Here is a 57,671-nt window from a genome sequence, read left to right on the forward strand (position 1 = left end):
TTATCCAAAGCATATTAAGGCAGGTACAATAAGTAACCGGGTAAGTCATGTAATTGATATTTTTCCAACTTGTTTAGAATATGCCGGTTTTCAATATCCCAATTCTTTTCAAGGAAAAAGTCTGACACCGTTAGAAGGCATTAGCTTAAAAAAGGAATTTGAAGGACAACAATCTGATGTGCATGAAGCTTTGTTTTGGGAACATGAAGGCAGCAAAGCAGTACGAAAAGGCCAGTGGAAAGCAGTAGCCGAAAACAATCAGCCTTGGGAATTGTACAATCTTGCTACAGACAGAACTGAAACAAAAAATCTTGCAAAACCAGAACCAAAACTACTCCAAACGCTAATTGAATTACATCAGCAATGGTCAGCAAAAGTAGGTGTCGCAGATTGGAATAAAATAAAATAATACAGTTAACTAAAAACTATTTAAAATGAAAAAAATTAATAACCAAAGTACAATCAAAAGTCCTAAGACGGGACTTTTGATTACCGCATTACTGGTCGCACAATTCGGTTTTGCGCAAGAACAAGATCCTAATTTTAAAGGTGTTGTTGGAAAAACATTGGCTGATTCTAAAGAATATTGGCCAGAACCTGTAAAAGCACCAACGGGAGCGCCAAACATTGTCTGGATTTTATTAGATGATGTAGGATTTGGAGCTTCAAGCGCTTTTGGAGGTTTAATTCAAACACCAACTTTTGATGAACTGGCAAATAACGGTTTGCGTTATACCAATTTCCATACAACAGCAATTTGCGCGCCAACCCGAGCAGCTTTATTAACCGGAAGAAATTCAGGAAAAGTTCACGTAAGTGGATTTTCTCACACAGTATTATCAGCAGGTTTCCCGGGTTGGGATGGTAGAATTCCGGCAGATAAAGGAACAATTGCGGAGATTTTAAGAGATAAAGGATATAATACTTTTGCTGTTGGTAAATACGGATTGACTCCTGATGAAGAAGCTTCTGATGCTGGTCCGTTTGACAGATGGCCAACCGGAAAAGGTTTTGAACACTTTTTTGGTTTCTTAGGATCACAAACAGATCAATACAAACCTGATTTAGTAGAAGATAACACGCACGTAGTTCCTGACGGAAGACACTTAACAGATCAAATTACTGATAAAGCAATTGGTTATATCACGAAGCAGCATAAAGCGGCTCCTGACAAACCTTTCTTTTTATACTATGCGCCGGGAGCGGTTCACGCACCTCATCAGGTTGAAGAAAAATGGAGCGATCAATATAAAGGAAAATTTGACGAAGGCTGGGATGTTTACCGCGAGAAAGTGTTAGCCAATCAGAAAAAATTAGGTGTAATTCCAGCGAATGCAATTTTACCGGAACGTAACCCAATTATTGCCGACTGGAAAAAACTAACTCCGGACCAAAAGAAAGTTTATGCACGTTTTATGGAAGTTTACGCCGGATATCTTACTTACACAGATCATGAAATTGGAAGAGTTATCGATCATTTAAAAGCATCAGGTCAATTAGAAAACACATTGATTTTTGTTGCCATTGGCGATAACGGAGCCAGTAAAGAAGGTACTTTACAAGGAACAATTAATCAAAATCTTTTTGCCGGAGGCTTTTCTGATGAAAAAAACTTTCAGGATAACTTAAACAACATTGGAGAAATTGGAACTGCAAAAGGTTTAAATACGAACTTCCCTTTAGGTTGGGCGCAGGCAACAAATGCACCTTTCAAAAACTGGAAACAAGATGCGCATTCTGAAGGCGGAACCCGTAATCCGCTGATTGTTTTTTATCCAAAAGGAATCAAAGAAAAAGGCGGCATCAGAAATCAATACAGCCACGTAACAGATTTATTGCCAACTACATTGGATATCGCAGGACTTAAAGCTCCGGAGCAAATTCGTGAAATCAAGCAGGATAAAATACAAGGTTCTTCTTTCTATGCTTCTTTAAATGATGCAAAAGCGGAGTCGTTACACAAAGTACAATACTATTACATTTTCGGAAACAGAGCTATTTATAAAGATGGATGGAAAGCGGCAGCAGCACATCTTCCGGATTCTTTCACCTTAAAAAAATCAATAGGTACAAGTGAAACTCCTGTAAAAAGTAATTTTGATACTGATGTTTGGGAATTATACAATTTGAATGAAGATTTTAATGAGCGTGTAAATCTGGCTAAAAAATATCCGGAAAAACTGGCCGAACTTCAAAAATTGTTTGATGAACAAGCCAAAGAAAATAACGTTTATCCGTTAATCGACTGGCAAGATGTTTTCAGCAGAAGAATTCATAATAACGGAACTGATAAAAGTAAAAATCTTCAGGAATTAATTCGTCAGGCCAATAAACCTGCCGGAAGCACTAATTAATACTGTAACCAACTAACCTGCAAAGTCATGAAAACCTTGCAGGAAAATAAAATTGTAACAAATTTGTGAAAATTCATAAATAATATTCTACTAAATCTATAGAATTAATTATATTAAATTTTTACATTTACAATTCCAATCAATTTATTGATTTTCAGTACAACTATAAAATAAAACACTTTAGTAATAATATAAAAAGAAAAATTATGAAACGAGTAGACTATGAAATTATCGGAAAAAAAATTGTCGTTGGGGCAATTGTATTTTTAGTACCACTGGTTATTCTGGCCGGAGGTTTAGCATTAGTTAATCAATTTTTAAAATAAGAAACCATGGCAATAGTTCAAAAAGAAAAACTAATAAAAGACTTAAGTATCAGTCTTTTAATATACAGCTTGCCTGTAGTGGCAATTTTCCTTTATTTCAAATTCACGAATGATCTTGTGAGCGAATCGCATATTACATTACCCGCGTTTTTAGAATTTGCACAACCCGCTTTTCAACACATCAGAACTTGGGGATTAATCGTTTTCATGCTGGTTTTGGGAGCAATCGAATTTGCCGCAGGTTTATACGATGACGAATGGACGGGCGAAGAACGAAAAATTGATATCGTTTGTTTCTTGGCGCCAAAATTGCTTTTACCGCCCGTAATTGCTTTTTTCAGCTTAACCGCTTTGCCTTATTTGATTCCGAATTTGGCTAATTCACTTTCGTGGGTTCCGTTTTGGGGAGGATTTTTCCTGATCGCAATTGCCGATGATTTAACGCAATATTGGTACCACCGCTTGCACCATCAGGTTCCGTTTTTATGGCGTTTTCACAGAACTCACCATTCAGCTCCATATATGGGAATGGCAATGGCTTCAAGACAAAACTTTATTTACACGGTTTTCTTTTCTCAAATTTACTTAACTGCAACTTTAACTTATTTAGGCTTAGGTATTCCGGCATTGTTCGTTTTGGTTATCAAAAGTTTTATCACTTTAGGAGCACATTCAAGTATTGCCTGGGACAAACCGTTTTATAAATACAAAGTTTTACACCCAATTGCATGGGTTTTAGAACGTTTAATTTCAACTCCGGCAACGCACCACGCACATCACGCAGATACAAGCGGAGATGGTGTCGGACACTTTAAAGGCAACTTCGGAAACATGTTTTTCATCTGGGATGTAATCTTCGGAACGGGTTTAATTACACGTAAATTCCCGGAATCTTACGGAATGAAATCATACAAACAAGAAGAATGGTATGCACAGTTTTTATGGCCAATATTCAAATCTAAAAAAGAAGGAAGTGCATTGGCTGCAGGCGTTTTATCAGTTCCTTTGAAACCAAAAGCAGAAACTGTTGTTGCCGCAAATCCAGTTTATTACGAAGAACCGGCGCAGGTATAAAATCAGAAGAAATAAATCAAATAAGAATTGGCAGTGTGTTCAAAATTAATCCTGAATACACTGCCAAACTTATGCAAAAACCAAAAATTATGAAAAATAAAATACGTAAAAACAGTATTACAACATTCATTTTACTTTTTACCATTGTGGGATTTTCACAAGGAAACAGTGCAAATATTTTGTTGGATGCTTTTTATTCGAAAATTAAAAGTCAAAAAAATCCACAGATAATTGACGCCAGAGGTCCAGACGAATTTGCTTTAAATCATATTGAAGGCGCTGTAAATTTCAATCTAAAATCTGAAGATTATGAAAAACATGTTGCGGCATTAAATCCGTCGCAGCCCGTATTTATTTATTCAATTGCTGCCTACAGAAGCGGACTTTTATCAACTGATTTAGCTAAAAGAAATTTCTCTGAAGTTTATATTTTAGAAGGTGGAATCGCAAGCTGGATTGGAGGTGGAAAACCTTTTTATACCAATTTAAAAAGCAAATTAACAATCGCTGATTACAAAAAAATAATTGCCGATAATAAATACGTTTTAGTAGACATTGGTTCTAAATATTGTGCAACTTGTAAAACTGTAAAACCTATTTTAGAAGATATAAGATCTCAATATGGAGAAAAACTAAAAATCATTCAAATTGAATTGGAAGAAAGCCCGCAAGTTATAGCCGATTTAAAAACGGTAAAGGTCTTCCCTACTTTGATCTTGTATGAAAATGGAAAAATTGTTTTCAAAAAAGATGGCTTAGGCGATTTGAAGAATGATGTTGATTTAGCTTTGGCGCATAATTAATATTTCCTTTTGACACAGATTTGTACAAAATGCGTATCGTTTGTCATTTCCTAACAGGTTTTTAAAAACCTGTTAGGTATCTAGGTTCAAAGAAAATTTTATAAACTCTTTCAGATAACTATTAAAGTAATACCTAACAGGTTAAAGATCTTTAGGAAACAAAACCAACTATCAAAATGCCAACCAAAACAAAACAATTTACCATTCACGAAGACTGGACAGTCGTGATTTAGGATTTATAATAATTGGAATTTCTCTTTTTATTTACCTTCCGGAAGTTCCCGTTTTTAAATGGTCTAACGGAACAGAATTATTTAACGATGTTTTTGAACTTGGAAATTTACAAATCCTTCTTATTCAATTTTTATATCTCATTTCAATAGGAACGTTAGGTGCTTTTTTAATTGGAAAATCGGTTAAAAATTTCCTAATCGTTTTTCCAATAGTGTACATCTTAACCGTAATTGCATTGATAATCGCAGGAAATACAGCAGTAAAAGCGATTAATTTAGAAGCGGTAATTTTTAGTCTTATTATTGGTTTGGCAATCGGTAATTTTTTTAAACTTCCGGAATGGTTTAAAGCGGCACTTTCGACAGAAGTTTTTGTAAAAATCGGATTGGTTTTATTGGGAACAAGTGTCATTTTCTCTGATATTTTAAAAGCAGGTTCTTTAGGATTAATTCAGGCTTTGATCGTCGTTTTATCGGTTTGGTATTTTGCTTTTTGGCTTTGCCGAAAATTAAAAGTCGATGACGAATTAACCATGATAATTTCGAGTGCGGTTTCTATTTGTGGTGTTTCTGCAGCGATTGCAACTTCGGGCGCGATAAAAGGCGATTCAAAAAAACTGTCTTATGTGATTTCGATTGTTTTGGTAACGGCAATTCCGATGATGATTTTTATGCCGATGATTGCTAAATACTTCCACTTTCCCGAAGAAGTAACGGGAGCCTGGCTTGGCGGAAGTATTGATACCTCCGGAGCTGTTGTTGCGTCTGGAACTTTGGTTGGAGAAACTGCTTTGAAAATCAGCACCATTGTAAAGTTCTCACAGAATGTTTTATTAGGTTTGGCTGCTTTTGCAATCTCTGTTTATTGGACATACACGCATAATAAATCTGATGAAGTTGTAGCATCAAAACCAACATTAAGTGTTATTTGGGAACGTTTTCCAAAATTTGTAATTGGTTTTATTCTCGCTTCTTTAGTTTTTTCTTTCCTGCTTACTGCTGAAGTTCGGGATAGCGTAAAAGACAGTTTAAAAAACCTTCAGGGAATTTGGTTTTCATTAGCTTTTACAAGTATTGGTTTAGAAACTAATTTTAAAGATTTACTTCAAAATAATAGCAGAAAACCTTTGTACGCTTTTTTAATTGCACAATTATTTAATGTAATTGTGACTTTGTTTGTTGCATTTTTAATTTTTTAAGTAATTTTATCTAACTGTGAAGTTTGACGCAAACCAAACCCAACAGGTTTTTAAACCTTTCGTCAACAGAGACCTAACCAATTTACATTTCGTCGCTCTGTAGATGTGATTTCTCCTGCTTATTATTTTGAATGGGCAGACCAAACGGGAGTTGTAGAATACAGTAAGTTCAAATTAAAACCATAGGTAATGAGGGGGGCGTAGAACTAAAAAAATAAAGTATTATCAAATGTTTATTTAACACATAGAAAACAATTATAAAACGAAGTTCCATTAAAAAAATACCAAAAAATATCAAACATGAAATACCAAAACATTTTAGAAACAATAGGAAACACGCCTCATATTAGATTGAACAAACTTTTTAAATCGCACGAAGTTTGGATTAAACTCGAAAAATCAAATCCGGGATCAAGCATCAAAGACCGAATTGCATTGGCGATGATTGAAGATGCCGAGAAAAAAGGGCTTTTAAATCCCGATTCGATTATTATTGAACCAACATCTGGAAATACCGGAATTGGACTTTCGTTAGTTGCTGCAGTAAAAGGCTATAAAGTGATTATCGTGATGCCGGAATCGATGAGTGTAGAACGCAGAAAAATCATAGAAGCTTATGGTGCTGAATATGTTTTGACTCCGAGAGAAAAAGGAACTTCGGGCGCGGTTGAAAAGGCGAAAGAATTAGCTTCAACAATTAAAAATTCTTTTCTGCCTTCTCAATTTACAAATCCTTCAAATGTTGAAGTTCACGAAAGAACAACTGCTCAGGAAATTCTGGCCGATTTTCCGGACGGAATTGATTATCTAATTACTGGTGTTGGAACGGGCGGACATATTACCGGAGTTTCTAAAATTTTAAAACAACATTTCCCTAATCTAAAAACTATTGCGGTCGAACCTGCGTTGTCGCCTGTTTTAAGTGGCGGAATCGCGGCTCCACATCCTTTACAGGGAATTGGCGCAGGATTTATTCCGGAAGTTTTTAATAGAGATTATGTTGATGAAATTATCACAGTGGAGAAAAATGACGCTTTTAATTTTGCGAAAAAATTAACGCAGGAAGAAGGCATTTTTGGCGGAGTTTCAACTGGAGCTGCGCTTGCCGGTGTCGCTAAAAGCCTGAAAAATATTCCGGAAGGATCTGTAATTCTAACTTTCAATTACGATACAGGAGAACGCTATCTTTCTGTTGAAGAATTATTTGGATTCTTTTCATAACCTTGAATTTTTAATCAAACCAGAAAATGTCATGTTTATAATCTCAAAGAAATAGTTACTTTTTTGATATTTTAAGTAATTATAACCAAAAGGCGATTGTTTAATTACAATCGCCTTTTGGTTATAATAAAGATAAGTAAAATTAATCTCTAAAGTCGTACAATGACTTTTCGATAATTTCAAGACATTCCTGAATTTGTTCTTCTGTCATTACTAATGGCGGCGCTAATCTAATTTTATTACCGTGCGTTGGTTTTGCTAATAATCCGTTGTCTCTGAATCTTAGGCAAATTTCCCAGGCTAAGTCTGAATCTTCACCACAATTAATGACAATTGCATTCAGTAAACCTTTACCACGAACTAGCGTAATTAAGTTGTTGCGTTCTGCAATTTCGTTTAGACCTTTTCTTAAAATGATTCCTAAACGCTCTGCATTTTCAGCTAATTTCTCGTCTTTTACCACTTCAAGCGCTGCGATTGCAACGGCTGCAGCAACAGGATTTCCACCAAAAGTAGATCCGTGTTGACCCGGTTTAATCACATTCATGATTTCGTTATTCGCTAAAACTGCCGAAACCGGATAAACGCCACCAGAAATTGCTTTTCCTAAAATTAAAATATCAGGCTGAACATTTTCATGATGAACCGCCAATAATTTTCCTGTACGCGCAATTCCGGTTTGTACTTCATCTGCAATAAACAACACATTATGTTTTTCGCAAAGTGCTTTTGCTTTTGCCAAATATCCTTCTGACGGAACATAAACTCCGGCTTCACCCTGAATTGGTTCTACCAGAAATCCGGCTATATTTTTTGATGATTCTAAAACTCTTTCAAGAGCTTCAAGATTATCGTATTCAATTTTTATAAATCCTTCTGTGTACGGTCCGAAGTTTTTACGCGCTCCTTCATCATTTGAAAAAGAAATAATGGTAGTTGTTCTTCCATGAAAATTATTCTCGCAAACAATAATCTGTGCCAGGTTTTTATGAATTCCTTTTACTTCATACGCCCATTTTCTACAAAGTTTCAAAGCCGTTTCAACAGCTTCTGCACCAGTATTCATTGGCAATACTTTATCAAAACCAAAATAATTGGCTACATATTCTTCGTAATTCCCTAATTTATCATTGTAAAAAGCTCTCGAAGTCAAAGTCAGTTTTTGAGCCTGATCAACCATTGCCTGTACAATTTTAGGATGGCAATGTCCTTGATTTACTGCAGAATAAGCAGATAAAAAATCATAATATTTTTTTCCGTCAACATCCCAGACATACACACCTTCTCCTCTTTCCAGTACGACCGGAAGCGGATGGTAATTATGAGCTCCGTATTTATTCTCTTTTTCGATCAAAACTTCTGATTTTGACGAAAGTATTTCTTGTGTATGTGCCATGATATTTCCTTTATGAACACAAAAATATAAAAATTATTTATTTACAGGCAATAAATTAATATTTTTAACTCTAAAACAGACTAATAAAATCAAATTGCTTATTTTTAAACAAATAAAAGTCATTTTTATATCCGAAGAAAAACATCAAATCAGACTTATTTTTATCTTTACATAAATTAAAAAAGATCGCATGGATATTTTAGATGAATTTGACGTAAAAATTATCAAAGAATTAGAGAAAGACGGAAGGGTTGCTTACTCAACAATCGCTACTAATTTAAAAATATCAAATACAATGGTGCACCAACGTATTAATCGCCTGTTTGAACAAGGTATAATAACGGGTATTAAACCTATTTTAGACGAAAAACAAATTGGTTACGATTGGGCTTCTTTTACAGGAATTACATTGAATAAAGATTCTGATTCAGAAGGTGTTATTGAAGCTTTAAAACAAATACCAGAAGTAACAGAATGTTATTTTGTTACAGGATCATATACACTTTACCTGAAAATAACGGCAAAAAACCACGAACACATGCGTAAAATATTATACGAGCAAATTGATAATATTCCCGGAATTGCCAAGACAGATTCGATGATAGAATTGGGATGTGCTTTTAAAAGAAACATATCTTTATAAGGTAAAAACCTGATCAGTTAATTTCCTGATAATAAACCTCAAAAGAAAATTCTTCTGAGGTTTTTTTGTACCATAATATTTCTGATATTTGTTAAAAATTGTAAAACAATGAAAAATTCAGCCCTTATTATTTTTGCTACCATACTGTTTTCTAACACTATAAGCGCACAATTAAAACCTGTAAAATACGCTGACGGCACTCAGGTATTAAATGGTTTGTCTATAATAGCTGCTAAAAAAAGCAGTCAAAATCCGGGAATATTACTTTTACCGGCCTGGTTGGGAATTGACAATGCGTCTAAACAAATTGCCGAAAACTTATCAAAACTGGGTTATACTGTTTTTATCGCTGATATTTATGGCGAAGGAAACTATCCGAAAAACACAACTGAGGCTGGAAAACTGTCTGGTTATTACAAGACAAATGTTGCTGATTATCATAAAAGAATCAATTTGGCTTTGCAGGAATTAATCAAATCCGGCGCAAATGCAGATAATATTGTAGCAATTGGATATTGTTTTGGAGGAACGGGAGTTCTGGAAGCTGCACGCGCGCATTTGAATGTAAAAGGAGTGGCTTCTTTTCACGGTGGTTTAGGTAAAGATGCCGCAAGAGCCGTTGAACCTATTACTGCCAAAGTTTTAGTTTGTCATGGTGCAGATGATCCGTATGAATCTAAAGAGGAAATCACTGCTTTTCAACAAGAAATGCGTGACTCAAAAGCCGATTGGCAAATGATTTATTATGCAAATGCTGTTCACTCTTTTACAAATCCTGAAGCCGGAAATGACAATTCTAAAGGAGCAGCATATAATCCGGTTGCGGCAAAAAGATCTTTTGATCATTTACTGCTATTCCTGAATGAAGTTCTAAAAAAATAATACTGGCGCGATGGCACGCAGGTGACACGGATTTTTAATATCAATGAATTCGTGAAAATTTGTGAAATTCGTGGCAAAAAAACATATAACAACCAAAACCAAATCAAAACCAACCAAATAATCAATGTCACATAGTCCAATTAGAAAAGATAAAACGTGTTTAAATTGCAGGCACGTTGTAGAACAGAAGTTTTGTCCAAATTGCGGGCAGGAAAACACAGATTCGAGAAAAACATTTCATCATTTATTTATTCATTTTTTTGAAGATTTAACGCATTACGAAAATGCATTCTGGAAAACAATCCGCAACCTGCTTTTTAAACCTGCAACGCTAACAAAAGAATATCTTTCCGGAAAAAGATTATCCTACCTTGCTCCTGTTCGTCTTTATATTTTTATCAGTTTTATTACTTTTTTAATGATCGCTTTGTTTCCCAGTAAAGTAGCTGAAAATCTTGACAAAAGTGGAAAAGGAGTTTCAACAAAACTCGAGAAAAATTCTAAAGTAAATGTCAAGACTTTTAATGGCAACAGACATTTTGAACTGAAACCAATGAAAGAGATCGACTCTATTCAGAAATATGGTACCGAAAAAGAAAAACTTTCTGAATTTGAATACTGGTCTTATGAAAAGGTTATACATGTTACTGAACACAATACTATAAAGGAAATTATCATAAAATTCGTTGATTCTTTTACTCATAATATTCCTAAAATCCTTTTTATCATAATGCCGCTTTTCGCCTTTTTTTTATGGCTTTTTCATGATAAAAAGAAATGGTATTACTTTGATCATGGTATTTTTACGCTCCATTATTTTTCATTTTTACTTTTGATATTTCTTATCTTATTTATTATCAATAAAGTAATTGGATTATTTGGAGAAAACAGTCCAATAGCTTTCATTTCTGACATTACAAATTTTATTGGAATAATCTGGATGTGCTACTATTTTTATCCTGCGCATCATCGTTTTTACGGAGAATCAAGGTTTGTTTCATTTGTTAAAAGTGTGCTGTTATTCTGGATAAACTCCTTTTTTATTCTATTTTTACTTACTATTTATGTATTTTACATATTCATTAATTTACACTAAACATAAAAAATGAAAAAAACCTTATTTCTATTATTAATTGCCTCTGCGTTTTCTTGTAAAAATGCGCAGTCGGTTGTATCTAAAGACAATTCAGATCCAACCAAATATGTTAATGCCATTACCGAAAAAGATTTAAAAACAATGTTATATATTGTTGCTTCTGATGAAATGGAAGGTCGCGAAACTGGCTCAAAAGGACAGAAAAAAGCGGGTCTTTATATGATCGAGCAATACAAAAAAAACAATATTTCGTTTCCTAAAGGTGCAAAAGATTATTATCAAACTGTTCCTGCAGCCTTTTTGAATGCAAAGCGAAATGAAAACTTACCGGATTCTGAAAACATCTGGGCCTACATTGAAGGTTCTGAAAAACCGGATGAAGTTCTTGTTATTTCAGCGCATTACGATCACGTTGGAATTAAAAATGGAGAGATTTACAACGGAGCTGATGATGATGGTTCTGGCACAGTGGCTGTTATGGAAATTGCAAAAGCATTTGCAAAAGCTAAAAAAGACGGACACGGACCAAAACGTTCTATTTTATTCCTTCATGTTACTGGTGAAGAGCACGGTTTACACGGTTCTCGTTATTATTCTGAAAATCCGTTATTTCCTATTGCAAACACGATTACTGATATCAACATCGATATGATTGGCCGTCGTGATGTAGAGCATGCAAAAACAAACAATTATGTATACGTAATTGGTGCTGACAGATTATCTTCAGATTTACATAATGTTGTTGTTGCTCAAAACGAAAAATACACCAAATTAGATTTAGATTTTAAATTTAATGATCCTAAAGATCCTAACCATTTCTACGAGCGTTCTGATCATTATAACTTCGCAAAACATGGAATTCCTGCAGTTTTTCTTTTTAACGGAGTTCACGAAGATTACCACGGAAAAGGCGACGAACCTCAAAAAATCGAATACGATGCTTTAACTAAAAGAGCACAACTTGCTTTTGTTATCGCCTGGGATTTAGCCAATAGAGAGAATAGACCGGTAGTTGATAAAAAATAAGGTTATTTTTAGGTACAAAGGCTCAAAGCTGCAAAGGTTCAGAGGTTTTTAAAAGTGCTTAAATTCTAAGTTTCTACGATAAAACAAAAAAGGATGAGTTTAATAAACTCATCCTTTTTTGTTTTTATAATTTAATCTCACAGATTAGAAACCTTTGCAACTTTGAACCTCTAAGCCTTTGCAACTTTCTTAGTCATTCATAGAAATCAAAAACTCTTCATTATTCTTAGTTTTCTTGAAACGTTCGTTTACAAAATCCATAGATTCTACAGGGTTCATATCAGATAGATATTTACGCATGATCCACATTCTTTGTAATGTTTTTTCATCTAATAATAAATCGTCGCGACGTGTGCTTGATGATGTAAGATCGATTGCCGGAAAAATACGTTTGTTGGCAATTTTACGATCCAATTGAAGTTCCATGTTACCGGTTCCTTTAAATTCTTCAAAGATAACCTCATCCATTTTAGAACCTGTTTCTGTCAATGCAGTTGCGATGATACTTAACGAACCTCCGTTTTCTACATTTCTAGCAGCTCCAAAAAAGCGTTTTGGTTTTTGCAATGCGTTAGCATCAACACCACCACTTAAAACTTTTCCAGATGCCGGCTGAACGGTATTGTAAGCTCTTGCTAAACGAGTAATCGAATCTAATAAGATTACAACATCATGTCCGCATTCTACTAAACGTTTTGCTTTTTCAAGAACAATATTCGCAATTTTTACGTGTTCTTGTGGTTCTCTGTCAAAAGTCGAAGCAATAACTTCTCCACGCACGCTACGTTGCATATCTGTAACCTCTTCAGGACGCTCATCAATCAAAAGTACAATCAGATAAACTTCAGGATGGTTGGCTGCAATCGCATTGGCAATGTCTTTTAACAACATTGTTTTACCGGTTTTTGGTTGTGCGACTATCATACCACGCTGTCCTTTTCCTATTGGAGAAAATAAATCGATAATACGAGTTGAAACTGAGCTGCCTTTTTCGGCTAATTTAAATTTTTCAGAAGGAAAAACCGGGGTCAAGTGTTCAAAAGAAACTCTGTCGCGAACTACTTGCGGATCGTGACCATTAATTTTAAGAACACGAACTAAAGGGAAAAATTTCTCGCCTTCTTTTGGAGGACGAACCACTCCTTTTACAGTGTCTCCGGTTTTAAGACCGAATAATCTGATTTGTGATGTTGATAAATAAATATCATCTGGAGAGGCTAAATAATTATAATCTGATGAACGTAAAAATCCGTATCCGTCAGGCATCATTTCAAGAACACCTTCACTTTCGATAATTCCGTCAAATTCAAAATCTGAATCTCTGAAATTGCTCTTTTTATTTTTATGATTTGGATTTTGGTTGCCGTTATTTGTATTTCCGTTTACATTTCCATTCCCGTTTTGATTTGGATTCTGATTCGGGTTTTGGTTTGGATTTGCATTCTGGTTTTTAACCTGATTTGGATTTATCTTTTTTACAGGAGCAGTTTGTTCTGTTTTTTCAGCTGTTGGAGCCGAAGCTTCTGTCTCTGTTTCTGTTTGGTCTTCAGAAACTGCTTCTTTTACAACCTCTTTTTCTTTTTGCAAAGCGACTTTTTTATCGTAGGCTGATTTATTAAATTTTACGATTTTTGGTCCTTTTTTCTCTACTTCACTATTTTCAGCATTTTCTTCAACTTTTAGAGCCGGCTGAATTTTTGAATTTTGCTGTGCTTTTGTATTTGGTTTAGAAACTACAGGAGTTTCCATTTTTTTAGGTGTTTCTTCTACGGTATCAAATTCTAAAACCGGAGCATTTTTTGAAATGGCTGCTTTTTTTGCAGGAACTATTCGGGCTCTTTTGGGTTTGTCATCATCATTCGTTTCGGCAACAGCATTAACAGGCGGCGCTACAGTCGCTTCTTGATGTGCTAAAATCTGACTTATTAAAGTCTCTTTTTTAACGCCATTAAACTTTATAGTTTTAGCTAACTTAGCTATTTCTTGAAGCTCAGAAAGCTTCATTTCTTTTAATGCAGAAATATCAAACATGAATATTCTATGAATTTAATTATTTTAAAGGAAATACTGTAAAAAGAATAGGTAGATAATTGTTTTCAATTGACCGCAGTATGAAGTGCTTACGGTATTATGATGCAATAATACGAATAAAATTTTATCATACAATAGTATTTATAAAAAAGAAAATATATTTTTGTAAAACAATTTTGCAACATGATACAACGAATTCAAACCGTATATTTAATTCTGACCTTTTTAATAACAGGAGTTCTACTCTTTTTTATTCCGCTTTGGACATTAAATAGCGGAAAGGAATTCTTTTTTATGCAGGACCAGGTTTACACTATACTTTTAGGTTTAAGCACGATGCTTACTATTATTAGTATTATTTCATACAAAAAAAGACAAAATCAGTTTGTAATGGGCAGACTGAACATAATATTAAATTTGATTTTATTAGGCTTATTTGTATATCGATCTCTAAATTTATCTGGAGATACAACTACAATTGTATCAGAGAAAGGTATTGGGATGTTTCTGCCTATTGTTGCTATCGTATTATTAGTGTTAGCTAATAAGGCCATCAAAAAGGATGAAGATCTCGTAAAATCTGTAGACCGTTTGAGATAGACCTATAAATTTAAATTTTTTGTGCGAAGAGAACCCGAATTTTTAATTCGGGTTTTTTTGTATCTGCTATTTTTCTACCTGTCTTAAAACAAAGGAATAAAAGCGATTTTGTAAGATAATTTTTTCATAAATTTGATGCCTGATTCAAAAACAATCATGACACACAAAATAAGGATACATCTTGCTGATGATCATCAGGTACTTATTGATGGACTTACTAATTTACTTCGCACGGTTTCTGACTTTGAAGTGGTTGGTAATTCATTGGACGGAACAACTATTTATAATGATGTCGTTGAAAATAAGACTGATATTTTATTACTGGATATTAGTATGCCTAACAAAGATGGAATTGAAGTTTTAAAAGAATTCAATGAAAAAGGATTTCCCTGCAAGGTCATTATTCTTTCCAGTTATGATGATCTAAAAATCATTAAAGAAGTAATGAAACTGGGAGCAAAAGGGTATCTGACCAAAAAAAGCGCGGGAGAAAATATTATCGAAGCTATCGAAGCTGTAAAAAGAGATGAAGAGTACTTTGACAAACATGTCAGAGAAAAAATATTTGCGAGTTTTACCCAAAATAATCCAAAATTAAACAAAAGTTCTTTTACCGAAAATCAGGTTTTAAGTGAACGTGAACTCGAAATTATCACCTTGATATCATTGGAATACAGTGGGAAAGAAATTAGTGAACAGCTTTTTATTAGTTTAAATACGGTTGAAACGCATCGGAAAAATATAATGAAAAAACTAAAAACCAAAAATGTGATTGGTCTTGTAAAATACGCCTTAAAAAACAATCTGATTAATCCATAATTGTATCATTAATTACTTTTAATTATGTCTGTTTTTAGAGTTTTCATCGTGCTTATTTTCTTTCTGATATACAGCAATCCTTCTGTTTTAAGTCAGGAAAAATCACTTACAAAAGAAATAAATAGTTCCGAGTCTAAAAAATCAATTGATAAAGACAAACACTTATTAGAACTTGAAAAATCTACAAACAAAAAAATAGTAAGCTTATTTATTATTCTCTTCATAATGCTTCTGGTTTTATTTTATTTCGTTTATGAGAATAACAAACTCAAACAGAAAAACAAAAGAAAAGAGATTCGACAAAAAATACAACTGGATATCATTAATGCCAGTATTGATGCCCAGGAAAATGAAAGAAAAAAAATTGCAGCCTTTTTGCATGACAACATCAATTCTTTATTGTCATCTGTTGGTTTACATTTAAATACATTTTCAGTTCAGAACAACATACAATCAGAAGAACTTCTTAAAGCAAAATCTATTCTGGAAGATGCTCACGACCGTTTGCGCGATATGTCGCATGAATTAATTCCGGCACTTTTGGTTCGTTTTGGTTTGGTACATGCATTAGAAGATTTATGCGAAAAAAACTCGAATTCGAGACTGCATTTTGAATTTTCAAGTTCACTTGCTCCGGAAATAAGATATAGTGAAAAAATCGAAATGAAGATTTATTTTATTGTTGCTGAATTATTTAGCAACATTATAAAACATAGCGGTGCAACTAAAGCTCAAATTTCATTAGACGAAAATCAAAATCTGTTAATCATTATTATTCATGATAACGGAAAAGGATTTAAAACGCCAAAACTAAAGGATGTTGAAGGTTTTGGCCTTAACCGAATTAGGGCCCGAATTAAAAAATACAAAGGAAGCATTTCCATTACTTCGAAAGTTAATGAAGGAACTTCAATTAAAATAAAAATACCCGTAATACATTAAAATCTTATTTCTTGCCGATTTCGATAATCTCTAAATCTTTTATTTTATCATCATCAATCACAAATCGCAACATGGTTCGCATTTGATGGAATCCGCTTTTTCCTGCTGCGCCCGGATTCATGTGCAAGAGATTATTTTTTTTATCAAAGATTACTTTCAGAATATGAGAATGTCCACAAATGAATAATTTAGGTGGATTTGCCGCCATTTCTTCTCTTATCGCTGGATTGTATTTTCCGGGATAACCTCCAATGTGCGTTATCCAAACAGAAACATTTTCGCATAAAAACCTGTTGTGCAACGGAAATTCTAATCTCGCTTGTGCATCATCTATATTGCCATAAACACAACGCAAAGGTTTTAGCTTTTTTATAGTGTCAGTAACATTCAAATCACCAATATCGCCCGCATGCCAAACTTCATCAGCCTGATTTACATATTTTAAAATAGTATCATCGATATGACTGTGAGTGTCGGAAAGGAGGAGGATTTTTTTCATTCTTTTTTTGAGAGGCAAAGGTTCAGAGGTGCAAAGGTACAAAGGTTTTTTTTAAAGGTGCTAAGATTTTGAGGGACTAAGGTTCTAAGGTTTTTCTTTAGAGGCGCAGTGCTTCTCTTGAACTTTATTTTCTTTTGAACATAAAAAAATCCGATTGCTTTCGCAAATCGGATTTGTATCCTAACAGGTTTTTAAAACCTGTTAGGTATTCTTATTTATTACGACATCGAATTATACCTAACAGGTCTTGAAGACCTTTTAGGAAATCTGAATACGCTGATGGCTATTTCTTAAGATTTTTTACATCTTTCGAATCTTTGGTATCCATCATTTCCATTAGTTTTAATCCTAACAAACCGCTTATTGAACCATCAGAACCTCCATTACCTGAAATTAAAACATCAGGGATTACTTTGATATTTCCTTTACCAATTTCCTCGGTAACTTTATATCTTGTAAAATTATCACCACCCATTGCACTAACCTGAAGTTGGTACGATTCTGCAGTCGATTTACCAATTGCCATAATTTTTTCAGCTTCGGCTAAACCTGTTTTTGAGATTCTTTCGGCTTCGGCGCTTGCATTTAATTTGGTTGCTTCTGCCTGTGCTCCTGCTCTTGCTTTTGTTGCTTCAGCTTCGGCATTCGCACGCATTTTAGTAGCTTCGGCTTCTGCATTTACATTCAGTTTCAAACTGGTTGCATCTCCTTCTGCTTTTTTTACGGTTGCATCTGCAGTACGTTGTGCGATTTCAACACTTTGCGAAGCGCGTACAATTTCTTTTTGCATATCTGCAATTGCAGTTTCTTTTTCCATTCCCTGACGTTGCTCCTGCGCCATTTTTTGGGTTTGATAAGTTTTTTGTTCTTCTTCGGCCAGTTTTCTGTCTGTCAAAGTTTTCATCAATGAATCTGGCGGAACGATATCTCCAATTAAGGTATCTACAGCATTCACATTATATTCATCAAGAACTACTTTAATGTGATTTTTGGCAGATTCCTGACGTTCTTTTCTTGTACTTAAAAACGAAATTACATCGCTTTCCTGCGCCGAGTTTCTAAAATAGTTCCCAATCGTAGGCTCCAAAACCTGAGAAACCAGGTTGGTCATACTTCCGAAACGAGCAATAACTTTTGGTGCTTCATTTGCCGGAACATGAATAATTTGTGAAACATCCAGATTAAAAGGGAAACCATCCTGAGAACGAACCGTAATCGTTGATAAATTATGGTCAAGGTTGTGTGCCTCACTTCTTGCATCTGCCCAATTCAGCACCAAATTTGTTGTTGGTACGGCTTCGAGTTTAGTAGTGTATTTATTCAGGGCATATTTTCCCGGACCCAGCGGTTCCATCCAAACACCACGTTGCCCTTTGGACACAATATTTCCGTGTTTGAAATGTTCACCAGTCATATCCAATCCGTCTTCACCGATATATGAAATCACAACTCCTACGTACCCAATTGGCACATCTGTCATTGGATTTTGCTCAATTTGAATTGCCCAGGTATTAATGTAGTAAGAACCTGCCAATATTACCTGCGGCTGTAAACCTCTGTTTCCGCCAAGATTCAGGAATTCGTCACAATCCTGAAAATTGTTGTGTCCTTCTACATATTTACCTGCAATCTGACCAATTGGTATTGGCTCGCCATCAAGAGCAGTTACGATACCGATCATGTTTTCGAAAATCTTGATTTGTTCTACAATTACGATTTCAAAAAGAAACGTATTAATACGATACGAACCCGTAGTAATAAAAGCAGTTTGACGTCCTTTTTGACCGCCATTATCCAGAAAAGCCTGAGCATCCTGAAAGTTATCGCTGGTTACTTTTCGGGCCAGAATTCTTCCTGTTGGAATTTCTTTTCCGTCTTTACTTAAAACAAGTCCAATTTTACCTTCCGGTACAATCGTAAAACCGGACATATCTATAGAATATTGCCAAATCCACATTCCCCAGTACAAACCCGGAGCAAGTGTTTGTGCCTGATAACCAGCCTCACCTTTTGTCGCAATAATACGACCATCCGGAAGCGACCTGTCCGCTCCAAACAAAACGAATTTTTTGGTTACCAAACCAATTTTATCCTCAGGAACGATTACCATTCCGAAGAAAACACGTAAAATAAATTTGTAAAATAAGATGGAAAATACAATTAATAAAATCCACCAGTAAGAAGTAATTTCATTCATGGTTTTTGATATTTAGATTGCAAACATAGGAGAAATACTTCCTGTTAAAATGAAATATTTTTAATTTTAACTTTTGCCAATTTTATCAAAAAATGTTAAAAAAATAGCCATGATTAAATCGTTGGAATTGTCAATTTCTGACACGATTTTTTACTGGATAAACTATGATTGGTATTTTTGGTTTTAACAGTTCTTTTTGGAGGTTCTGAGGTTCTGAGATGCTAAGGCTCTAAGTTTTTCTTTTTAGGAATTGAAGTTTCCGTAGAGGCGCACAGCAGTGCGTTTAACGTAACGCAAATCTATGACGCCAATCGTTGCGTAGACACACTGCTGTGCGTCTCTACAAAAAATATTGCGGATAAAACTTTGAACCTTTGAACCAAAAAAGAAAAATCTCAGAACCTTAGCATCTCAGAACCTTAGCATCTTCAAAAAAACCTTTGTACCTTTGCCACTCAGAACCTTTGAACCTTCACCTTGAGATATTTTATTCAATTTGCTTATAACGGAACACACTATCATGGCTGGCAATTTCAGCCTAACGCGTCTTCTGTTCAGGAAACTTTAAACAAAGCATTTTCGGTTTTATTAAATGCTCCTATAAATATAATGGGTGCCGGAAGGACTGATACTGGCGTTCACGCGCAGGAAATGTATGGGCATTTTGATTTTGAAACTGCAATTGATGTTCCTAATTTAGTGCATAAACTAAACTCTTATTTACCAAAAGACATTGCAATCTTTGATATTAAACTAGTTCACGATGAAGCGCATTGCAGATTTGACGCAACTAAAAGAACCTACGAATACCACATCAATACTGTTAAAAATCCGTTTGTGGAGCAATTGAGTTGGTATTTTAATCAAAATTTAGATGTAGCTTTGATGAATGAAGCCGCGAAAATATTATTGAATCATACCGATTTTCAATGTTTTTCGAAAGTAAATACAGATGTAAATACTTTTGATTGCACGATTTTTGAGGCCTATTGGAAAAAAGAAAATAACAAATTGGTTTTTACCATTTCGGCAAACCGTTTTTTAAGAAATATGGTCCGTTCGATTGTGGGAACTTTAATAAATATTGGTTTACATAAAATTTCTCTGATTGATTTTGAAAATATTATTGCCAGTAAAAGCAGAGAAAAAGCGGGATTTTCGGTTCCTGCTCACGGTTTATATTTAACTGAAATAAAATACGATTATTTATAGCTATAAGCTGTAAGCAATAGGCTTTAAGCATTAAATGTTGAGCCTGCTGCCTAAAGCTTAAAGCTTAAAGCATTAAAAAAATAAATGAAAGCAAAAGCATTCGACACCGGATTATTTAAACGAATTTTAACGTATACCAAACCTTATAAATGGCGCTATTATGGCGTTATTCTTTTCGCTGTTTCGCTATCGATTTTTGCGGCACTTCGCCCCTATTTACTAAAAGAAACGGTCGACGGCTATATCAAGACCCACGACAAGCACGGTCTATTGATGTATATTATGTTGATGGGTGTTGTGCTTTTGTGCGAAGTCTTCTCTCAGTTTTATTTTGTGTATTGGGCCAACTGGCTCGGACAGGATATTGTAAAAGACATTCGAACGAAGCTCTTTAAACACATTTTAAGTTTTAGAATGAAATATTTTGATTTGGTTCCGGTTGGACAATTGGTGACCAGATCTGTTTCTGACATTGAATCGATTGCCCGCATTTTCAGTCAGGGTTTATTTATGATTATAAGTGACTTGATGAAAATGTTCGTCGTTTTGATTTTTATGTTTTACATGAACTGGAAGCTGACGTGGATTGTGATCGTTGCAATGCCAATTTTGGTTTTTATTACACGAATTTTCCAACGTAAAATGCAGGTTGCTTTTGAAGAAGTCCGCACGCAGATTGCCAATATGAACTCGTTTGTACAGGAACGTGTTACGGGAATGAAAATCGTTCAGCTTTTTAACCGTGAGAAAATCGAAGCCGAAAACTTTAAAGAAATTAATGATAAACATCGAGTTGCATGGATTAAAACGATTTTATACAACTCAATATTTTTTCCAATTGCCGATATTATTTCGTCGATTACTTTAGGATTAGTTGTAGTTTATGGCGGATTTAAAATTTTAAACGGAGATCATTTTACGACTTTTGGAGATTTATTTTCGTATACAATGTTCATCGGGATGTTGTTTAACCCGTTGCGTCAGATTGCGGATAAATTTAATGAGATGCAATTAGGAATGATTGCTGCCAATCGTGTTTTTGATATTATCGACACACAAGATCATATTCAGGATACAGGAACGCTGGAAGCTCCAATTTTTGATGGAAGTATTGAATTTAAGGACGTTCGTTTTAGTTATATTCCTGAAGAAGAAGTGATAAAAGGAATCGATTTATCAGTAGCTTCCGGACAAACGATTGCAATTGTAGGTTCTACCGGCGCCGGAAAATCGACGATTATTAATTTACTGAATCGTTTCTACGAAATTAATAGCGGAACCATTTTCATTGACGGTCAAAACATCGAAAATTATACTTTGGCTTCCTTAAGAAAGCAAATTGCGGTTGTTCTGCAAGACGTATTTTTATTTGCTGATACAATTTACAACAATATTACTTTGCACAATCCTGAAATTACAAGAGATCAGGTTCTTAATGCGGCAAAAAAAATTGGCGTACATGATTTTATCATGAGTCTGCCAGATAATTATGATTTTGATGTAAAAGAACGTGGAGTTATGCTTTCGTCCGGACAACGCCAGTTAATCGCTTTTTTACGATCTTATGTAAGTAATCCGAGTATTTTGATTTTGGATGAAGCAACTTCGTCTATTGACACCTATTCTGAAGAATTGATTCAGCGCGCTACAGAAACAATTACAAATGGCAGAACTTCAATTATTATTGCGCATCGATTGGCGACAATTGTAAATGCAGATAAAATTGTAGTTATGGATAAAGGTTTGATTGTAGAACAGGGAACTCATCAGGAATTGCTAAATAAAACTGATGGTTATTATAAAAATCTGTACGATTCACAATTTTCTGTGGCGAACTAATTTTTCAAATGCTAAAAAATTTCTTAAAAAAGTTAAATTAGCGTTATAGAAGTCATAAATGTAAGATCTGGAAGAAATTATATAACTTTTAAAGCTTTTGAATTTTTTATATTTGAGATAATAAAAATCAAATGTAAAAGAAAATGCCACAAAACAGATTTTATCCCAACGAAGAATTCAAAGAAATAGAAATAAACGCATCCTTACAACTTAGATATGCCATTTCAAACAGAGGTCGATTAATTAGTTTTTCAGAGGAAATAGAGAACGGACGCATCTTAAAAGGCGGCCTTAGCGATGGATATCCAACCTTCCGATTTAAAGTTAAAAAAGATGACAAAATTGTCAATAAATATCTTTTCTTATATAAATTAGTTGCGCAATATTTTATTCCGAAACAATCTGAAGATCAAACTTATGTACTTCATTTAGATTATAACAGAAGTAATGATGACATCAGCAATTTGCGCTGGGCAACAAAAGCCGAAATGATGGCGCACAGCCGCAAAAGCCCACGTGTTATTCAGGCAAAAAAGAACCTGATCGAACACAACTTAAAAGCTGACGGAAGAAAATTAACCACAACTAAAGTGATGTTAATCAAAAAAATATTAGCAAGACCGGAACAAAAAACACGTCTTAAAATGATTGCCAAACAATTCGGAGTAAGCGAAATGCAAATACGACGAATTGCCAGCGGAGAAAACTGGGGGCACGTTAAGGTTTAATTTTAGATCATTAATGGTTAATTATTAATTGTTAATGGCTAATTAATAATTAATAATCACTCTGATCGAAGTCGAAGAGCTTTTCAAAACGAAAGGTCTTCGACTTCGCTTTATTTATAAAAGTACTATTTTACAAATTCAGAAGAAAAAGATAATTTATAATTAATAATTCACAATTAACAATTATAATGTCATTCTGAGCGAAGTCGAAGAGCTTTTCAACACGAAAGGTCTTCGACTTCGCTTTGTTTGTTAAAGTACTATTTTACAGATTTACAAGAAAATATAATTTATAATTAATAATTAACCATTAACAATTATTTTCACTTCGCTTTGTTTATGAAAGTATTATTTTACAGATTTAGAGGAAAAACATGATTTATAATTAATAATTTACAATTAACAATTACATTTTGCCTTTTTACTTTTTTACATCTTACTGTTTTTTAAAATAAATCCTTAAATTCGCAATCACAAATAACAAAAGAAAAATCGGGAAATGAGTTTCGGAATTATAAACTTCATTTTCGGTATTTAATACTAAAAACCAAAAAAATGAAATACGACGTTATTGTTTTAGGAAGTGGTCCTGGCGGATATGTAACAGCGATTAGAGCTTCACAATTAGGCTTTAAAGTGGCTATAGTGGAGAAAGAAAATTTAGGTGGTGTATGTTTAAACTGGGGATGTATCCCAACAAAAGCATTACTAAAATCTGCTCAGGTTTTTGATTATTTAAAACACGCTTCTGATTACGGATTGAAAGTTTCTGAATTCGATAAAGATTTTCCTGCTGTGGTTCAACGTAGCCGTAGTGTTGCTGACGGAATGAGCAAAGGAGTTCAGTTCTTGATGAAGAAAAACAAAATTGACGTTATTGAAGGTTTTGGAAAACTAAAACCAGGTAAAAAACTTGACGTTACAGATAAAGACAATAAAGTTACTGAATATAGCGCTGACCATATTATCATCGCAACTGGAGCTCGCTCTCGTGAGTTACCAAATTTGCCACAAGATGGTGTAAAAGTAATTGGTTACAGACAAGCAATGACATTACCAACACAGCCAAAATCTATGATTATTGTAGGTTCTGGAGCAATTGGGGTTGAGTTTGCTCACTTTTACAACTCAATGGGGACGGAAGTTACTATTGTAGAATTTATGCCAAACATTGTTCCTGTTGAAGACGAAGACATTTCCAAACAAATGGAGCGTTCGATGAAAAAAGCAGGAGTAAAAATCATGACCAACTCTTCTGTTGAGAAAATTGATACTACCGGAACTGGCGTAAAAGCAACTGTAAAAACAGCAAAAGGAGAAGAAATTCTTGAAGCTGATATCGTTCTTTCGGCAGTTGGAATCAAAACAAACATCGAAAATATTGGTTTAGAAGAAGTTGGAATTGCTGTTGACAGAGATAAAATCTTAGTAAACGCTTACAACGCAACGAATATTCCAGGATATTACGCTATTGGAGACGTTACTCCAGGGCAAGCTTTAGCTCACGTAGCTTCTGCTGAAGGAATTAACTGTGTAGAAAAAATTGCTGGTTTACACGTAGATCCAATCGATTACGGAAACGTTCCTGGTTGTACTTATGCAACTCCAGAAATTGCTTCTGTAGGTTTAACAGAAAAACAAGCTAAAGAAAAAGGATACGAATTAAAAATTGGTAAATTCCCATTCTCAGCTTCTGGAAAAGCAAAAGCTGCCGGTGCTGCAGACGGATTCGTAAAAGTAATCTTTGATGCTAAATACGGAGAATGGTTAGGATGCCACATGATTGGTGCTGGTGTTACAGATATGATTGCTGAGGCAGTTGTAGCTCGTAAACTAGAAACTACAGGTCATGAAATCCTTAAATCGATTCACCCTCACCCAACAATGAGCGAGGCAGTTATGGAAGCTGTTGCTGATGCTTACGGCGAAGTAATTCACTTGTAAAAACAAACCGTTTTACGGTTATATATAATTTTTTCAATTTAAAAAAATCTGGTTTGTTTATAACGAACCGGATTTTTTGTTTTTACAATACAATTAAAAAATCTCATTGAACTTGATTTTATAGAAGAATACTGATCAAGAAGTTTTTTTAAACTCTAATAATTCTTATTTTTATTTTGTTGAGCATCTTTATCCAAATACCTTATATAAAATTAGAGAAAATAAAATGGCAAATACTTTCTATTCTTACTCCGTATATATCGAGCCTTCTTCAAATGCAGCTATTTCTATTTTAAAAGATAATTTAGATTCTTTTTATCAAAAACAAATCATAACAAACAAGCCAGAAATAGTACTGATTGACAACCAGATAACAATAACATTTGATGATGATTATAACTTTTATATTTATCTGTCGGACGAAGAGCATGTAAACGAAGAAGCTACAGAAATTGCAAATGATCAGGATGTAGATTGGAATGAAAATATTTTTGATAAAGAAAAATTAAAAACTTGCAAAAAAAGGTTTGAAGTTTGGGGAGATGATGATTTTGATATGGATTACTTCAATGACAGCCTTTTTATAATCGAACAAATTGAAAACTTTAATAATATCATTATTTTTCAAAATGAGTAAGCATCCATAAAATTAAATATCAAATCCGATTTGTGAAAGCAAGTCGGATTTTTTTTTTAGATATTTCTATCTGTTTTTTGAAAAATACAGACACTAGAACTATTCTTACATTATAGAAAACAAAAAACTATAAATCAACAACATAGAAAAAAACTTATTTTGATTTTTATTTATTTTTTGTAACTTTAACCATACAAAAATATTTAGCTTAAGAAACAATATTGTACTTCAAATTTGAGCACTGGCTGGTGCGGTTAATTAGATTTCTTTGATTTATAGAATCATGACTTTAATAAAGCTGAAAAATAAAAAATAATACAATTTATCATCCCTTAAATAAATTACTATTATGAAAAAAATTATTCTTCCTTTCTTGCTCCTGCTGCTTTTAATAGCCTGCAATAAAACCGAAACAAAAAAAACGGATAACGAAACTATTAAGGATACTGCAACCGTGGCATTTAAACCTGCAAACATTAAAGAAGAAATTCTTTATCAACGTGGCGTTGAAACTGCCATTTGGGGAATGCCCGCCGTAAATTTTCAATTAATGTATGATGCTTTGGCAAAATTAAATGGCAATTATAATCAAGTAGTCATTTGGCCAAAGTTGCTGGATTGGAAAAATCAAACCTTAACTCCAAATCCTGATGTAATTTATTTAATGCCTTTCTTCAATACAGAAAAAGCAGGACCTATCGTTCTTGAAATTCCACCAGCAGATAAGGGCGTTTTTAATGGAAGTATTATGACTTACTGGCAAAATGCGCTCGAAGATGTCGGTCCCGGCGGAGTCGATAAAGGAAAAGGCGGAAAATACCTTTTTCTACCGCCAGGTTACGATAAAAGCAAAATACCTGCCGGATATATTCCGCTGCAATCAGATACTTATCGAGGTTATGCATTATTACGATCAGTCTTAAAAAGCGGTAGCCCTGAAGATGTTGCAGCAGCTGTTGCCTATGCTCAACGAATTAAAGTTTATCCGTTAAGTGAAGCTTCAAAAAATCCTGCAACCGTTTTTGTTGATGCCAGCGAAAAAGTATACGATTCGGCCATTCCTTATGATATTAGTTTCTACGAAGCTTTAAATAAAATAGTGCAGTCAGAACCATGGATTGAAAGAGACAGAGCGATGATCGACCCGTTAAAGTCACTCGGAATAGAAAGAGATAAAACCTTCAATCCAGATGCAAGAACCAAAGAAATTCTTGTTGCAGCAGTTAAAACGGCAAAAAAATGGCTCAATTATAATTATGAATCAGGCGCTCCATTTTTTAAAGACACCCACTGGGTTTTTCCCGCAACTCCTGAATTTGGAGCAAATGTAAAAGCAAATTACCAAGTTGCTGACTCCTACCCTACAGATAATAGAGGTTTATTGTATATGGTTGTCTTTTTTAGTGCCAAACATATCGGAGAATCTCAGTATTACCTAATGCAGATTGAAGATAAGGAAGGAAATCCACTTGATGGAAATTCTTCCTATAAATTAAATGTTCCTGCCAACGTACCTGTAAAACAATACTGGTCGATGACGGTGTACGATCGTGATACTCACACTTTTATTCGCAATATGAAATGGGCAGGCCGTTCGTCACAAACACCGGGACTTAAAACAAACAGCGACGGTTCTGTAGATCTTTATTTTGGGCCGACTCCGCCTGCAAGCGGCGAATCAAATTGGGTGCCTACAGATCCTAAAGGTAAGTTTGAAATACTAGCTCGCTTTTATGGTCCAAAACCAAACTTATATGATCAAAGCTGGAAACTAAATGATGTCGAAAAAGTGAAGTAATTACGCAAAAATAAAATTTCTCAACCATGATAAAGAAACTCATTTCGCTGCTTGCCATTATCGTATTTGCAGCCTGCAATCAAAGTAAAAGTACCAATACTGATACCTCAACTGTTGCTGCAACCGATAGTACTGCAATCCACCAATCAGATTCACTCTCACCAGGACCAGATGTTAATGTTAAAATCACAGAATCTTACGCAAGACAGGTTGCCAGAGATGCTTATTTCTGGGCATGGCCGATGGAAAATATATATAATCGCCGTTTAGCTTTTAAGCAGTCTCCAAAAGTTGGATTGATGAATGGCGTACTTCCTTTTGCTCCGCTAAACTCTTTGGCAATGCTTCACGATTATATAAAGCCGGAACAGCGTTGGGTGGCCTGCCCAAATCAGGATGTCGTATACGGAGCTGCGATTGCTGCATTAGATGAAACTCCCGTAGTAGTTCAGGTACCGGATTTTGGTGATCGTTTTTGGGTGTATCAGGTTGTTGATTTAAGAACTGATGCTTTTGCACAATTAGGCAAAATGTACGGCACCAAGCCTGGTTTTTATTTATTGGTGGGACCAAACTGGAAAGGAGAAGTGCCAAAAGGAATTACAAAAACTTTTCGAAGCAAAACCGGAACTGCTTTTATTGTGCCAAGGGTATTTCAGGACGATACTCCCGAAGACAGAACAGCTATACAGAAGATAATTAATAACATTGATGTATATGCTTTAGATAAATTTGATGGTAAAATGAAAAATCAGGATTGGAGCAAACTCCCGTCTTTAGCTTCGCCTACCAAAGATGGTGGCACGGAAGAAACCAAATGGGTATTTCCGGATAAATTTTTTGATGAACTTCCCATTGTTCTAAAAGATGCACCGCCGCTTCCAGGTGAAGCTGCACGATATGCACAAGTACTTGCCGTAATCGAAGCCGCCAAAAAAGACCCCGCATTGAAAAAAGCAATGATTGAAGAAGTACATAAAGCTGATAAAGAACTTATTGATCCTTTACTTCAATTTCGTAATTGGGGAATTCCGCTTGCAGACAATTGGTCGACTGCTAATAACTGTGCCAATTTTGGAACCGATTATTTTACACGAACTGCTATAGCAAAGTCTAATATACTGGTAAATGCAAGTGCAGAAACAAAATATTTCTATCAGGATCTTGATGCAAATGGTGCAAGATTAAATGGTGCTAACCAATATACGGTGACTTTTGCAAAAGATAAAATGCCACCTGTAAAAGGTTTTTGGTCGCTCACCTTATACGACGAACATCACTTTTTTTCGCCTAACGTTTTAAAGCGTTATTCTTTGGGAACAAAAAATAAGGATTTAAAATTTAATGCTGACGGTTCACTTACATTATATGTACAAAATTCTGAACCTCAAGGTGATAAAAAAGCAAATTGGCTCCCTTGTCCAAAAGGCATTTTTTGTCTGTATTTTAGATGTTATGGACCAGAGGAAAAAACAATTAAAAATGAATGGACACCGCCTGGAATTGTTAAAACATAATCGAATTTAGCGGGGAAATTCTTTACGAGATATTTCAATCCGATTTGTGAAAGCAAGTCGGATTTTTTTTAAAATCTATCATATTTTAATAACTTTATAGTCAAATAAAATTTCATGAAAGAGCTCTGCATTGTTGAATTTCCATCCAATTTAGGTTTAAAAGAACCTCAGCCCGGAAAAGAACCGGGCGTAAAACGTCTGCCAGATTGGTTATGGAAACACAATTTGCATAAATCCCTTAATACTGAGAATATTATTAGAGTTGATGCTCCAAAATATAGCAACAGTAAAGATCCCGAAACTAATATTCTGAATGCAGATTCATTAGTTTCTTATGCCAGAGAACAAGCGTATTTAATAAATAATTTACTGAGCCAGAATAAATTTCCGTTTGTATTGGGCGGCGATTGCAGTATTCTTCTAGGAGTGGCAATGGCATTAAAACAAAAAGGCAATTATGGTTTATTTTACCTCGACGGACACACTGATTTTATGGATGTTTCTTTATCAGAAACCGGCGGTGTTGGCGGTATGGTAGCTTCTATTGTCACCGGAAACGGACATCAAAAACTGACCAATATTCTTAATCTTGCTCCTTATATAAAAGAAGAAAATTTATGGTGCGTAGGCAATCGCGAATATGATGACGAATATGAAAATGAAATCAGAAATTCTACCGCTACTTATGTTAGCCTTGATAGGTTACGAAAACAAGGTATTTCAAATTGTATTCAATCCTTTCTTTCAGAAGTAGAAAACAAAAATCTGGATGGTTTTTGGCTTCACATCGATGTTGATGTTTTAAACGATGCTATAATGCCTTGCGTAGACAGCCGAACGCCGGATGGATTGACTTACAGTGAATTTAATGAACTTACTTTATTTTTATTTCAAAGCAAAAAATTAAGCGGACTGGAAATTACAATTTTAGATCCTGATCTGGATGAAACAGGACAATACACTAAAGACTTTGTACATAATATAACAAACACATTTAACGCTTCTCAAAAGAATATCTGATTCATAAACAGATACGTATTCTTAACATTTTAGTGTAAAATTAGAAGATGAATTACGATATTAAAATGTTAATTTTGTGGCTCCAAATCTACTATTACCACTACAATGAAAAAGATATTCTTCTTTCTTACAATTACTTTATTTTCTGCAAACTTCATTTTTGCCCAAACCAAAAAAGTAACATCTTCAGCTTCTGAAACGCAAAACATTTTCCCAAAATCATTTGACAATGTAAATGACTTCGAAAAAATCTTAACTCCGAGTCAAAAAACTACTTTGGATACAACTTTAAAATCATTCAGGAAAAAGTCGCTGTATAATATTTTTATTGTCATCGTATCTTCAACAAAACCATTCAGTAACTTTCAGGAATACACAGAAAGTTTAGACAAATATTTGGCTAATGACTTAAAACTGGATCCAACAATTTTAATTGTATTAAGCAAAGAATTGAGACAAATTCAGGTTTTAGGTGTCGATCAAATTCGTTACAAATTAAACGATGATCAAACAAAAGAAATTATAGCCACTTTTGCAGTTCCGGAATTTAAAAAAGGTGATTATTATAAAGGTCTGGAAGATGCCGTTTCTCAATTAATAAAAAAATTACAATAAAATTTATCCCGTTTTTTGTGTCATTTTGAGTAAATAATTCGCGTAAATTAGTGCAACTCGTGGCGAAAAAATCTATATCTTGTATGCTGTTTTAATCATAAAACGGAAAATATGACATTAGACGAATACAAAAAAGAATTTTCAGAAGACGATGCTGTTGGCTGGATGTCAATCGATAAAGAATTTGAACGTCTTTATCCAAATCAGGAACCCAAACATTTTGCTCCCGCCATAAGTTATATGTTAGGTGGCGATAGTCCGCTTGACGGCGTAAGTATTTATGAAAGTAAAAAACAAACAGACCATTTTCATTTTGTAACCTATGGTTTTTCAGAACTCTATTATGACGAAACAAAACTAGACGACGAATTCAGCAAATGGGGATTTGAACTTACCTTTAGATTAAAACCTTTTGAAGCTGATAACGGAAATCCTTCGTGGGTAATTGCTTTACTGCAAAACATTGCCAAATATGTATTTGACAGCGGCAACTGGTTCGAAGAATATCACTACATGCCCGCCAATGGCCCAATTAGATTAGAAACAGAAACAGAAATCACAGCATTATTAATCGTTGCTGATCCTGAAATAGAAAAAATACAAACCCCACACGGAGAACTTTCATTTTTGCAGATTGTTGGAATTACTAATACCGAATACGAAGCTATAAAGGAAAATCCGGAAACGGTTGAAGGGTTAGTCGCTAAATTAAAAGAAAACAATCCGTTGCTAATTACTGATTTAACGAGAAAATAAAAAACAGTATATTAGCTACATAAAACACTGGAAATCAAAGGAGATACCTAACCTAACATATTATAAATTATGATTGGATTACTTGTAGAACTCGCTATTTCCTGGTTATTGTTGTGGTTTCTATATAAAACAGATTTATCCGTTTTAGGTTTTTATCCAACTAAAAACCGAGTTTATGATTTTATTTTTGGCTTTTTTACAATTGCCATTTTTTGTCTTTTACATTTTAAGACAATAGCAATTTTAACCAATCACGAATTTGTAATCAATAAAAATTTTACAACAATTCAATTCTTCAAAAGCGCCTGGTGGGTTTTAGCTTCTGTTTTGTATGAAGAATTTCTTTTTAGAGGAGCTTTACTTTATATCTTAATAAAAAAATTAGGGATCAATAAAGCTTGCATTATCTCCGGGATAGCCTTTGGAATTTATCATTGGTTTTCATACGGTGTAGTTGGAAATCCTGTACAAATGATATTTGTCTTTTTCACGACAGCCATTTGGGGAGTAGCTTTTGCCTATGCTTATGCCAGAACAAAGTCTCTATATTTACCAATCGGACTTCATTTAGGATGGAACTTAATTAATATTGTTATTTTTTCAAAGGGTCCATTAGGGATACAACTTCTACTTAATAATAACGATAAAAAATTGGACGGCATAGTATCCTTAGTATTCTTCCTTTTACCAATTGTTGCATTGCCAATTGTTACTTATTTTTATTTGAGAAAGTCAAAGAATACTAAAAGTAGAAATAGTGAATATTCGAGTGAAATTGAATAAATGTGGAACAAAGAATAAAATTACCGCGCTATTAAAAATACATTCCGTTTTTACACTAAAAAACTTAAATACAATATGAATATTCTAATTGTTTACAGTCATCCAAGTGAAAAATCTTATACTTTTCAGATTCTGCAGCAACTGAAATCGGAATTAACAAAACAACATTGGAATATTAATGTTTCAGATTTATATGCTGTTGATTTTCAAAGTGATATGTCTGCAGAAGAATACGAAAGAGAAGGTTTTGCAAAAACTGATCTTCCCATTCAAAAAGACGTTTTAAAAGAACAGGAAAAAATAGAAAAAGCAGATTGTATCATTTTTCTATATCCGGTTTGGTGGAGCGATTGCCCGGCTAAACTAAAAGGCTGGTTCGACCGTGTGTATTCCGTTGGATATGCTTACGGACAAAATGAAACTTCACGAAAAATAAAGACAATTCCATTTGGACTTGTAATTTGCACGGCCGGGCACCCTAATGATTTTCTACAAGAAATAGGAATTGCGCAAAGTATGCAAAATATAATGCTGAACGATCGTTTAGGCAAACGCTTCAAAAATAAAGAAATGCTCATTTTGGGAGGAACTTTAGAACTAGAAAAAGTAATTTCGCTTCATGTAAAACAAGTTAAAGAAGTTGTCGATAAAATTAAAAAGTATTCTTCCTAAAGCATTAAAAATTTAAAATGAAAATTGAAACTCACATCATAAATAATACAAGAATCGCCGAAGTTACGTCTGATAATATTATAATTGAATCTATTGAAGATGGAGTTCAATTATTGGCCTACGTTTGTGCACAGTCTGGAAGAAGGTTTGAATAAATTTTCTAATTGATTTTTGTAAATTTCATGTATCAGATTTCAAAATCTAAAATTAAACTTTGTCTTAAATCCCCCTTACAATTGTCTTTTAAACACCGTAAGTTATTGATTATTAGAAAGTATATTTGTTATACTAATTTCTAAACCATACACAATGAGTGCAACAAATTTTACCACAACGATATTAGTCGAGCAATCTCCAGAAGAAGTTTTTAACGCTGTTACCAATGTTCGCGGTTGGTGGTCAGAAGAAATTGAAGGAAATACTGCTAAACTTAACGATGAATTTAAATACCATTATGAAGACATTCATAGATGTAAAGTAAAATTGATTGAAGTGATTCCGAATCAGAAAATTGTTTGGCTGGTTGAGGAAAATTATTTCAAATTTACAGAAGATGAAACCGAATGGACTAATACAAAACCAACTTTTGAAATTTTTGAAAAAGTCGGAAAGACAGAACTTCGTTTTACACATTATGGACTTGTTCCGGACTATGAATGCTTTGATATTTGCAGAGATGCCTGGACAAATTATATCCAGAATAGCTTGAAAAAACTAATTATAACTGGCAAAGGCGAACCTAATGGTAAAGGCAAACCTCAAACAGAAAATGAAAAGAAACTAAGCCAAAACTAAATCCTGTAAACTAGTTTAGACTAAGACAAAAGTAGATTTGGCTACATCTGTTCTTTTGTTGTTGCGCAACTTTGTAACATCAAAAAAACAGAACACATGAAAATTATAATTACAGGTTCTTTAGGGAACATTAGCAAGCCGCTAGCAACCGGGTTAGTGCAAAAAGGACATGAAGTTATCGTTATTAGCAGCAGTGTCGAAAAACAAACTGAAATTGAAGCCATAGGTGCAAAAGCAGCAATTGGATCTGTAGAAGATGCAGCATTTTTGACGGCTACATTTACAGTCGCAGATGCCGTTTATTGTATGATTCCGCGAGCGAATTATTTCGATCAGAATCTTGATTTGGATGCTTTTACCGGTAAAATTGGGGATACTTATGCCGAAGCCATAAAAAATTCAGGTGTAAAACGTGTCGTTTTCCTAAGCAGTATCGGAGCGCATTTAGAGCAAAATTCAGGTATTATTCAGCGCTATAACGAAATTGAAGCTGTTTTGAATAAACTTGAAAATGTAGCGATTACTTTTATGCGTCCGACTTCATTTTTCTACAATTTATTGGCCTATATCCCGATGATAAAAAATCAGGGAATTATTGCTGCCAATTATGGTGCAGAAAAAATGATTCCGTGGGTTTCTCCCAATGATATTGCTGAAGCTATTGCAGACGAATTAACAACTCCGCTTGACGGCAGAAAAATTCGTTACGTAGCCAGCGAAGAACTTACGGGTCATGAAACGGCACATATTTTAGGCGAAGCGATTGGAAAACCGGATTTGAAATGGGTTTTAATAAGCGATGAAGAAGTTTTAAATGGTTTGGTAAATGTAGGCATGCAGCCTAAAATTGCCGCTGGTTTAGTCGAAATGTACGCCGGACTTTACAACGGTTTATTAGGTGAAGATTACATCAAAAATAAACCTGCTGTAATGGGAAAAGTGAAACTGGCAGAATATGCTAAAGAATTTGCCGCAATTTATAACCAGAAATAAGTACCTTAGACTATGGCAAATCATCAACCGCATCGAATAAAAAGTATAAGCGAATTTCATGAATTTAGAGATTTGCCTAAACCGGAACATCCTTTGGTAAGCGTTTATAATTTTGAAGATCTTAAACGACTTAACGAAGATGAACCGAAAAGCCTTATGCTTGATTTTTATTCGATTGCGTTGAAACGAAGCTCGAATGCCAAGATGCGCTACGGCCAGCAGGAATATGATTTTAAAGAAGGCGTTTTGCTATTTATTTCGCCCGGTCAGGTTTTTTCTATAGAAGGAAATGCTGAACTGAAACACACAGGATGGTCATTATTGATTCATCCTGATTTTTTGTGGAATACGCCGCTCGCAAAAAAGATAAAACAATATGAGTATTTTGGATATTCGGTTTATGAAGCCCTGCATCTTTCGGATAAAGAAGAAAAAATGATTATCGGCATTATGCACAATATTCGGCAGGAATATCAATCTAATATTGATAAATTCAGTCAGGATGTAATTATTGCCCAAATAGAATTGTTGTTGACTTATGCAGAGCGTTTTTACAATCGCCAGTTTATTACCCGAAAAATAAGCAATCATAAAATTTTGGCCCGTTTAGAGAATTTGCTTGAAGATTATTTCAACAGCGAAACTTTGTCTAAAAAAGGTTTGCCAACAGTACATTATATTGCCGAAAACCTAAACGTTTCTCCCAATTATTTAAGCGGAATGCTGAAATCGCTCACAGGACAAAGCACACAACAACACATACACGATAAATTGATTGATAAAGCAAAAGAAAAACTTACTACAACCAATTTATCTATTAGCGAAATTGCTTTTGAATTGGGTTTCGAACATCAGCAATCTTTCAGTAAATTATTCAAGACTAAAACTACTATTTCTCCTTTAGAATTTAGGCAGTCTTTTAATTGATTTACTTAAAGTTAAAAAGGTAATAAATCTTATAATTGTTCTATTTCAGAAAGGTTATTTTCATAACTTAGTTAGCTTTAAAATTGGAAGTCATGACTAAGAAATATATCGCCCAGGAATTTTTAAAACTCGCGGCTAATGGGCATTCGCACGAAGCATTTCGGCTTTATGTCGGTGAAAATTTTAAGCACCATAACGCTTATTTTAAAGGTGATGCAGATACTTTGATGTTAGCCATGGAAGAATCTTCAAGAACAAACCCAAATAAAACTTTTAAAATTCACCATATTTTAGAAGATGGAAATCTAGTTTCGGTACATTCACATCTCAAACAAACTACAGCTGATTTAGGTTTTGCCGTGGTACATATTTTTAAATTTGAATCAGATAAAATAGTCGAACTTTGGGATTTAGGACAACCCGTTTGTGCTGAATCTAAAAATGAAAATGGAATGTTTTAATTGTTTGCCTGCAGATTATACAGATTTTTATACCAACTCTAAACCTGAAATTACCCAATTAACTTAATGAACGCAACTTTTAGATTTTCTTCCTTATTATTTTTTATTTTTTTATTTTCGAATTGCAATTCATTTGCTCAAAAAAAAGACGATTATTCTACTAAAATTGACAGCTTTATAAAAGTTGCAGATCCAAAATTTAATGGCGTAATCCTGATTTCTCAAAACCGGAAAACGTTATATAATAAAGCGCATGGTTTTTATAATTTTGAAACTAAAAAACCTTTAAAACTTGACAGTCAATTTGAGATTATGTCGAACAGCAAGCTAATTGCTGCCGTTTTTATTTTATTAGAAGTGGAGAAAGGAAAAGTTAATTTACAGGATCCAATCAAAAAATACCTTCCTGAACTTACCCAAACCTGGGCAGATTCTGTCACGGTGCACCAACTTTTAAATCATACACACGGAATTGTAGACATCAATAAACCTCTTGAATTTAAACCCGGAACTAATTTTCATTACGGAAATACAAGCTACAGTCTTCTGGGTCAAATTGTTGAGCATACTACCAACAAGAGTTACAGCGAAGTGGCAAATGCACTTTTCAAAAAACTTCAGATGAAAAATACTTTTGCTTATAACCAGGACAAAATTCAAAATTTGACTACTGGCTACATAAATAATAAAAACACATACGAACCTGTCAAAAAATCACTCATAACTCCTGAAAATTTGGGCGCTGATGGAATTATATCAACAGCAAACGATTTGGCAATTTGGAATAATAATCTCCACAAAGGAAAAATTCTAAAACCTGAATCCTATCAATTAATCATAAAACCGACAGCATCATCACAACATAATTTCTTTGGAAAAGAAAAAGAAGGTTACGGTTACAGTATTCGAATTATCGAAAAAGAACCTGTTAAATATCTTGGACATACGGGATTGGGCGACGGGTTTTCTTCTGTAAATTTGTATTTTCCTGACAGCGATGTGAGTTTGATTGTTTTGGAAAATCAGATGAATGAAAGTTCAGATTTATTTTATGCGTCTGAATTTAAAATCAAAAACATTTTATTTAAAAGTGATTTACTCCATAAAAAATAAAACGTCATGGCAAAAAATAAAACGACAGAAACAGAAAGCAGCGTTACCAATTTTATAAATGCTGTTGAAGATGACACAAAAAGAAACGACGCTTTTGAACTCATCAAAATAATGCAAAAACAAACCGGTTTTGACGCCAAAATGTGGGGACCGAGTATTGTTGGTTTCGGAAGTTATCATTACAAATATGCCAGCGGAAATGAAGGCGATGCGCCACTTGTTGGATTCTCGCCAAGAAAAGATGCTTTTTCCTTTTACTCGTATTTAACAGATGAAAACAGAGAAGAATTGCTTCCAGATTTCGGCAAACATAAAGTAGCAAAAGCTTGTGTTTATTTTAAAAAACTAGCAGATATTGATCTTGAAATTCTAAAGAAAATGATTTCACTTTCGGTAAAAAACCTAAATACATTATATCCCTCAAATTAAAATCATGACTACATTCCTAATTCTTTTACTCGCCGTTCTTATGTACTTTTTATTTCATCCAAGATTTGGAAAAAGACCTTCCGGCGAAAGACTGGCTTTGATACAAAAGTCTACCCAATATAAAAACGGAAAATTCGAAAACAGCTCTTTTACGCCTGAACTTGCAGAAGGTTATGGTTACTTTGATATTTTAAAACAATTTTTCTTTCAGAAAGTAGACCGAAAAATTCCAACAGATGTTATTCCGTCCGTAAAAACAAATTTATTTGAAATTCCGTTAGATCAGGATATTCTCGTTTGGTTTGGACATTCGTCTTATTACATTCAGCTTGCAGGAAAACGATTTTTAATTGATCCTGTTTTCAGCGGAAACGCCTCTCCTATTTACGGAACTACAAAAGCGTTTAAAGGAACTGATATTTACACCGTTGATGACATTCCCGAAATTGATTATTTATTGATCACGCACGATCATTACGACCATTTAGATTACAAAACCATCATGCAATTAAAACCAAAAATCAAAAAAGTAATTACTGCGCTTGGCGTTGGTTCACATTTTGAATTTTGGAAGTTTCCTGTCGAAAATATTATCGAAAAAGACTGGCACGAAAAAATTGAATTAGACCAAAATTTAACGCTTTACACTACTCCATCGAGACATTTTTCTGGCAGAAGTATTAAGCGCTGTAATACGCTCTGGACATCCTTTGTTTTAGAAACCGAAGATTTTAAAATGTACTTGGGCGGCGACAGTGGTTACGATACTCACTTCAGGGAAATTGGAGATAAATTTGGTCCGTTTGATATTGCACTTATCGATAACGGTCAATATAATCCTGCCTGGAAATACATTCATAATTTGCCGGAAGATGTGATAAAAGCCATGAAAGATTTGAACGCAAAAAGAGTATTTCCGGTGCATTCATCAAAATTTGCATTGGCCTTGCATCCATGGGATGAACCGCTAATAAAAGTAACCGAATTGAATGCCAATTCAGAAAATCCGATTCCGTTAATCACGCCAAGAATTGGTGAATTAGTAGAACTTAAAAATGAAAATCAGGAATTTCAGCAATGGTGGAAAGGGGTTAAGTAATTTTAGATTGTAGATTGTAGATTGTAGATTGAAAACTAAAACCACAATTAGAAAACACCTGGTTTGTCATTTCGACGCAGGAGAAATCACACTAGAAATTCCATTCCTGTCGCCAATCTTTGTCGAAATACGAATGTGATTTCTCCTGCGTCGAAATGACAAGATTGAACAGAAACTTAAAACAAAAATGAACCAAAAACTTACTTTCATAGCAATTGCTTTTTTGATAGCCTTAAATAGCTTCTCTCAAAACACTTATGTCTTTTTAGGATCGTATAACAGAGATAAAGAAGCAGAATCTATTCAGGTATATCAATTAGATACTTTAAACGGGAAGCTAAGTAAAGTGACTTCAGTAAAAAATATAATTAATCCGTCATTTTTGACTTTATCTCCAAACGGAAAATTTCTTTACGCTTGTACCGATACTAAAACGCCCAATGCTGGGAGTGTCAGCAGTTTTGAATTTAATCCTGAAAATAAATCCCTTACCTTCTTAAACAAACAATCTAGCGGCGGAGAAAATCCGGTTTATGTTTCGGTTCACAAAAGTGGGAAATGGCTCGTGAATGCGAATTATACTGAAGGAAGCGTTTCGGTTCATCCGTTATTAGAAAATGGAAAAATCGATTCGATTGCACAGAATTTTCAATATACTGACGGAAGCATTCATAAAGAAAGACAAACGCGTTCGCATGTTCATTCCGCTGTATTTTCACCTCAAAACGATTATTTGTTCCTGCCTGATTTAGGCGCGGATAAAATACGTTGTTATAAGTTTGATGAAAATCAGAAACAACCTTTAATCGAAACAAAAAATCCATTTACAAAAACAGATTTAGAAGCCGGGCCAAGACATTTTACTTTTTATCCCAATCAAAAATTTGGATATTGCATTGAAGAAATGGCCGGAGCAATAAGTGTGTACCAATATGAAATCGGAAATCTAACCAAAATTCAACGTATTAATACACATTCTGATAAAATTACAGAAGGTTTTGAAAGTTCTGATATTCATATTTCACCTGACGGAAAATTTCTTTACGCCACAAACCGCGGAAAAGAAAATAATATTGCCATTTTTTCTATCGATGAAAATGGGCTTCTAAAAAATATTGGGTATCAATCGACTTTAGGAAAACACCCCAGAATTTTTGCCATCGATGAAACAGGAAAATTCTTAATTGCGACCAATGTTATTTCCGGAAATGTAGTTGTTTTCAAAAGAAATCTCCAAACCGGATTGCTTAAAAAAGTGGGAAAAGAAATTAAAATGGAGAATGTTTCCTGTGTGCAGATTAAGAAGATTTAATTTTTTAGTTTTACGCAGATTTTTGCAGATTTGAGCAGATTACTACAGCTTTTTTATTCTCATTTTGTGTCATTTCGACGGAGGAGAAATCACATCCAGAGAGCAACGAGCCGTAAATACGTTATGTGATTTCTCCTCCGTCGAAATGACACAACTTTGCGGTTACTATAATAAAGTGACACAAAATTTAAAAAAAAATTCGTGCTAATTAGTGTAATTAGTGGCAAAAAAACTTTAAAAAATGAACAGTACAGAATTCAATTTACAACCCGAAGTCTTAGAAGATGGCATTATAAAATTGATTCCACTACAGGAAAATCATTTTGAGGAACTGTGTAAAGCAGCTTCAGATCCTTTAATCTGGGAGCAATATCCTATCAAAGACAGATATAAATTAGAAAATTTCAAGCCTTTCTTTGAAGGTGCTATAAACTCAAAGGGTGCTTTTTTAATCTTAGAAAAAGCAACCAGCGAAATTATGGGAACAACCCGATTTTACGATTATAACGCCGAAAATTTAAGTGTGGGAATTGGGTTTACTTTTATTACCCGAAAATTTTGGGGCGGACCTTATAATAAAGCTGTAAAAAAGGTAATGATCGATTATGCTTTTGAGAGCTTAAATTCAGTGATTTTTCATGTTGCATTCGAAAATCATCGTTCTCAAAAAGCAGTTTTAAAACTTGGGGCAGAAAAAATAAATGAAGTAAATTTTAATATGAATGGAGTTGATATACTACATTTTGAATACCAATTACAAAAACAATAAATTACAACAATGAAAAGAATTACAGTTTTCTGCGGATCAAGTTTTGGTTCTGAAGAAATTTACAAAGAACAGGCAACTTTGCTTGGACAAACACTGGCAAAACAAAATATAGAATTGGTTTATGGCGGCGCAAACGTAGGTTTGATGGGCGCTGTAGCCGATGGCGTTTTAAATGAAGGTGGAAAAGCAATTGGCGTACTTCCTGATTTTTTACGTTCTAAAGAAATTGCGCATTTAGGTTTAACCGAATTAATTTTGGTGGAAAGCATGCACGAAAGAAAAACCAAAATGAACGATTTGTGCGACGGCGTTATTGCGCTTCCGGGAGGTTTTGGAACGCTTGAAGAGCTTTTTGAAATGCTAACCTGGGGACAATTAGGATTGCACAAAAAGCCAATCGCCATTTTAAACATCAATGGTTTTTATGATTCTTTAATTGAGTTAACAAAAGTTATGGTCGAAAAAGGTTTACTGAAAGAAGTAAATCAAAAAATGCTTTTGGTAAGCGACAATATTGAAGATTTACTGGAACAAATGAAAAATTACGTTGCGCCAACGGTTGGAAAATGGGTTGATAAAGGAAGGTTGTGAATTAGAAGTTATGAGTTATGAGTCTGGCAATTCGTTAAGCTTTCAAAATTAGACATTTAGCCTTATATTTACATTTCACTAACTTATAATTTATAACTTATAATTTATAATTAAAATAAGATGAAAACAGAAAACAACAAATTCGCAAAAGCCGAAATGCTGATTAGAAAACCTGTTTCAGAAGTTTTTCAGGCTTTTATTGATCCGGAAATTACCAGTAAATTTTGGTTTACAAAAGGTTCTGGAAAACTGGAACAAGATCAAAAAACAGAATGGACTTGGGAAATGTATGGTTTTTCGCTTTCTGTTTTGACACATGTTTTGCAGGAAAATAAAAAAATTGTGATTGAATGGGGAGATCCGGATGAAACTACTTTAGTAGAATGGATTTTTACGCCTTTAAATGAAAATGAAACTTTTGTTAGCATTACCAATTCTGGCTTAAAAGGCGATGCGGATAAAATTATAGATCAGGTTCGGAATTCGACAGAAGGATTTACTTTAGTTCTGGCTGGCGCAAAAGCTTATTTAGAACATAAAATTCAGCTGAATCTGGTTCTCGATAGATTTCCAAAAGGAATTGCATAGGTTAATTTCGTTTTAGGTTTCACATTCTGTGTAGAACTTAAAATCTAAAACAAAAAAAAAAACTCATGGATACAAAGAAACCCAAAAATATCGATGAATACATTGGAAGTTTTGACAATGATGTTCAGGAAATTTTAGAAAAAGTTAGAGATACTATTCAAAAAGCGGCTCCGGAAGCTAAGGAAAAAATCAGTTATTCTATGCCGGCTTTTGAGCAAAACGGAATTGTGGTGTATTTTGCCGCTTTCAAAAATCATATTGGTTTATATGCTTTGCCAAGCGGTCATGAAGCTTTTAAAGAAGAGCTTTCTAAATACAAAACCGGAAAAGGTTCCGTTCAGTTTCCCTTAGATAAACCAATGCCTTTTGATTTAATAACTAAAATCGTTAAATTTAGAGTAAAGGAAAATCGGGAAAAACCAAAAAAGAAATAACTTTAAATGAACTTAACTGAACATTATAATCAGCTTTACATCAAATCTTCCGAAGCTATTTTGGCGGGAAATCACCATGTAGATACTCAAATAAATAATGCATCAGATTCCCGATTTGGTATAACATTGCTCATTCGTCCCAACGACAGCATTAAAGCTAGTATTCAGTCAATTTTAAATGAATTAAAAGCTGTTGATGACACTCAATATTATTATCCTGATTCTGATATACATATTACTGTATTATCGATTATTTCCTGTTATGACGGCTTTTCTTTAAATACAATTTCGGTTCAGGATTATATTGAAATTATTCAAAGATCTTTGGTTGGTATAGATCACATTAAAATTGATTTTAAAGGCGTAACTGTTTCTCCTTCTGCTATAATGATTCAGGGTTTTCCAACTGACGAATCTTTAAATAATTTAAGAACCAAACTTCGGGAGAATTTTAAAGCTTCGGCTTTAGAGCAAAGTATTGATATCCGTTATGAGATTTCGACAGCGCATTCTACTATTATGAGATTTCAGCAAAAATTCGAAAATCCGGAGAAACTGCTTGCCGTTACAGAAAAATTTCGTGATTATAACTTTGGAGAATTTACAGTTGATAAACTCGAATTGGTTTATAATGATTGGTATCAGAGAAAAGAAAATACCATTACTTTATGTGATTTTTATTTGCGTAATATTTAAGAAGTTTTGCCAGGAATTTCACAAATTTTCACGAATTAATTTTAAAGCTTTGAATTAGTGGAGATTTGTATAATTCGTGGCAAACCAAAAACCTTCAAATCATTTCTTAAACGATCCAAAATGCCATAAAATTCCTGACGGATCATGAAGGAAACATTCTCTTCCCCAATCTAAATTACGAATAGGAGTTAATTTTACAGTTGGATATTTTTCCGGAAGATTCAACTCCAAAAGTTCATTATAATAACGATCGACATCATCAACTTCTAAAAAAATCATGGTGTTTTCAATCCATTCTTTAGCATAATAATCCTGAAGATAAAATGCAGTTTCTTCACTTTTAAAAACAGAAAAATTGGCTTCTAAAACGGTTTCTTCAAAACCTAAATCGCGATAAAAGCTTCTTGAGATTTCGAAATCTTTAGCTCCAATAAAAGGTCGGATTGATTTTATTTTGTGTTGCATAATTTATCTAATAAAAATTCAAAATAAATTTATCGATTAATTTAATCCTAGAATACATCATAACTTTCTAAAACATCAAAACCAAGTCTGCCTTTTTTGAGATTGATTTTTACACTATCAGCTAGATTAACTTTCTCTGTATCCTTAAATTTAAAAACAAGTTCTTTCTCAAAATCAAAATATTTAAATCTAACCAAAGGATGTCTCTCAATTCGACTCCCTTTTTGTCCTGGCATTGAACTCTTTTCTATTATTTTTGCTTTATAATTTTCAATAATTGGACGTGCCAAATAATAATTTATAGCCATAAATAGATAACATGAAATAAAGCCCCAAGAAACTAAATTCTGAATTATTATAATAAAATTACCTGAAGTTGAATATATTTTTTTAAAATGTTTTTTATTAAACAAAAAACCAATAAAACCTGTTACTAATATAATTGAAATGGGTATATATTTACTAATTAGTGTTTTTCTAAAAATGTTTATTTCAAAAATTGTTAGAATAATACCTATCATTAAAACAAAGAAATAAAAAGACTTCCATTTCCAATCTTCTTTCGATTCAGTTTTTTCTTTTACAACTTTAACTTTCCTCATAAAAAAACTATTCTTTCTTCAAAATATTCATTAAACCAATTTTTTATTTATCAAAGCCAAGTTGTTTTCGTAAATCTAAATTCAAACTATATTGCTCCTGAACCGGAATTATTTTTCGTGAACTTTTATTGATGTCACTTCCTTCGGCTGTCCAAAGAAAAGGGTAAAAATTAAAAACTTCATCGCCTTTTAATTTTGAAACTTCCTGTCTCCATCCGTTCCATCTGTTACCTTCATAAAACTTATCTAAATCATTATTAAAACAAAATTCTAAAAATTCAGAATAAGTAATATCCAGTTGTTCATATTCGAGATTGTCTGGAGAAAAGTAATAAATTTTACCTACATCACTTCCTAATCCACCGCCATTTAAAAGATAAAAACCACCAATTGCATCATCTGCTATTAATAAAAAAGAAGGTGTTTCTCCAAATTCTTTAAACGATTTTCCTTTATTCCAATCCGGAAGTGTGCGATTAAATTTTGAATTTCCGGAACCTAAAATCCGAATCCATCCATCATCAACTAAAATACCGCCTGTCATAAAAACAATTGCTCCCATTGGCGAACGGGTTGTAACTTGCGTTTTGTATAAAGCATCTTTTGCGATTGATGCATCAACGAATAAAACCTCAACTTTATTTTTTGCTGTTTTAATCCAATCTTTAACAAGAGTCCAGCCAGGATCAGCTTTATCAATGAGTTCTTCAGCTTTTTTCATTTTATTTTGTGCAGTTGCTGCAAAAGTTAAAAATATCAATACAATTAACGGAAACTTTCGTGTCATTTATTCGATTTGTGATTTTATTTTTGAAACTTATTTAAAATTTACCCAAATACCATAAAGTTCATCTTTTTGTTCTTGATCAAAATATTTCTCAAACAAATTACAATAAGATAAATAAGCCCAACATTCCCCAAATTTCAAATATTGACTTTTAGGAATCTGCTTTTTTAGAAGACATTTTTTTAAGATTCCTACTCTTTTATTCTCATCTTCTTCTATTATTTTGTCAATCTGTTCGATTTCTGGAACTGAAAATCTATCTTTAACTGACTCCATATTTTTCATCTGATTCCAGTCAATTCTAGCCCCAAAACCTTGATCGACTCTTCTAAATCTATTTTTATTAAGAGCAAATTTCAATTCATCATTTCTTTCAAAATCAATATTATGTTTTTTAAGTTCAGCCCAAAATAATTCTACATTAACACCTATACCTTCATTCCAAAAAGTCAATAACATTTTGCATGTTGATTTGAGTTGTGTAAGAGTAAGATCTTCTTTAGCTAACATTTCTAAAATTATATTTTCTAAATTAAAATCACTAGATCCTTCTAAAATAAAATTATTAGATTGTTCTTTTGATTTTTTATCAAACAACCTAGAATTATTTAAAATCATTCTTTGAATCTCTATCGTCTTTAAAAGCTTCTCAATATAATTGGTCCTTAAATTATTCATTAATATGTTAATTAAAATTTAGACTTACCCCTTCTTCAAAATATTCCCCAAACGGCTGCTAATCTGTTCAATCGCTTCAAGACCTTTTGTTAGCGGCGTTGCGGTAAAATCTTCGTACGCATCCAGAGACGTTACTTTATTTTCGTCTTGCGGATAAACCAAAATCAGGTTGTTATCATCAAATGATTTTTCGAATTTCTGAGGTAATTTATCAAAAATGGATTGGTACGAAACCGATCCTTTTCTGGATAAGTTGAAAACAATTAAATCGGTTGGTTTTATTTCATCAGAGATAGATTCAAAATCCTCCCAATCCATAATGCTTTTAAAGCCCAACTTAGCGTTAATCTTCAAATTATTAGCAATTTGCTGAATCGTTTGGTGTGTTTTATATTCTGCATAAATTACAATCGGAATACTTAATTCTTGAGATAATCTACATATTTTCTGCAACAAAAGCTGAAACCCAATTCCTCTTTCAGAAAAAGGCGGACAGATAAATACTAATCTTTTCTCTTCAATAAAAGTCTTTTTAAAACGACAGATAAATAAACTTTTATCAACATTATTGATGATTGAATCGACATTTTCACCGAAAATTTTATCCAGAAAACCTGTTTTTTTCGGCCAGCCCACAATCACAATATCCGACATGATTTCTTTGGAAGTTCTTGCAATTCCACTAGCCGGATTATGGTCGATTCTGGCAATAGTGTTAATCTTAACTTCTGATGCTGAACCCTGAATCACGAATTTATCAACGGCTTTTCTATACTTCAAAATATTAATTTCTGCCTGATCATTATTCGGAACAATCGTTAAAAGCGTTACCGGATTTGTTGATTTTTTATCTTTTATCAAAAGCGCAAAATCTAAAAGACTTGCCGTTGCAGAGGTTTTCGCTAACGGAATCAAAATATGTTCTTCCAGGATTTTATCTCTATTGGCATCTTCATGTGAAATTTCTTCTTCGCAGATTGCAATTTTTTTCGCCGCTTTTTCAGTTGCAAAAGAAGCCACAATACACGTAATTAAGATCAGGATAATAGTTCCGTTTAAGATATTTTCATCGAGGATTTTTGCTTTAAACCCCACTAAAATAACGGCCAAAGTTGCTGCCGCGTGCGCACTGCTTAATCCGAAAATCAATTGTCTTTCCGTTTTTGTATATTTAAAAACAATTTGAGTAAAAAACGCAGCAATCCATTTTCCAAAAATAGCGACAACACTTAAAGTTCCTGCTACAATCAATGCCGTTGGTCCGCTTAGAATAACGCTGATATCAACCAGCATTCCCACAGAAATCAGGAAAAAAGGAATAAACAATGAATTACCAATAAACTCAATTCTATTCATCAATGCGGACGATTGCGGAATTAACGGATTTAATGCTAACCCGGCAACGAAAGCACCAATAATAGGCTCTACTCCTGCTACTTCGGCCAAAAATGCGGCAAAGAAAACGACAGAGAGTACAAAAATATAATGCGCGTGTTTTTCGCTTTCTAATTTTTTAAAGAACCATTTAGCAATTCTCGGAATTACTAAAAACATAATCGCTGAAAAAATCGCCAATGAAACACCCAGTTTTATCCAGAAAGCCTGATTCAGATTTCCCTGACTGCTTCCCATAATGATAGCCAGAATAATCAAAACCGCAGTATCGGTTAAAATTGTTCCACCAACAGTTATGGCAACAGCCTGATTTTTTGAGATTCCCATTTTACTTACAATTGGGTACGCAACCAGAGTGTGCGTTGCAAACATACTTGCCGTTAAAAAACTGGCGTTGAAATCATATTGCAACAAATAAAAACAAACTGGAAACCCTATTGAAAGCGGAAAAATAAAGGTAAAAAAACCAAATAATAAACTCTTGTTTCGATTGGCTTTAAACTCATTCATGTCGAGTTCTAAACCTGCAATGAACATAATATAAAGCAATCCGATGGTTGAAAATAAATCGACTGCCGAGCTCTTTGCCAGAATATTAAGTCCGTGAGGACCAATAATTACTCCGGAAATGATAAGGCCAATAATGCCGGGAATATTAATTTTTTTGAGTAAGATGGGAGACAACAAAATAATGAAAAGTATCAAAGAGAAAATCAATACTGGGTTGTTAAGCGGTAACTCGAATTCTTGTAAAAAATGCTTGAAAAATTCTATCATAATGTAATTTTATCTTCTTTGTGGTATTTTAATTTTCATAAAAAGATAGCTAAAAATTAAAATGAACCATCAGAAGTTATGTTTCATCCAATTCATTTAAAAAGTAAAAAAATCGGATTTTTTAGTGATTGTTTCAGTACAAAAATACCTAAAAAATATGCGAACTCTCTACGAAAACCACATATTAACCATTTAAATTTATTTCATTGCTAAATTATTAAAATTTAATATTTATTTTAACAAAACCGCAACATTAACAAATGAAAACGAAACATCTTTGCATTATTCAATTATCTTTGTCTTAATAAAAATTGAACAATGGAAGAATGTATCTCTGTTTTTGATATGCTTAAAATTGGTGTTGGTCCTTCAAGTTCCCACACACTTGGTCCCTGGCGCGCTGCGGAACGTTTTTTAGAAGAGCTTAAAAGCGAATCTATTTTAGAGCAAATTACCAGAGTTAAGGTTGATTTATATGGCTCGCTTTCCTTAACCGGAAAAGGGCACGCTACAGATTTGGCAGTTATGCTGGGTTTAAGCGGTCAGGATCCTGAATATATTCCAATTGATGATATTGCGGGGATTATTAAAATAATCGAAACCAGTAATGAAATCATTTTAGGCAACGAGATTACGATTCCGTTTTACTTTCTTCAGGATATTGTTTTCAATAAAGACTTTCTTCCCTTTCATGCCAACGGATTAAAATTTACCGCATTTAAAGCTGATAATTCTGAATATGAATCTACTTTTTATTCTATCGGAGGAGGTTTTGTGGTGAAAGAAGAACGCATTAATGCCAAGATAAAAGAAGAGATAAAATGTGATTTTCCGTTTCCGATTCAAAATGCAGTTCAACTCTTAGATTATACGGTTTCAGAAAACAAACTGATTTCTGAAATTGTTTACGAAAACGAAAAATCGATGCGTCCGGAAGCAGAAATTCATTTAGAATTAATGCGCATTTGGAACACGATGCTCGAATGCATGTATATAGGATGTCATACAGGAGGAATTCTTCCCGGCGGATTACACGTTCGTCGAAGAGCTTTTGATATGCACCAGAATTTAATTGGTTTGTCTAATTATCATGATCCGCAAAGCTGGTTAGAAGAAATTAGAAAGACAGAAGTTAAATTTCGTCAGATCCTGAAATGGGTAAGCTGTTTTGCACTTGCCGTGAATGAAGTAAATGCCTCTTTAGGCCGCGTTGTGACAGCTCCTACAAACGGAAGCGCTGGTGTAATTCCGGCAGTTTTAATGTATTATTTAGTGATTGAAAATCATGATGCCGGCGAAAAAGAAATCAAACAATTTTTGATGGTTGCCGGAGAAATTGGAAGTATCTTTAAAAAAGGATCAACGATTTCTGCCGCAATGGGCGGTTGTCAGGCCGAAATTGGCGTTTCGTCATCGATGGCTGCGGCAGCACTTTGCGAACTTATGGGAGGTTCTCCTGCTCAGGTCTTAATGGCTGCAGAAATTGCAATGGAACATCATCTTGGTTTAACGTGCGACCCAATTGGTGGTTTGGTTCAGATTCCATGTATTGAAAGAAATACAATGGGCGCCATAAAAGCGATAAATGCTGCAGAATTAGCTCTCGAAACGGATTCAAAAAATGCAAAAGTGCCTTTAGACAAAGTAATCAATACAATGTGGCAAACGGCAAAAGACATGAATTCAAAATATAAAGAAACCTCTGAAGGTGGATTGGCAATTGCCGTTAACATGGCCGATTGCTAGAAGATTTCGAAAAGTTTGCCACGAATTTGACTAATTTTCACGAATTATTTTTTAACTTTTACTTTCAGTAAATAGAAATTTGTGAAAATTCGTGAAATTCGTGGCAAAAACCAAAATACCTACATGAAAAAATACCTCTTCGTAATTGCACTATTATTTTGTGCTGTTTTAATGCATTCTCAAGATCGTTATTTTATTAATTCAGATACACGATTGTATACTTCAGCCAATACTTCTGCTGAATTTTTAGGATATTTTAAATATGGTGCCGAAGTCCAATTATTATCTGAAAGTAAAAATGGATGGTACAAGGTAAAAGCAGATAATTTATCAGAAGGTTTCATTCCCGAAAAATATGTTGCAACGAGATTAAATGCAGCTGACATTAAAGTAAAGGACAATGAAAATCCTATTTTAGAAGGCGGTGATAACTATTATGGCGGAAACCATCTTTTTGTTTTGGTGGCTGGTCTAAAAGCACGCGCTCAACCGGACAAAAACTCAAAAATTAGAGAAATTCTTTATACAGGCGATCCTGTAGCTATTAATTATTTACCAAAAAATCCGGAAGAATGGGTAAATATCTCAGGAAGTTTTAACGATGAATATGCGAAATTTACTCTAAGAAAATTCGTTGGAAAAAGACCGGATTTCAATACATTATTAAAAGATTTTGACAAACTCGATGTTACTAACGTTACAGAACGTAAAACGGTTGGCGAGCGGATTGTAGAACTGGCATGGAATAGTGACAACGCAACGCTGGCTCCGGCTTACCAAAGATATTATGAAGTTGTAAAGCAATTGAATGATCCTAAACTTCTTGCTGATACAGAATTAAACATTGCTATTGCTAAAGGATTGGCAAAACACAAAAAACAGGAAGAAATTACGGCGTTTACCAAAAAATCAGAGTTTGTAATAAAAGGAACAAAAACAAAATCATTATTTCTGACGCAAAAAGATTTAGAGAAAACTTTAGGAAAACCTGCCAAAAAAGCAACCATAAGCGATGAATGTGGACTTTATATAAGTGAAGTTTTTTATTATTATCCGGATTTAGAAGCTTCTGTAGATGAAAAACAAAATAAGGCAGAAATTATAAAAGTTTTTATAAATGAAACTAACAAACTTGTTTTCACTACAGGTGCAGCATTAGACGGTTCATTAACTGAAAAAGCATTTATAGAAAAATACGGTTCTTACATCGGAGCTTCAATAAAAAATCCTCATTCATACTCTATACCATTAGAGGACAGTGAATTTAGAATAGAATTTAAAGACGGAAAGTTATTTAGCATTGAAATATTCTACTATTGCTGATTTCAATCTATAATTATTCAATACTTTTACATCTTCAAAAAAAAAATAAAATGTCAGTAGCAAAAAAAGATTATAAAAGAATCACAACAAAATCGCTAATCGAAATGAAAAGCCACGGAGAAAAAATCTCTATGCTTACAGCGTATGATTTTACGATGGCAAAAATTGTTGATACCGCAGGTATTGATGTGATTTTAGTTGGAGATTCAGCATCAAACGTTATGGCAGGTCACGAAACGACTTTGCCGATAACTTTAGATCAAATGATATATCACGCTTCATCTGTAGTTCGTGCAGTTGAAAGAGCATTGGTTGTAGTAGATTTACCTTTTGGAAGTTACCAGTCTGATCCGAAAGAAGCTTTGCGTTCTGCGATTAGAATCATGAAAGAAAGTGGCGGACATGCTGTAAAACTTGAAGGCGGAAAAGAAATTAAAGAATCTATCAAAAAAATATTAAACGCAGGAATTCCGGTTATGGGACATTTGGGTTTAACGCCACAATCAATTTACAAATTCGGAACTTACAGCGTTCGTGCTAAAGAAGATGAAGAAGCAGAAAAGTTAATTGAAGACGCTAAAATGCTCGAAAAAGTAGGTTGTTTTGGTATTGTTTTAGAAAAAATTCCAGCCGATTTAGCCGAAAAAGTAGCCAAAAGTATTTCGATTCCAGTTATAGGAATTGGCGCAGGCGGAGGCGTTGACGGTCAAGTTTTGGTTATTCATGATATGTTGGGAATGAACAATGAATTTAGCCCTCGTTTTTTACGTCGTTACTTAAATTTATACGAAGAAATGACAAAAGCAATTGGTCAATATGCTGCTGATGTTAAGGCTAGTGATTTTCCGAATGACAAAGAACAATATTAAAATTAGACTTGCTTAGATTTTAGACTGACTTAGACTTCTTAGATTTTATGTTTTTAAATTATTTAATGACATAAGTCTAAGAAGTCTAATATCTAAAAGGTCTAAGGAAGTCTAAATATCTAAAAGAATATGCATCAATTTAAAGAGCTTTTAATTTGGAAAAAAAGCAGATTGTTTTGTTCTAAAATTTATTCTATAACATCCACATTTCCCAATGAAGAAAAATTCGGAATCACAAATCAATTACGAAGAGCTTCTGTTTCTGTTCCTTCAAACATAGCAGAAGGTTCTTCAAGAAATTCAAACAAAGATTTCGCAAGATTTTTAGAAATAGCAATTGGCTCTGCCTACGAAGTTGAAACGCAACTTCTAATTTCATCTGACTTAGGCTTTATGAATGAAGAAAGTACAACGGAATTAATTAATATGTTAGAAGAGATTACTAAAATGACATCCAGATTTAGAGCGACTTTATTATAATTAAAAAATAAATCTAAAAAATTCAAAGTCTAAGAAGTCTAAGTAAGTCTAAAATCTAAGCAAGTCTAAAATGAAAATAATCTCAGATAAAAACAATCTTCAGATATTACACGAAGACAACCACATTATAGTGGTTAACAAGCGCGTAGGCGATATTGTGCAGGGGGATAAAACGGGCGATAAACCTTTATCTGATGTTGTAAAAGAATATATTAAAGATAAATACAATAAACCTGGTGATGTGTTTTTGGGAGTAATTCATCGTTTAGATCGTCCTACAACAGGAATCGTAGTTTTTGCCAGAACAAGCAAAGCATTAACGCGTATGAATGAAATGTTCAGCAATCGCGAAACGCAAAAAACCTATTGGGCAGTGGTGAAGAATAAACCATTGGAAACAACTGCCAAGTTGGTTCATTTTTTAAAAAGAAATGAAAAAAATAATACTTCAAAGGCACATTTAAAAGAAGTTCCGGATAGTAAAGTTGCCAGTTTAGATTATACTGTTTTTAAAGAACTTCAAAATTATGTAGCGCTCGAAATCAATTTGCATACAGGACGTCATCATCAAATTCGTGCACAATTGTCGGCAATTGGTTCTCCGATAAAAGGCGATTTAAAATATGGTTTTGACCGAAGCAATCCTGATGGAGGAATTCATCTTCATGCCAGAAAATTAGTTTTTGTTCATCCGGTTTCTAAAGAAAATATTACAATTGTTGCACCAACGCCCGATGAAACCATTTGGAATGCGCTGTGATTTTATGACTAAATTCTTAATTTTTTAATTTTTATCGATTAACTTGCATATACTTAAAAATCAAGCTGATCGCAAAATGGACTATAAAAACGACATAACATACCGAAAAGAAACGTTAAAAAAATTGTTGCATAACATTCAGAAAAGCGAAGACTTAATTGTAAAAGCTTTATACGATGATTTTAAAAAGCCTGAATTTGAAGCCGTTCTAACTGAGACAAATTATGTTATATCGGAATTGAAAGACACGATCAAAAACATTAAAAAATGGGCAAAACCAAAACGCGTTTTCCCATCCCTTCTCAACTTTCCTTCTACAGATTATATTTATAAAGAACCTTACGGAAATGTCCTGGTTATTGCGCCCTGGAATTATCCTTTTCAACTTGCACTATGTCCTTTAATCTCTGCAGTTGCGGCAGGAAACCGCGTGGTTTTAAAACCTTCAGAACTCACGCCAAATACGTCTACAATAATTGCCCGAATAATCGAAAAAACGTTTCACATCAATCACGTTGAAGTAGTTGAAGGCGGAGTTGAAGCATCCAATAAACTATTAGCACAACGCTGGGACTACATCTTTTTTACCGGAAGTGTCGCTGTTGGAAAAGTAGTTGCCAAAGCTGCTGCAGAAAACCTAACTCCGGTTACGCTTGAATTAGGCGGAAAAAACCCTTGTGTAATTGATGAAACGGCTGATTTAAAATTAGCGGCCAAACGAATCGTGTGGGGAAAATTTATCAATGCCGGCCAAACGTGTATTGCTCCCGATTATATTTTGATTCAAAAAAATATGAAAATCAATTTCATTTCTTTTTTGATGGAAGAAATTACAAAAGCTTATGGGAAAAAACTCGAAAAATCTCCTGATTTTGCCCGCATTATAAATACTAAAAACTGGCTTCGTTTAGTTAACATGATTGAAACCGAAAAAATAGCTTTTGGCGGAGAAACCGATGCCAATAAATTATACATTTCACCAACTTTAATAGAAGAACCGGATCTTGATAGCCATGTAATGAAAGAAGAAATTTTCGGGCCTATTTTGCCAATTCTTACTTATGAAACCGAAGATGATATTAAAAATGTTGTTAGCAGGTATGAGAAACCTCTTGCATTTTATATTTTTAGCGACAATAAATCTTTTGCCCAAAAATTAATCGCAACTTATTCTTTTGGAGGGGGTTGTATCAACGACACTGTAGTGCATTTTTCCAATAAAAGACTGCCTTTTGGAGGTGTCGGCCATAGCGGAATTGGTGCTTATCACGGGCAATTGAGCTTTGATGTTTTCTCTCACCATAAAGGAGTGGTAAAAAAAGGAAACTGGATCGATTTACCCATGCGTTATGCGCCTTACAAAGATAAATTAAAGGCTATTAAACGCCTATTAAGCTGGATATAAGCACGAAAACCTTTTCGTAATGTTTTGTAGATTTTTATAGGGAATTGATTAAATATATTATATTTACGTCAATAATAAAATACCAAAGCGTATTAAACAATTCTACTAAAAATGAAATCTACACTTGATCAAATTGAGGACATTAAAAAAAATGGCTATCCTTTAGACTTTTCTGATGTCTTTAACCACGCTTTCGAAAACTATAAAAAAATAGCACTTTATGCCGGATTAATATTATTAGTCTTTTCAATTTTAGCATTTTTTCTTGGCGGCGGTCTTTTGGTTTCACTTTATGGCGTTCAGCATTTCAACGAAGAATTCTTTAAAAACCTGCAAACCGAACAAACAACAAATTCAGTTTTAATCATTTATAGTTTAGTAATTGCTTTTACGGCTGCGATTTTCAGTCCGTTTACGGCTGGTTTCTTAAAAATGGCCTATAGTGCAGATAGAGATCATGAATTTAATGTTTCAACTATCTTTAGCTATTATAATTCCCGTTATTTCCCACAGCTTTTTCTTGCGATGTTATTGATTTCATTAACAAGTGGCTTAATATCAGTACTATTTAATTTGGTCGGAATTCTCATTGTAGATACTTTAATTGCACTTGCCATCACGGTATTTACAACATTAACGATCCCATTAATTATTTTTGGAGATCTAAAAGCAATCGACGCGATAAAATCAAGTATCATTCTTGTAAGCAAACAACCTTTAGTAATAATTCTTTTGCTTTTTGTGGGCGGTCTGGCTTCGGCTGTAGGTTTTATTGGCTGTTGTATTGGTGTTGCATTCACTATTCCAATAACATATTCAGTAAAATACGCCATTTACAGCGCTATATTTAATATTGACGATGAAAATTCAATCGATTCAATCGGATCAGATTTTGAATAAATAGAAGATTCTGAAATAAAAAAAGAGCCTAACCTACTCTTTTCAGAGAATTCAAAAATGCTATTAACGAACCAAAAACAGACCCAAATTCTATGGTACAAAACTATAGTCTTTTTAATGTATCTATTTCAGGAATTGCCAATTTTGGAGATGCCTTAAAATCGATTATATCAAATTGGTTTGTTTTTACCTCAGACATTATTTTCTACAACAATCCTAAACTCATTATTTTAGGATTGTCACTATTTGGTTTCCTAAGTCTGCTTATTTATCAGTTTTTTAGAATTAAAGCAAAAATTGGCTATTTCATCGAGAAGAAACTCGAATCCGAAACGGCTCATAAAGAGTATCAGTTATATGCGCTGTTCTTTGGTATAGCAATTATTGTAATTGAAATTATCAACGAAATTTTTAAAATTCGTCCAAGAAGTTTATTTGTATTTAATGTAGTTATAGGTATTTCAGTCCTGCTGATGTACTTTATAACAGATAAAATCAAATTTTTACGAGACAGAACGCAGAAAATTTTTATATTTTTCTTCTTTATTTATTTTGCTTACGTAAGCCGCAATATTATCTATTTCGAAAATGATATAATTCCTATTATTACTTTCCTACTCTCCTTTTTCTTTTCGTACAGTATTTTAAAGCCTATAAAAATCTATTGGTTTTTTGTTGCAATCGTATTTGTATACTTAATTACAACCGTCATTTTTCACCTGATTCCCATAAAATCATCCATTTTACTAATCAATTTTTGTATCATTGTTTTCATCATCAATCATGTCAATTATGCGGTTTTACTCAACAATCGGGATAATTTTAGGTTTACGAACGAAATTGTTCATAAAGGAAACTCCTTAACAATTGCTACAAATAAAAAAGGCGAAGTACTATTTAGCAGCGAAACCATAACTTCCATTTTAGGATATTCTCCTGATGAAGTAATGGCAATGGAATTTTGGAAACTTACCGAAGATCCTGAATTTATAAGAGAAAATTACCATAAAACGTATATTGACAATAAGTTATATATCAGAAAATTAAAAGGTAAAAACGGCGAATTCAAATACATTCAGTGGAAAGATAAAAAGTTTTCGAATGATTTAATTATCAGTATTGGTCAGGATGTTACCGAGCAAATTATTGTTCAGGATCAATACAAAAACCTGATTCAGACTGCTACCGATATCATTTTTGAAATCAACGTTGACGGCTATTTTACTTTTATAAATGAATTTGGATTTTCAATACTTGGTTATTCTGAAGATGAAGTGATTTTGCAGCATTATTCGAATTTCATTCACGAAGATTACATCAAAAATGCAGTAGATTTTTATGAAAATTTAGCGCAAAATGAACTTAATTATCCAACGATTGAAATCCCTGTAATTAAGAAAAGTGGCGAAGAAATCTGGATTTCGCAAAAAGTAATCATACGCAAAAATGATTTGGGAGAAATAACCGGATATGCGGGTATTGCAAGAGATATTACAGAAATAAAGAATATTGAAAACGAGAAAAAAAGACGTCTCGAAAAAATTGAAGCGTATAATACTTCTACCAAAAAATTATCGACAACAGACTTTCGCGGATACAACGACTTACAAATTGTAATTGACTACATCATTCAGGAAGCGGCTACGGTTTCTAAAACAAACAGAGTAAGTTTCTGGAAATATTCTGATGACACAATTACTTGTCGAAATTTATTTAGCCGGGATAATCAAAGTCTAAATGACAAAAATATTCTGGATAAAGAATCATATCCAATTTACTTTGAAACTTTAAAAAGCAAAGCCATTATAAATGCTTCTGATGTATTTAATAAATTAGAAACCTCTGAATTTCAGCAAATATACTTCATCAAAAACAAAATAAAATCGATGCTGGATGTTCCTATCTTTTTAAACGGACAATTAGCCGGTGTCGCCTGTTTTGAAAGTACCGAAACAAAAAGAGAATGGGATAATGAGGATATTAATTACGCCAGAACAATTTCAGACGTTATTTCGCTTGCTATTTCATCGCAAATGCGACTTAAGGCAGAAAAAAAACTGGAACTTAAAAGTGAATTATTATCGGCATTGGCGCTTTGTACTGAGAAGTTTTTATTGAGTAAAAGTCCGCAGAAAATGTTTGAGGAAACCTATGAAATTATAGGAAAAGCATCAAAAGTAGATCATATTTTTTATTATGAAAAAGATTTTGAAACCTATACCATAAGTCAGAGATACAAATGGTCAAGAGAAGGAATCGAACATCAAATAACAGAATTACAAGGTTTTACAGAAGAGAATCTAAAAGAAATTATTGAGCATTCTAAAAACAAAAAAGTTTTAAGCACTTTAACCAAAAATCTGGAAGACACCTTCTTTAAAAATTTATTAGTTAAAAACGAAATCAAATCAATAT

General features: G+C 33.7%; 56 protein-coding genes (2 of these 56 cut by a window edge). 47 read left to right on the forward strand and 9 right to left on the reverse strand.

Annotated features, from left to right (window positions below; all coding sequences use genetic code 11):
- The 6 genes from EV143_RS11915 to cysK form a co-directional block, all read left to right on the forward strand.
- A protein-coding gene (locus EV143_RS11915) for an arylsulfatase (protein WP_133508159.1) crosses the window boundary here: on the forward strand, positions 1-409 show its end. It extends 1,160 nt beyond the left edge of the window; only the last 409 of its 1,569 coding nucleotides appear in the window; the start codon falls outside the window, past its left edge; its stop codon occupies positions 407-409.
- 25 nt (positions 410-434) lie between these two features.
- The gene (locus tag EV143_RS11920; RefSeq protein ID WP_133508160.1) at positions 435-2,354 is read left to right on the forward strand and encodes an arylsulfatase; all 1,920 of its coding nucleotides are present in this window, start codon (positions 435-437) and stop codon (positions 2,352-2,354) included.
- Positions 2,355-2,686: 332 nt separating this feature from the next.
- Positions 2,687-3,754 carry a sterol desaturase family protein gene (locus tag EV143_RS11925; RefSeq protein WP_133508161.1) on the forward strand — a complete coding sequence of 356 codons (1,068 nt, stop codon included), beginning with the start codon at positions 2,687-2,689 and terminating at the stop codon, positions 3,752-3,754.
- An 89-nt stretch (positions 3,755-3,843) separates the two neighbouring features.
- A complete protein-coding gene (locus tag EV143_RS11930) occupies positions 3,844-4,557 on the forward strand; it encodes a thioredoxin domain-containing protein (RefSeq protein WP_133508162.1) in 714 nt (237 codons plus the stop codon).
- A gap of 445 nt (positions 4,558-5,002) precedes the next feature.
- Positions 5,003-5,989, forward strand: a complete 987-nt coding sequence (locus EV143_RS11935) for a YeiH family protein (protein ID WP_243739851.1) — start codon at positions 5,003-5,005, stop codon at positions 5,987-5,989.
- 300 nt (positions 5,990-6,289) lie between these two features.
- A complete protein-coding gene (gene cysK, locus EV143_RS11940) occupies positions 6,290-7,210 on the forward strand; it encodes a cysteine synthase A (protein ID WP_133508163.1) in 921 nt (306 codons plus the stop codon).
- Between the two features lie 142 nt (positions 7,211-7,352).
- On the opposite strand, the gene rocD is transcribed toward cysK, so the two are convergent.
- Entirely contained in the window at positions 7,353-8,606 is a 1,254-nt protein-coding gene (gene rocD / locus EV143_RS11945; protein ID WP_133508164.1) for an ornithine--oxo-acid transaminase, read from the reverse strand.
- Positions 8,607-8,796: 190 nt separating this feature from the next.
- On the opposite strand from rocD, the gene EV143_RS11950 reads away from it, so the two are divergent.
- From EV143_RS11950 to EV143_RS11965, 4 genes are all read left to right on the forward strand, one after another.
- A complete protein-coding gene (locus EV143_RS11950) occupies positions 8,797-9,249 on the forward strand; it encodes an Lrp/AsnC family transcriptional regulator (RefSeq protein WP_133508165.1) in 453 nt (150 codons plus the stop codon).
- A 108-nt stretch (positions 9,250-9,357) separates the two neighbouring features.
- The gene (locus EV143_RS11955) at positions 9,358-10,131 is read left to right on the forward strand and encodes a dienelactone hydrolase family protein (RefSeq protein ID WP_133508166.1); all 774 of its coding nucleotides are present in this window, start codon (positions 9,358-9,360) and stop codon (positions 10,129-10,131) included.
- Between the two features lie 124 nt (positions 10,132-10,255).
- Positions 10,256-11,227, forward strand: a complete 972-nt coding sequence (locus EV143_RS11960) for a DUF3667 domain-containing protein (RefSeq protein WP_133508167.1) — start codon at positions 10,256-10,258, stop codon at positions 11,225-11,227.
- Positions 11,228-11,236: 9 nt separating this feature from the next.
- The gene (locus EV143_RS11965) at positions 11,237-12,253 is read left to right on the forward strand and encodes a M28 family peptidase (protein WP_133508168.1); all 1,017 of its coding nucleotides are present in this window, start codon (positions 11,237-11,239) and stop codon (positions 12,251-12,253) included.
- A gap of 189 nt (positions 12,254-12,442) precedes the next feature.
- Here the strand turns inward: EV143_RS11965 and rho are convergent, their stop codons facing one another.
- Entirely contained in the window at positions 12,443-14,284 is a 1,842-nt protein-coding gene (gene rho / locus EV143_RS11970; protein WP_133508169.1) for a transcription termination factor Rho, read from the reverse strand.
- 183 nt (positions 14,285-14,467) lie between these two features.
- On the opposite strand from rho, the gene EV143_RS11975 reads away from it, so the two are divergent.
- The 3 genes from EV143_RS11975 (at position 14,468) to EV143_RS11985 (ending at position 16,645) form a co-directional block, all read left to right on the forward strand.
- The gene (locus EV143_RS11975; protein WP_133508170.1) at positions 14,468-14,884 is read left to right on the forward strand and encodes a DUF4293 domain-containing protein; all 417 of its coding nucleotides are present in this window, start codon (positions 14,468-14,470) and stop codon (positions 14,882-14,884) included.
- A 156-nt stretch (positions 14,885-15,040) separates the two neighbouring features.
- Entirely contained in the window at positions 15,041-15,703 is a 663-nt protein-coding gene (locus tag EV143_RS11980; protein WP_133508171.1) for a response regulator, read from the forward strand.
- Positions 15,704-15,727: 24 nt separating this feature from the next.
- Entirely contained in the window at positions 15,728-16,645 is a 918-nt protein-coding gene (locus EV143_RS11985) for a sensor histidine kinase (protein WP_133508172.1), read from the forward strand.
- Positions 16,646-16,649: 4 nt separating this feature from the next.
- On the opposite strand, the gene EV143_RS11990 is transcribed toward EV143_RS11985, so the two are convergent.
- A complete protein-coding gene (locus tag EV143_RS11990) occupies positions 16,650-17,144 on the reverse strand; it encodes a metallophosphoesterase family protein (protein ID WP_133508173.1) in 495 nt (164 codons plus the stop codon).
- A gap of 283 nt (positions 17,145-17,427) precedes the next feature.
- The gene (locus EV143_RS11995; protein WP_133508174.1) at positions 17,428-19,341 is read right to left on the reverse strand and encodes an SPFH domain-containing protein; all 1,914 of its coding nucleotides are present in this window, start codon (positions 19,339-19,341) and stop codon (positions 17,428-17,430) included.
- Between the two features lie 477 nt (positions 19,342-19,818).
- Between EV143_RS11995 and truA the strand changes: the two genes are divergently transcribed.
- From truA to EV143_RS12120, 26 genes are all read left to right on the forward strand, one after another.
- Positions 19,819-20,553, forward strand: coding sequence for a tRNA pseudouridine(38-40) synthase TruA (gene truA / locus EV143_RS12000; protein WP_133508175.1), 735 nt, complete (start codon positions 19,819-19,821; stop codon positions 20,551-20,553).
- 84 nt (positions 20,554-20,637) lie between these two features.
- Positions 20,638-22,392 (forward strand): ABC transporter ATP-binding protein, encoded by a 1,755-nt coding sequence (locus tag EV143_RS12005; RefSeq protein WP_133508176.1) that lies wholly within the window; start codon positions 20,638-20,640, stop codon positions 22,390-22,392.
- Between the two features lie 143 nt (positions 22,393-22,535).
- Entirely contained in the window at positions 22,536-23,120 is a 585-nt protein-coding gene (locus tag EV143_RS12010) for an HNH endonuclease (RefSeq protein WP_133508177.1), read from the forward strand.
- A gap of 555 nt (positions 23,121-23,675) precedes the next feature.
- Entirely contained in the window at positions 23,676-25,064 is a 1,389-nt protein-coding gene (lpdA, locus tag EV143_RS12015; protein WP_133508178.1) for a dihydrolipoyl dehydrogenase, read from the forward strand.
- Between the two features lie 226 nt (positions 25,065-25,290).
- Positions 25,291-25,701 (forward strand): hypothetical protein, encoded by a 411-nt coding sequence (locus tag EV143_RS12020; protein WP_133508179.1) that lies wholly within the window; start codon positions 25,291-25,293, stop codon positions 25,699-25,701.
- 349 nt (positions 25,702-26,050) lie between these two features.
- On the forward strand, positions 26,051-27,499 hold the full coding sequence (locus tag EV143_RS12025) for a DUF1254 domain-containing protein (RefSeq protein WP_133508180.1): 1,449 nt from the start codon (positions 26,051-26,053) through the stop codon (positions 27,497-27,499).
- A gap of 26 nt (positions 27,500-27,525) precedes the next feature.
- The gene (locus EV143_RS12030) at positions 27,526-29,016 is read left to right on the forward strand and encodes a DUF1254 domain-containing protein (protein WP_133508181.1); all 1,491 of its coding nucleotides are present in this window, start codon (positions 27,526-27,528) and stop codon (positions 29,014-29,016) included.
- Positions 29,017-29,130: 114 nt separating this feature from the next.
- Positions 29,131-30,036, forward strand: coding sequence for an arginase family protein (locus EV143_RS12035; protein ID WP_133508182.1), 906 nt, complete (start codon positions 29,131-29,133; stop codon positions 30,034-30,036).
- Between the two features lie 105 nt (positions 30,037-30,141).
- Positions 30,142-30,651, forward strand: coding sequence for a TPM domain-containing protein (locus EV143_RS12040; RefSeq protein ID WP_133508183.1), 510 nt, complete (start codon positions 30,142-30,144; stop codon positions 30,649-30,651).
- Between the two features lie 111 nt (positions 30,652-30,762).
- The gene (locus EV143_RS12045; protein WP_133508184.1) at positions 30,763-31,407 is read left to right on the forward strand and encodes a suppressor of fused domain protein; all 645 of its coding nucleotides are present in this window, start codon (positions 30,763-30,765) and stop codon (positions 31,405-31,407) included.
- Positions 31,408-31,476: 69 nt separating this feature from the next.
- Complete coding sequence (locus tag EV143_RS12050) at positions 31,477-32,190, forward strand: CPBP family intramembrane glutamic endopeptidase (protein ID WP_133508185.1); 714 nt, start codon at positions 31,477-31,479, stop codon at positions 32,188-32,190.
- 75 nt (positions 32,191-32,265) lie between these two features.
- Entirely contained in the window at positions 32,266-32,862 is a 597-nt protein-coding gene (locus tag EV143_RS12055) for an NAD(P)H-dependent oxidoreductase (RefSeq protein WP_133508186.1), read from the forward strand.
- Positions 32,863-32,879: 17 nt separating this feature from the next.
- A complete protein-coding gene (locus EV143_RS21465; protein ID WP_166638145.1) occupies positions 32,880-33,017 on the forward strand; it encodes a hypothetical protein in 138 nt (45 codons plus the stop codon).
- Positions 33,018-33,171: 154 nt separating this feature from the next.
- A complete protein-coding gene (locus EV143_RS12060; RefSeq protein ID WP_133508187.1) occupies positions 33,172-33,657 on the forward strand; it encodes an SRPBCC family protein in 486 nt (161 codons plus the stop codon).
- Positions 33,658-33,753: 96 nt separating this feature from the next.
- Complete coding sequence (locus tag EV143_RS12065) at positions 33,754-34,650, forward strand: NmrA family NAD(P)-binding protein (protein ID WP_133508188.1); 897 nt, start codon at positions 33,754-33,756, stop codon at positions 34,648-34,650.
- 12 nt (positions 34,651-34,662) lie between these two features.
- Entirely contained in the window at positions 34,663-35,577 is a 915-nt protein-coding gene (locus EV143_RS12070; protein ID WP_133508189.1) for a helix-turn-helix domain-containing protein, read from the forward strand.
- Positions 35,578-35,669: 92 nt separating this feature from the next.
- Complete coding sequence (locus tag EV143_RS12075) at positions 35,670-36,038, forward strand: nuclear transport factor 2 family protein (protein ID WP_133508190.1); 369 nt, start codon at positions 35,670-35,672, stop codon at positions 36,036-36,038.
- A 66-nt stretch (positions 36,039-36,104) separates the two neighbouring features.
- Positions 36,105-37,151, forward strand: coding sequence for a serine hydrolase domain-containing protein (locus tag EV143_RS12080; RefSeq protein WP_133508191.1), 1,047 nt, complete (start codon positions 36,105-36,107; stop codon positions 37,149-37,151).
- A gap of 6 nt (positions 37,152-37,157) precedes the next feature.
- Positions 37,158-37,580, forward strand: a complete 423-nt coding sequence (locus tag EV143_RS12085; protein ID WP_133508192.1) for a DUF1801 domain-containing protein — start codon at positions 37,158-37,160, stop codon at positions 37,578-37,580.
- A gap of 4 nt (positions 37,581-37,584) precedes the next feature.
- Positions 37,585-38,679, forward strand: coding sequence for an MBL fold metallo-hydrolase (locus EV143_RS12090; RefSeq protein WP_133508193.1), 1,095 nt, complete (start codon positions 37,585-37,587; stop codon positions 38,677-38,679).
- Between the two features lie 187 nt (positions 38,680-38,866).
- Entirely contained in the window at positions 38,867-39,991 is a 1,125-nt protein-coding gene (locus EV143_RS12095) for a lactonase family protein (protein ID WP_133508194.1), read from the forward strand.
- Between the two features lie 241 nt (positions 39,992-40,232).
- Positions 40,233-40,760 (forward strand): GNAT family N-acetyltransferase, encoded by a 528-nt coding sequence (locus EV143_RS12100; RefSeq protein WP_133508195.1) that lies wholly within the window; start codon positions 40,233-40,235, stop codon positions 40,758-40,760.
- 9 nt (positions 40,761-40,769) lie between these two features.
- The gene (locus tag EV143_RS12105) at positions 40,770-41,351 is read left to right on the forward strand and encodes an LOG family protein (RefSeq protein ID WP_133508196.1); all 582 of its coding nucleotides are present in this window, start codon (positions 40,770-40,772) and stop codon (positions 41,349-41,351) included.
- A gap of 120 nt (positions 41,352-41,471) precedes the next feature.
- Entirely contained in the window at positions 41,472-41,939 is a 468-nt protein-coding gene (locus EV143_RS12110) for an SRPBCC family protein (RefSeq protein WP_133508197.1), read from the forward strand.
- A 65-nt stretch (positions 41,940-42,004) separates the two neighbouring features.
- On the forward strand, positions 42,005-42,373 hold the full coding sequence (locus EV143_RS12115; RefSeq protein WP_133508198.1) for an iron chaperone: 369 nt from the start codon (positions 42,005-42,007) through the stop codon (positions 42,371-42,373).
- A gap of 6 nt (positions 42,374-42,379) precedes the next feature.
- On the forward strand, positions 42,380-43,069 hold the full coding sequence (locus EV143_RS12120; RefSeq protein ID WP_133508199.1) for a 2'-5' RNA ligase family protein: 690 nt from the start codon (positions 42,380-42,382) through the stop codon (positions 43,067-43,069).
- 99 nt (positions 43,070-43,168) lie between these two features.
- On the opposite strand, the gene EV143_RS12125 is transcribed toward EV143_RS12120, so the two are convergent.
- The 5 genes from EV143_RS12125 to EV143_RS12145 are packed head-to-tail and all read right to left on the reverse strand — an operon-like array spanning position 43,169 to position 47,773.
- The gene (locus tag EV143_RS12125) at positions 43,169-43,534 is read right to left on the reverse strand and encodes a VOC family protein (protein ID WP_133508200.1); all 366 of its coding nucleotides are present in this window, start codon (positions 43,532-43,534) and stop codon (positions 43,169-43,171) included.
- 47 nt (positions 43,535-43,581) lie between these two features.
- The gene (locus EV143_RS12130) at positions 43,582-44,136 is read right to left on the reverse strand and encodes a hypothetical protein (protein WP_133508201.1); all 555 of its coding nucleotides are present in this window, start codon (positions 44,134-44,136) and stop codon (positions 43,582-43,584) included.
- Between the two features lie 43 nt (positions 44,137-44,179).
- Positions 44,180-44,923 carry a DUF2625 domain-containing protein gene (locus tag EV143_RS12135; protein ID WP_208111271.1) on the reverse strand — a complete coding sequence of 248 codons (744 nt, stop codon included), beginning with the start codon at positions 44,921-44,923 and terminating at the stop codon, positions 44,180-44,182.
- Between the two features lie 30 nt (positions 44,924-44,953).
- On the reverse strand, positions 44,954-45,601 hold the full coding sequence (locus tag EV143_RS12140) for a hypothetical protein (RefSeq protein ID WP_133508202.1): 648 nt from the start codon (positions 45,599-45,601) through the stop codon (positions 44,954-44,956).
- Between the two features lie 24 nt (positions 45,602-45,625).
- Positions 45,626-47,773 (reverse strand): cation:proton antiporter, encoded by a 2,148-nt coding sequence (locus EV143_RS12145; protein ID WP_133508203.1) that lies wholly within the window; start codon positions 47,771-47,773, stop codon positions 45,626-45,628.
- A gap of 318 nt (positions 47,774-48,091) precedes the next feature.
- Between EV143_RS12145 and EV143_RS12150 the strand changes: the two genes are divergently transcribed.
- The 8 genes from EV143_RS12150 to EV143_RS12185 all read left to right on the forward strand — a co-directional run.
- Positions 48,092-49,519, forward strand: a complete 1,428-nt coding sequence (locus tag EV143_RS12150) for an L-serine ammonia-lyase (RefSeq protein ID WP_133508204.1) — start codon at positions 48,092-48,094, stop codon at positions 49,517-49,519.
- 123 nt (positions 49,520-49,642) lie between these two features.
- A complete protein-coding gene (locus EV143_RS12155; RefSeq protein WP_133508205.1) occupies positions 49,643-50,842 on the forward strand; it encodes an SH3 domain-containing protein in 1,200 nt (399 codons plus the stop codon).
- Between the two features lie 50 nt (positions 50,843-50,892).
- Positions 50,893-51,711 (forward strand): 3-methyl-2-oxobutanoate hydroxymethyltransferase, encoded by an 819-nt coding sequence (gene panB, locus EV143_RS12160; RefSeq protein ID WP_133508206.1) that lies wholly within the window; start codon positions 50,893-50,895, stop codon positions 51,709-51,711.
- A 129-nt stretch (positions 51,712-51,840) separates the two neighbouring features.
- Positions 51,841-52,191 carry a four helix bundle protein gene (locus tag EV143_RS12165; protein ID WP_133508207.1) on the forward strand — a complete coding sequence of 117 codons (351 nt, stop codon included), beginning with the start codon at positions 51,841-51,843 and terminating at the stop codon, positions 52,189-52,191.
- 70 nt (positions 52,192-52,261) lie between these two features.
- Positions 52,262-52,951, forward strand: coding sequence for an RluA family pseudouridine synthase (locus EV143_RS12170; RefSeq protein ID WP_133508208.1), 690 nt, complete (start codon positions 52,262-52,264; stop codon positions 52,949-52,951).
- Between the two features lie 76 nt (positions 52,952-53,027).
- Positions 53,028-54,356 (forward strand): aldehyde dehydrogenase, encoded by a 1,329-nt coding sequence (locus EV143_RS12175; protein ID WP_133508209.1) that lies wholly within the window; start codon positions 53,028-53,030, stop codon positions 54,354-54,356.
- Between the two features lie 111 nt (positions 54,357-54,467).
- A complete protein-coding gene (locus tag EV143_RS12180; RefSeq protein WP_133508210.1) occupies positions 54,468-55,256 on the forward strand; it encodes a hypothetical protein in 789 nt (262 codons plus the stop codon).
- A gap of 92 nt (positions 55,257-55,348) precedes the next feature.
- On the forward strand, positions 55,349-57,671 hold the 5' portion of the coding sequence (locus tag EV143_RS12185; RefSeq protein ID WP_133508211.1) for a response regulator. It continues 1,361 nt past the right edge of the window; the window shows 2,323 of its 3,684 coding nt (coding positions 1-2,323); its start codon is at positions 55,349-55,351; its stop codon lies off the right edge, out of view.

The organism is Flavobacterium chryseum (assembly GCF_004362015.1).
Lineage (GTDB): Bacteria > Bacteroidota > Bacteroidia > Flavobacteriales > Flavobacteriaceae > Flavobacterium.

Coding starts and splice junctions, on each gene's coding strand:
- EV143_RS12065 (WP_133508188.1), top strand. CDS start 33,754: ATGAAAATTATAATTACAGGTTCTTTAGGGAACATTAGCAAGCCGCTA.
- EV143_RS12025 (WP_133508180.1), top strand. CDS start 26,051: ATGAAAAAAATTATTCTTCCTTTCTTGCTCCTGCTGCTTTTAATAGCC.
- EV143_RS12060 (WP_133508187.1), top strand. CDS start 33,172: ATGAGTGCAACAAATTTTACCACAACGATATTAGTCGAGCAATCTCCA.
- EV143_RS11920 (WP_133508160.1), top strand. CDS start 435: ATGAAAAAAATTAATAACCAAAGTACAATCAAAAGTCCTAAGACGGGA.
- EV143_RS11960 (WP_133508167.1), top strand. CDS start 10,256: ATGTCACATAGTCCAATTAGAAAAGATAAAACGTGTTTAAATTGCAGG.
- EV143_RS12165 (WP_133508207.1), top strand. CDS start 51,841: ATGCATCAATTTAAAGAGCTTTTAATTTGGAAAAAAAGCAGATTGTTT.
- EV143_RS12090 (WP_133508193.1), top strand. CDS start 37,585: ATGACTACATTCCTAATTCTTTTACTCGCCGTTCTTATGTACTTTTTA.
- EV143_RS11990 (WP_133508173.1), bottom strand. CDS start 17,144: ATGAAAAAAATCCTCCTCCTTTCCGACACTCACAGTCATATCGATGAT.
- EV143_RS11980 (WP_133508171.1), top strand. CDS start 15,041: ATGACACACAAAATAAGGATACATCTTGCTGATGATCATCAGGTACTT.
- EV143_RS12085 (WP_133508192.1), top strand. CDS start 37,158: ATGGCAAAAAATAAAACGACAGAAACAGAAAGCAGCGTTACCAATTTT.
- EV143_RS12155 (WP_133508205.1), top strand. CDS start 49,643: ATGAAAAAATACCTCTTCGTAATTGCACTATTATTTTGTGCTGTTTTA.
- EV143_RS12040 (WP_133508183.1), top strand. CDS start 30,142: ATGAAAAAGATATTCTTCTTTCTTACAATTACTTTATTTTCTGCAAAC.
- EV143_RS12010 (WP_133508177.1), top strand. CDS start 22,536: ATGCCACAAAACAGATTTTATCCCAACGAAGAATTCAAAGAAATAGAA.
- EV143_RS12120 (WP_133508199.1), top strand. CDS start 42,380: ATGAACTTAACTGAACATTATAATCAGCTTTACATCAAATCTTCCGAA.
- EV143_RS11955 (WP_133508166.1), top strand. CDS start 9,358: ATGAAAAATTCAGCCCTTATTATTTTTGCTACCATACTGTTTTCTAAC.
- EV143_RS12005 (WP_133508176.1), top strand. CDS start 20,638: ATGAAAGCAAAAGCATTCGACACCGGATTATTTAAACGAATTTTAACG.
- EV143_RS11995 (WP_133508174.1), bottom strand. CDS start 19,341: ATGAATGAAATTACTTCTTACTGGTGGATTTTATTAATTGTATTTTCC.
- EV143_RS12125 (WP_133508200.1), bottom strand. CDS start 43,534: ATGCAACACAAAATAAAATCAATCCGACCTTTTATTGGAGCTAAAGAT.
- EV143_RS12135 (WP_208111271.1), bottom strand. CDS start 44,923: ATGACACGAAAGTTTCCGTTAATTGTATTGATATTTTTAACTTTTGCA.
- EV143_RS11925 (WP_133508161.1), top strand. CDS start 2,687: ATGGCAATAGTTCAAAAAGAAAAACTAATAAAAGACTTAAGTATCAGT.
- cysK (WP_133508163.1), top strand. CDS start 6,290: ATGAAATACCAAAACATTTTAGAAACAATAGGAAACACGCCTCATATT.
- rho (WP_133508169.1), bottom strand. CDS start 14,284: ATGTTTGATATTTCTGCATTAAAAGAAATGAAGCTTTCTGAGCTTCAA.
- EV143_RS12115 (WP_133508198.1), top strand. CDS start 42,005: ATGGATACAAAGAAACCCAAAAATATCGATGAATACATTGGAAGTTTT.
- EV143_RS12045 (WP_133508184.1), top strand. CDS start 30,763: ATGACATTAGACGAATACAAAAAAGAATTTTCAGAAGACGATGCTGTT.
- EV143_RS12105 (WP_133508196.1), top strand. CDS start 40,770: ATGAAAAGAATTACAGTTTTCTGCGGATCAAGTTTTGGTTCTGAAGAA.
- EV143_RS12095 (WP_133508194.1), top strand. CDS start 38,867: ATGAACCAAAAACTTACTTTCATAGCAATTGCTTTTTTGATAGCCTTA.
- EV143_RS12055 (WP_133508186.1), top strand. CDS start 32,266: ATGAATATTCTAATTGTTTACAGTCATCCAAGTGAAAAATCTTATACT.
- panB (WP_133508206.1), top strand. CDS start 50,893: ATGTCAGTAGCAAAAAAAGATTATAAAAGAATCACAACAAAATCGCTA.
- EV143_RS11965 (WP_133508168.1), top strand. CDS start 11,237: ATGAAAAAAACCTTATTTCTATTATTAATTGCCTCTGCGTTTTCTTGT.
- EV143_RS12030 (WP_133508181.1), top strand. CDS start 27,526: ATGATAAAGAAACTCATTTCGCTGCTTGCCATTATCGTATTTGCAGCC.
- EV143_RS12075 (WP_133508190.1), top strand. CDS start 35,670: ATGACTAAGAAATATATCGCCCAGGAATTTTTAAAACTCGCGGCTAAT.
- EV143_RS12170 (WP_133508208.1), top strand. CDS start 52,262: ATGAAAATAATCTCAGATAAAAACAATCTTCAGATATTACACGAAGAC.
- lpdA (WP_133508178.1), top strand. CDS start 23,676: ATGAAATACGACGTTATTGTTTTAGGAAGTGGTCCTGGCGGATATGTA.
- EV143_RS12145 (WP_133508203.1), bottom strand. CDS start 47,773: ATGATAGAATTTTTCAAGCATTTTTTACAAGAATTCGAGTTACCGCTT.
- EV143_RS12070 (WP_133508189.1), top strand. CDS start 34,663: ATGGCAAATCATCAACCGCATCGAATAAAAAGTATAAGCGAATTTCAT.
- EV143_RS12150 (WP_133508204.1), top strand. CDS start 48,092: ATGGAAGAATGTATCTCTGTTTTTGATATGCTTAAAATTGGTGTTGGT.
- EV143_RS12035 (WP_133508182.1), top strand. CDS start 29,131: ATGAAAGAGCTCTGCATTGTTGAATTTCCATCCAATTTAGGTTTAAAA.
- EV143_RS12080 (WP_133508191.1), top strand. CDS start 36,105: ATGAACGCAACTTTTAGATTTTCTTCCTTATTATTTTTTATTTTTTTA.
- EV143_RS12100 (WP_133508195.1), top strand. CDS start 40,233: ATGAACAGTACAGAATTCAATTTACAACCCGAAGTCTTAGAAGATGGC.
- EV143_RS11950 (WP_133508165.1), top strand. CDS start 8,797: ATGGATATTTTAGATGAATTTGACGTAAAAATTATCAAAGAATTAGAG.
- EV143_RS12175 (WP_133508209.1), top strand. CDS start 53,028: ATGGACTATAAAAACGACATAACATACCGAAAAGAAACGTTAAAAAAA.
- EV143_RS12020 (WP_133508179.1), top strand. CDS start 25,291: ATGGCAAATACTTTCTATTCTTACTCCGTATATATCGAGCCTTCTTCA.
- EV143_RS11985 (WP_133508172.1), top strand. CDS start 15,728: ATGTCTGTTTTTAGAGTTTTCATCGTGCTTATTTTCTTTCTGATATAC.
- EV143_RS11930 (WP_133508162.1), top strand. CDS start 3,844: ATGAAAAATAAAATACGTAAAAACAGTATTACAACATTCATTTTACTT.
- EV143_RS12130 (WP_133508201.1), bottom strand. CDS start 44,136: ATGAGGAAAGTTAAAGTTGTAAAAGAAAAAACTGAATCGAAAGAAGAT.
- EV143_RS12050 (WP_133508185.1), top strand. CDS start 31,477: ATGATTGGATTACTTGTAGAACTCGCTATTTCCTGGTTATTGTTGTGG.
- EV143_RS12180 (WP_133508210.1), top strand. CDS start 54,468: ATGAAATCTACACTTGATCAAATTGAGGACATTAAAAAAAATGGCTAT.
- rocD (WP_133508164.1), bottom strand. CDS start 8,606: ATGGCACATACACAAGAAATACTTTCGTCAAAATCAGAAGTTTTGATC.
- EV143_RS12140 (WP_133508202.1), bottom strand. CDS start 45,601: ATGAATAATTTAAGGACCAATTATATTGAGAAGCTTTTAAAGACGATA.
- EV143_RS21465 (WP_166638145.1), top strand. CDS start 32,880: ATGAAAATTGAAACTCACATCATAAATAATACAAGAATCGCCGAAGTT.
- EV143_RS11975 (WP_133508170.1), top strand. CDS start 14,468: ATGATACAACGAATTCAAACCGTATATTTAATTCTGACCTTTTTAATA.
- EV143_RS12110 (WP_133508197.1), top strand. CDS start 41,472: ATGAAAACAGAAAACAACAAATTCGCAAAAGCCGAAATGCTGATTAGA.